51 protein-coding genes and 1 riboswitch (2 of these 52 running past the window's edge) are annotated in these 57,671 nt (G+C 60.5%); of the genes, 28 read left to right on the top strand and 23 right to left on the bottom strand.

Translation table 11 applies throughout. The features are described 5' to 3' along the window. On the bottom strand, nt 1-104 hold the 5' end (the start) of the coding sequence (locus tag AN189_RS06660; RefSeq protein WP_056033299.1) for a lytic transglycosylase domain-containing protein. 727 nt of this gene lie to the left of the window's left edge; the window shows 104 of its 831 coding nt (coding positions 1-104); it begins with the start codon at nt 102-104; its stop codon lies beyond the left edge, outside the window. 370 nt (nt 105-474) lie between these two features. On the opposite strand from AN189_RS06660, the gene AN189_RS06655 reads away from it, so the two are divergent. The 15 genes from AN189_RS06655 (at nt 475) to pdeM (ending at nt 15,703) form a co-directional block, all read left to right on the top strand. After that, entirely contained in the window at nt 475-687 is a 213-nt protein-coding gene (locus tag AN189_RS06655; protein ID WP_056032922.1) for a Flp family type IVb pilin, read from the top strand. A gap of 190 nt (nt 688-877) precedes the next feature. Beyond that, entirely contained in the window at nt 878-1,036 is a 159-nt protein-coding gene (locus AN189_RS19345; RefSeq protein ID WP_172794870.1) for a hypothetical protein, read from the top strand. A 52-nt stretch (nt 1,037-1,088) separates the two neighbouring features. Then, nucleotides 1,089-1,964, top strand: a complete 876-nt coding sequence (gene cpaB, locus AN189_RS06650; RefSeq protein WP_056032920.1) for a Flp pilus assembly protein CpaB — start codon at nt 1,089-1,091, stop codon at nt 1,962-1,964. Nucleotides 1,965-2,162: 198 nt separating this feature from the next. Next, nucleotides 2,163-3,587: a type II and III secretion system protein family protein gene (locus tag AN189_RS06645; protein WP_056032917.1), complete on the top strand. Its 1,425-nt coding sequence runs from the start codon at nt 2,163-2,165 to the stop codon at nt 3,585-3,587. 14 nt (nt 3,588-3,601) lie between these two features. After that, complete coding sequence (locus tag AN189_RS06640) at nt 3,602-4,252, top strand: OmpA family protein (RefSeq protein WP_056033297.1); 651 nt, start codon at nt 3,602-3,604, stop codon at nt 4,250-4,252. 227 nt (nt 4,253-4,479) lie between these two features. After that, the gene (locus AN189_RS06635) at nt 4,480-5,742 is read left to right on the top strand and encodes an AAA family ATPase (RefSeq protein WP_056032914.1); all 1,263 of its coding nucleotides are present in this window, start codon (nt 4,480-4,482) and stop codon (nt 5,740-5,742) included. An 11-nt stretch (nt 5,743-5,753) separates the two neighbouring features. Beyond that, nucleotides 5,754-7,220, top strand: coding sequence for a CpaF family protein (locus tag AN189_RS06630; RefSeq protein ID WP_056032911.1), 1,467 nt, complete (start codon nt 5,754-5,756; stop codon nt 7,218-7,220). Nucleotides 7,221-7,222: 2 nt separating this feature from the next. After that, nucleotides 7,223-8,191, top strand: coding sequence for a type II secretion system F family protein (locus AN189_RS06625; protein ID WP_056032908.1), 969 nt, complete (start codon nt 7,223-7,225; stop codon nt 8,189-8,191). Between the two features lie 8 nt (nt 8,192-8,199). Further along, nucleotides 8,200-9,192: a type II secretion system F family protein gene (locus tag AN189_RS06620; RefSeq protein ID WP_056032905.1), complete on the top strand. Its 993-nt coding sequence runs from the start codon at nt 8,200-8,202 to the stop codon at nt 9,190-9,192. A gap of 58 nt (nt 9,193-9,250) precedes the next feature. Continuing rightward, entirely contained in the window at nt 9,251-9,754 is a 504-nt protein-coding gene (locus AN189_RS06615; protein ID WP_056033291.1) for a tetratricopeptide repeat protein, read from the top strand. 26 nt (nt 9,755-9,780) lie between these two features. Next, on the top strand, nt 9,781-10,620 hold the full coding sequence (locus AN189_RS06610; protein ID WP_056032903.1) for a lipopolysaccharide assembly protein LapB: 840 nt from the start codon (nt 9,781-9,783) through the stop codon (nt 10,618-10,620). A 2-nt stretch (nt 10,621-10,622) separates the two neighbouring features. After that, the gene (locus AN189_RS06605) at nt 10,623-11,117 is read left to right on the top strand and encodes a prepilin peptidase (RefSeq protein WP_056033288.1); all 495 of its coding nucleotides are present in this window, start codon (nt 10,623-10,625) and stop codon (nt 11,115-11,117) included. 105 nt (nt 11,118-11,222) lie between these two features. Then, nucleotides 11,223-12,533 carry a hypothetical protein gene (locus AN189_RS06600; protein ID WP_056032900.1) on the top strand — a complete coding sequence of 437 codons (1,311 nt, stop codon included), beginning with the start codon at nt 11,223-11,225 and terminating at the stop codon, nt 12,531-12,533. Between the two features lie 36 nt (nt 12,534-12,569). After that, nucleotides 12,570-14,969, top strand: coding sequence for a ligase-associated DNA damage response DEXH box helicase (locus AN189_RS06595; protein WP_056032897.1), 2,400 nt, complete (start codon nt 12,570-12,572; stop codon nt 14,967-14,969). Between the two features lie 38 nt (nt 14,970-15,007). Continuing rightward, entirely contained in the window at nt 15,008-15,703 is a 696-nt protein-coding gene (gene pdeM / locus AN189_RS06590; protein ID WP_056032894.1) for a ligase-associated DNA damage response endonuclease PdeM, read from the top strand. Here the strand turns inward: pdeM and folD are convergent. From folD to tolQ, 11 genes are all read right to left on the bottom strand, one after another. Next, on the bottom strand, nt 15,648-16,526 hold the full coding sequence (gene folD / locus AN189_RS06585; protein ID WP_056032891.1) for a bifunctional methylenetetrahydrofolate dehydrogenase/methenyltetrahydrofolate cyclohydrolase FolD: 879 nt from the start codon (nt 16,524-16,526) through the stop codon (nt 15,648-15,650). The two genes, pdeM and folD, sit on opposite strands and share 56 nt — an antisense overlap. 72 nt (nt 16,527-16,598) lie before the next feature. Further along, the gene (locus tag AN189_RS06580) at nt 16,599-18,275 is read right to left on the bottom strand and encodes a formate--tetrahydrofolate ligase (RefSeq protein WP_056032888.1); all 1,677 of its coding nucleotides are present in this window, start codon (nt 18,273-18,275) and stop codon (nt 16,599-16,601) included. Between the two features lie 96 nt (nt 18,276-18,371). Next, on the bottom strand, nt 18,372-18,953 hold the full coding sequence (locus tag AN189_RS06575) for an MOSC domain-containing protein (RefSeq protein ID WP_056032886.1): 582 nt from the start codon (nt 18,951-18,953) through the stop codon (nt 18,372-18,374). A 66-nt stretch (nt 18,954-19,019) separates the two neighbouring features. Next, nucleotides 19,020-20,930 carry an ATP-dependent zinc metalloprotease FtsH gene (gene ftsH, locus AN189_RS06570; protein ID WP_056032882.1) on the bottom strand — a complete coding sequence of 637 codons (1,911 nt, stop codon included), beginning with the start codon at nt 20,928-20,930 and terminating at the stop codon, nt 19,020-19,022. An 82-nt stretch (nt 20,931-21,012) separates the two neighbouring features. Beyond that, nucleotides 21,013-22,257, bottom strand: coding sequence for a tRNA lysidine(34) synthetase TilS (gene tilS / locus AN189_RS06565; RefSeq protein ID WP_083484283.1), 1,245 nt, complete (start codon nt 22,255-22,257; stop codon nt 21,013-21,015). Then, nucleotides 22,248-23,054 (bottom strand): tetratricopeptide repeat protein, encoded by an 807-nt coding sequence (locus AN189_RS06560; RefSeq protein ID WP_157057406.1) that lies wholly within the window; start codon nt 23,052-23,054, stop codon nt 22,248-22,250. Before AN189_RS06560 ends, tilS begins: the two co-directional genes overlap by 10 nt. After that, complete coding sequence (pal, locus tag AN189_RS06555) at nt 23,054-23,572, bottom strand: peptidoglycan-associated lipoprotein Pal (protein WP_056032879.1); 519 nt, start codon at nt 23,570-23,572, stop codon at nt 23,054-23,056. Before pal ends, AN189_RS06560 begins: the two co-directional genes overlap by 1 nt. A gap of 65 nt (nt 23,573-23,637) precedes the next feature. Then, entirely contained in the window at nt 23,638-24,936 is a 1,299-nt protein-coding gene (gene tolB / locus AN189_RS06550) for a Tol-Pal system beta propeller repeat protein TolB (protein ID WP_056033280.1), read from the bottom strand. Between the two features lie 135 nt (nt 24,937-25,071). Further along, nucleotides 25,072-26,223 carry a hypothetical protein gene (locus AN189_RS06545; RefSeq protein ID WP_056032877.1) on the bottom strand — a complete coding sequence of 384 codons (1,152 nt, stop codon included), beginning with the start codon at nt 26,221-26,223 and terminating at the stop codon, nt 25,072-25,074. 4 nt (nt 26,224-26,227) lie between these two features. Then, entirely contained in the window at nt 26,228-26,704 is a 477-nt protein-coding gene (locus AN189_RS06540; RefSeq protein ID WP_056032874.1) for an ExbD/TolR family protein, read from the bottom strand. Between the two features lies 1 nt (nt 26,705). Then, complete coding sequence (gene tolQ, locus AN189_RS06535) at nt 26,706-27,380, bottom strand: protein TolQ (protein ID WP_172794869.1); 675 nt, start codon at nt 27,378-27,380, stop codon at nt 26,706-26,708. Between the two features lie 257 nt (nt 27,381-27,637). Further along, nucleotides 27,638-27,747: riboswitch (guanidine-I (ykkC/yxkD leader) on the top strand. A 95-nt stretch (nt 27,748-27,842) separates the two neighbouring features. On the opposite strand from tolQ, the gene AN189_RS06530 reads away from it, so the two are divergent. The 6 genes from AN189_RS06530 (at nt 27,843) to AN189_RS19115 (ending at nt 32,411) form a co-directional block, all read left to right on the top strand. After that, nucleotides 27,843-28,910 (top strand): putative urea ABC transporter substrate-binding protein, encoded by a 1,068-nt coding sequence (locus AN189_RS06530; RefSeq protein WP_056032867.1) that lies wholly within the window; start codon nt 27,843-27,845, stop codon nt 28,908-28,910. Nucleotides 28,911-28,985: 75 nt separating this feature from the next. After that, nucleotides 28,986-29,798, top strand: coding sequence for an ABC transporter permease (locus tag AN189_RS06525; protein ID WP_056032865.1), 813 nt, complete (start codon nt 28,986-28,988; stop codon nt 29,796-29,798). Continuing rightward, on the top strand, nt 29,795-30,553 hold the full coding sequence (locus tag AN189_RS06520) for an ATP-binding cassette domain-containing protein (protein WP_056032862.1): 759 nt from the start codon (nt 29,795-29,797) through the stop codon (nt 30,551-30,553). The genes AN189_RS06525 and AN189_RS06520 overlap by 4 nt, the downstream gene beginning before the upstream one ends. Beyond that, nucleotides 30,543-31,808 carry an agmatinase family protein gene (locus tag AN189_RS06515; protein ID WP_083484281.1) on the top strand — a complete coding sequence of 422 codons (1,266 nt, stop codon included), beginning with the start codon at nt 30,543-30,545 and terminating at the stop codon, nt 31,806-31,808. Before AN189_RS06520 ends, AN189_RS06515 begins: the two co-directional genes overlap by 11 nt. Beyond that, complete coding sequence (locus tag AN189_RS06510; RefSeq protein ID WP_056032859.1) at nt 31,798-32,256, top strand: hypothetical protein; 459 nt, start codon at nt 31,798-31,800, stop codon at nt 32,254-32,256. Before AN189_RS06515 ends, AN189_RS06510 begins: the two co-directional genes overlap by 11 nt. Beyond that, the gene (locus tag AN189_RS19115) at nt 32,253-32,411 is read left to right on the top strand and encodes a peptidase M23 (protein WP_157057405.1); all 159 of its coding nucleotides are present in this window, start codon (nt 32,253-32,255) and stop codon (nt 32,409-32,411) included. Before AN189_RS06510 ends, AN189_RS19115 begins: the two co-directional genes overlap by 4 nt. 37 nt (nt 32,412-32,448) lie before the next feature. Here the strand turns inward: AN189_RS19115 and AN189_RS06505 are convergent, their stop codons facing one another. Next, nucleotides 32,449-33,042: a TetR/AcrR family transcriptional regulator gene (locus AN189_RS06505; protein ID WP_056032856.1), complete on the bottom strand. Its 594-nt coding sequence runs from the start codon at nt 33,040-33,042 to the stop codon at nt 32,449-32,451. Nucleotides 33,043-33,173: 131 nt separating this feature from the next. Here AN189_RS06505 and AN189_RS06500 point away from each other — a divergent pair, with 131 nt between their 5' ends. Continuing rightward, the gene (locus tag AN189_RS06500; protein ID WP_056032853.1) at nt 33,174-34,250 is read left to right on the top strand and encodes an efflux RND transporter periplasmic adaptor subunit; all 1,077 of its coding nucleotides are present in this window, start codon (nt 33,174-33,176) and stop codon (nt 34,248-34,250) included. Nucleotides 34,251-34,254: 4 nt separating this feature from the next. Then, the gene (locus AN189_RS06495) at nt 34,255-37,332 is read left to right on the top strand and encodes an efflux RND transporter permease subunit (RefSeq protein ID WP_056032849.1); all 3,078 of its coding nucleotides are present in this window, start codon (nt 34,255-34,257) and stop codon (nt 37,330-37,332) included. A gap of 47 nt (nt 37,333-37,379) precedes the next feature. Here the strand turns inward: AN189_RS06495 and AN189_RS06490 are convergent, their stop codons facing one another. From AN189_RS06490 to AN189_RS06470, 5 genes are all read right to left on the bottom strand, one after another. Further along, nucleotides 37,380-39,380 carry a TRAP transporter permease gene (locus AN189_RS06490; protein WP_056032846.1) on the bottom strand — a complete coding sequence of 667 codons (2,001 nt, stop codon included), beginning with the start codon at nt 39,378-39,380 and terminating at the stop codon, nt 37,380-37,382. Beyond that, nucleotides 39,364-39,792, bottom strand: a complete 429-nt coding sequence (locus AN189_RS06485) for a DUF1850 domain-containing protein (protein WP_253279568.1) — start codon at nt 39,790-39,792, stop codon at nt 39,364-39,366. The genes AN189_RS06490 and AN189_RS06485 overlap by 17 nt, the downstream gene beginning before the upstream one ends. Nucleotides 39,793-39,854: 62 nt before the next feature. Beyond that, nucleotides 39,855-40,841, bottom strand: a complete 987-nt coding sequence (locus AN189_RS06480) for a TAXI family TRAP transporter solute-binding subunit (protein ID WP_056032844.1) — start codon at nt 40,839-40,841, stop codon at nt 39,855-39,857. Between the two features lie 222 nt (nt 40,842-41,063). Next, nucleotides 41,064-42,320, bottom strand: coding sequence for a glycerate kinase (locus tag AN189_RS06475; protein ID WP_056032840.1), 1,257 nt, complete (start codon nt 42,318-42,320; stop codon nt 41,064-41,066). Between the two features lie 10 nt (nt 42,321-42,330). Then, entirely contained in the window at nt 42,331-43,404 is a 1,074-nt protein-coding gene (locus tag AN189_RS06470) for a tartrate dehydrogenase (RefSeq protein ID WP_056032838.1), read from the bottom strand. 175 nt (nt 43,405-43,579) lie between these two features. Between AN189_RS06470 and AN189_RS06465 the strand changes: the two genes are divergently transcribed. The 3 genes from AN189_RS06465 (at nt 43,580) to AN189_RS06455 (ending at nt 47,869) form a co-directional block, all read left to right on the top strand. Continuing rightward, a complete protein-coding gene (locus tag AN189_RS06465; protein WP_216597725.1) occupies nt 43,580-44,500 on the top strand; it encodes a LysR family transcriptional regulator in 921 nt (306 codons plus the stop codon). Between the two features lie 123 nt (nt 44,501-44,623). Continuing rightward, nucleotides 44,624-45,589: a TAXI family TRAP transporter solute-binding subunit gene (locus AN189_RS06460; RefSeq protein ID WP_056032834.1), complete on the top strand. Its 966-nt coding sequence runs from the start codon at nt 44,624-44,626 to the stop codon at nt 45,587-45,589. A gap of 87 nt (nt 45,590-45,676) precedes the next feature. Then, nucleotides 45,677-47,869 (top strand): TRAP transporter permease, encoded by a 2,193-nt coding sequence (locus tag AN189_RS06455; RefSeq protein WP_056032831.1) that lies wholly within the window; start codon nt 45,677-45,679, stop codon nt 47,867-47,869. Nucleotides 47,870-48,294: 425 nt separating this feature from the next. Here the strand turns inward: AN189_RS06455 and AN189_RS06450 are convergent, their stop codons facing one another. From AN189_RS06450 to AN189_RS06435, 4 genes are all read right to left on the bottom strand, one after another. Then, nucleotides 48,295-50,145, bottom strand: coding sequence for a TniQ family protein (locus AN189_RS06450; protein WP_083484279.1), 1,851 nt, complete (start codon nt 50,143-50,145; stop codon nt 48,295-48,297). After that, nucleotides 50,142-51,167 (bottom strand): ATP-binding protein, encoded by a 1,026-nt coding sequence (locus AN189_RS06445; protein ID WP_083484278.1) that lies wholly within the window; start codon nt 51,165-51,167, stop codon nt 50,142-50,144. Before AN189_RS06445 ends, AN189_RS06450 begins: the two co-directional genes overlap by 4 nt. After that, a complete protein-coding gene (locus tag AN189_RS06440; RefSeq protein ID WP_172794868.1) occupies nt 51,164-53,380 on the bottom strand; it encodes a DDE-type integrase/transposase/recombinase in 2,217 nt (738 codons plus the stop codon). Before AN189_RS06440 ends, AN189_RS06445 begins: the two co-directional genes overlap by 4 nt. Before the next feature lie 280 nt (nt 53,381-53,660). Further along, nucleotides 53,661-54,389: a hypothetical protein gene (locus AN189_RS06435; RefSeq protein WP_216597724.1), complete on the bottom strand. Its 729-nt coding sequence runs from the start codon at nt 54,387-54,389 to the stop codon at nt 53,661-53,663. A 1,620-nt stretch (nt 54,390-56,009) separates the two neighbouring features. Between AN189_RS06435 and AN189_RS06430 the strand changes: the two genes are divergently transcribed. Continuing rightward, nucleotides 56,010-56,675, top strand: a complete 666-nt coding sequence (locus AN189_RS06430; protein ID WP_056033264.1) for a L,D-transpeptidase — start codon at nt 56,010-56,012, stop codon at nt 56,673-56,675. On the opposite strand, the gene AN189_RS19470 is transcribed toward AN189_RS06430, so the two are convergent. Further along, entirely contained in the window at nt 56,672-56,887 is a 216-nt protein-coding gene (locus AN189_RS19470; RefSeq protein WP_216597723.1) for a hypothetical protein, read from the bottom strand. The genes AN189_RS06430 and AN189_RS19470 overlap by 4 nt on opposite strands. Nucleotides 56,888-57,503: 616 nt before the next feature. Between AN189_RS19470 and AN189_RS06420 the strand changes: the two genes are divergently transcribed. Then, nucleotides 57,504-57,671, top strand: partial view of a DUF2513 domain-containing protein gene (locus AN189_RS06420; RefSeq protein ID WP_056032813.1) — the start only. 210 nt of this gene lie beyond the right edge of the window; the window shows 168 of its 378 coding nt (coding positions 1-168); its start codon is at nt 57,504-57,506; the stop codon falls past the right edge of the window.

Raw genomic sequence — 57,671 nt, 5'->3', positions numbered from 1 at the left:
ACACGTTTGAAGGTAAAGTCCGGTTGCAGCCGATCCTGCGCGCACACGGGTGCCGACAGAACTGCCGCAAAGGTCGCCGCCCCGCAAAGTCGCGTCACGTTCATCATAACATTGTCCTGCCCGACGATGCGATTGGCGCATCTGTTTTGTCGAACTGAACCATTTTTTGCGGCCGATTGATACCGGTGGCGAAACAGTCCGCCACGAGCGCGGCAAATTGGTCGCAATATGTCACGCAAAGTCAGGGTTTATAAAGGTATTATACATTTTTATATTATTGAATTTCAATGGCTTAGCTTATTTTCGCGCAGTTTTTATTGGCGACCTGAAAAAGCACCAGACAAGTCCAAATGATGACGCATTCCGACGGCAATAAGTGTTCATCCAAGACGGGGAGCGGGCCAAGAAGAGGCCGGCGCGCTTAGATCCGGCAAGGGATGCAAACCAGCTAAACCCCTGAGGAGGGACTACAAAATGATGAACTTTATCAAAGCTTTCTACAACGACGAAGACGGTGCAGTGACGGTTGACTGGGTCGTTCTGACCGCAGGTATCGTTGTTCTGGGTGTGGCAGTCGGCGCAAAGGTCGCTGGCGGTGCAAACGCAATGGCCGACAACATCGCAACCGAGCTGTCCACCACCACCGTTCCCGACATCACGTTCGGCGCTGGCGGCGAAGAAGGCTAAGCAACGCCTGAACGGGTCATTCCACGACCTGGTTCTATGGGGCCGCGCCATTCCGGCGCGGCCCTTTGTCTACCTGGCGGCCTGCGTTTCACCACAATCCCGTCGGTTTGAAACAACAATACCCCCGCGAGGACATGCTCATGCCACTTTGTCGCATCATGCAGGTCCAATATAAGCGAGAGTAGGCAACATGAATTTTCTGAATGACGAAAACGGTGCGGTGACAGTCGACTGGGTCGTATTGGCCGCCGCAATGGTATTGCTGCCGATCGCTGCCGCAATGGCAGTGGCAGGCGGCGCGGGTGACCTGACCACGGAAATCGCAAGTTCCCTGGAAGTTACCGAATAACGGCGAGAACGATCAGACTTTAGTCGATCACCAAAAAACGAGAGGCAAGGCAATGCGCGTAGTTTTCGGATTGGTTCTGATCCTGGGCATGGGACTGGCAGGCTTTGCCGTATTCATGGTCCGCGGATACATGAGCGACCAGCAGGTCGCACTTCAAGAAGAGCGAGCGCGTGCCGCACAGGTCATCGAGACCGTCAACGTGCTGGCCGCGAACAAATCACTTTCGTTCGGTGATCCCCTGACCGCGGACGACGTGGTCTATGTGAAATATGCGACCGAATTCCTGCCAGAAGGCACATTCACCGAAATCACCGACCTGTTCCCCGAAGGTCCAGAGGTCGTGCGCAGCCTGATCCGCCCGATCGAGGCCAACGAGGTCATCTTGATGACCGACACCACCGCGCCCGGTCAGATTGCCAGCATCACCCAAGAATTGAACCCGCTGATGCGTGCCTTCACGATCCGTGTTGACGCATCCACCGCGGTGTCCGGTTTCCTGCGCCCCAACGACCGCGTTGATGTCTATTGGACGGGTCGTGTGGCAGGCCGCAACAGCGCCGAAGAAACCCACCTGATCGGCAGTTCGATCCGCCTAATCGCCGTGGACCAGAGCACCGACAGAAACCGGTCCCGGACATCAATCCCGAGCACGGTGACGGTCGAGGTGATCCCCGCCGACGTGGCCCGCCTGGCGCAGGCACAATCCGAAGGCCGGTTGAGCCTGGCATTGGTGGGCAAGGGCAACGAGGAATCCGCCGTCCCGATTGGTGATCAGGCCATTTTCCTGCCTGAACCCCCAGAGGAAGAGGTCCAGGTTGTCGAGGCACCTGTCGCAGCCCCGGCCCCGGTTGCGCCCCCGGAACGGTGTTTCACGACCGTCCGTCGCGGCACCGAAGCCGTCCAGACCGAAATCGCCTGCTCGAACTGATCCTTGTCGTCTGGCCGTCCCTCGCGGGGCGGCCAGATGCCTTTTTATGCAGGACAGTTTGTCCCGCTGTTGCCCACAGCCCACATCAGGTTCGCAAGGCAAGTCATTGATTCTTGCAATATTAGCGACCGTCCGTCATAGATGGTCGTAATGACGGAAAATAATTTCCGCTGGTCGTGATCCGAGAGGCAGGTCACAATGAGCTACAAAACGACGATCAAGGCCGTTTTTGCGTGCCTTTCCCTATCTTTGGTACACGTTCCGGACGTGGCTGATGCGCAAAACCTGCGTGTTTTGCGTGGTGCGCCATCCAGCGCGCTGGCCGTCCCCATGAACCGCGCCATCGTGGTCGAAAGCGACGAGCCCTTTACCGAACTTTCTATTGCGAACCCCGGCATCGCCGACATCCTGTCGCTGTCGGACCGCACGATCTATCTGCTGGGCAAAGAGCCTGGCCGCACGACGATGACGATCCTGGGCGTCGATGGACGCCTGATCAGCAACGTCGAGGTGCAGGTCACCCCTGATATTGCAGAATTCAAGGAACGGCTGGAACAGATCCTGCCGGGCGAACCCATCGAAGTGCGCACCGCCAACAACGGCATCGTGCTGTCAGGCACAGTCAGCTCGATCGCGCGTCTGGATCGCGCGCTGGAACTGGCCGAGCGTTATGCGCCAGAGCGGGTGTCCAACCTGATGAGCGTCGGCGGCACCCAGCAAGTCATGTTGAAGGTCCGCTTTGCCGAGATGCAGCGGTCGGTTTCCAAGTCGTTGTCGTCCTCTATCGCAGCACAGGGCACATCGCTGGGCGGTGATCTGGGCCTTTCGGGTGGCACGGGTTCACTGGTCGGCAATGCAGCGGTCCAGAACACGTTCACCGGGTCCACGCCCTCCAGCAATGCCAACAACGGTGCGTTTTTGTTCGGGTTCAACGCCGGTGGTGTCGAAGTCGGCATCCTGCTCGAAGCACTCGAGAGCCGCGGCGTCGTGCGCACCCTGGCCGAACCGAACCTGACCGCATTGTCCGGCCAAGAGGCAAAATTCCTCGCCGGTGGCGAATACCCTGTCCCCGTGGCACAGGAAGGCGGCCAGATCGCCGTCGAATTCAAACCCTTTGGCGTTGAACTGAACTTTACCCCGCGGGTCGTTGATGGCGACATCATCAATCTGGAACTGATCGCGGCCGTGTCCTCGATCGATCCGTCAAACGGTTTCACGAACAACGGTTTCACCGTCGATGCGTTCCGCCGCCGCGAAACATCCACCACGGTTGAAATGCGCGACGGCGAAAGCTTTGCCATCGCGGGTCTGCTGTCGGATGATTTCACCGATCTGAACGGTCAGGTGCCGTGGCTGGGTGACATTCCGGTACTGGGTGCCCTGTTCCGGTCGGCCGAATATTCCCGCCAGCAGACAGAGCTGGTCATCATCGTCACACCGCATCTGGTGACACCGACCCGCGGCGAGGCGCTGGCGTTGCCCACGGATCGCATTCAGCCGCCGTCGGAAAAGGAATTGTTCCTGTTCGGCCGTGTTTCTGCCGCAAATGCTCCGCGCAGCGGCGGTGCAGGCGAGGTCGCTCGTCAGGACTTTTCCGGGTCCTACGGATACGTGATGGATTGATGGGAGCCGTGGCCATGAAAACGACGTTGATCCTGGGCCTGACGGTGTTGACCGTCGCAGGGTGTTCCAACCGCCCTGCCGGCATGTTCCCCGATGAAAGTGCAGCGGTCCAGCCGGCTGACGCGTCATTCGGTGCCGCAACGGCGGCCAATATTCAGGCCATGACGAACCCGCAGCAGGCAACTGATGCACTGGCCGTTCGATTCGCGACCGAAGTCGAAAGCACCGTCACCTTTCCGTTCAATTCCAGTGTGTTGACACCGCAGGCGCAGGCCGTGTTGCAACAGCAGGCCAACTGGATCCGGCAATTCCCCGAAATCCGGTTCCGGGTGTATGGCCATACCGATCTGGTCGGATCCGCCGCCTATAATGAACGCCTTGGCCGCGAGCGCGCCAATGCCGTGGTGGCCTATCTGGCGACCCAGGGGATCAGCCGTAACCGGCTGGAGGCGCTGGTGTCATTCGGTGAAACACGCCCCGTCGTTGCCACCCAGCAGCCCGAGATGCGCAACCGGCGCACCGTGACCGAGGTGTCCGGCTTTGTTGCCGGGTCACCGATGCTGCTGAACGGCAGATACGCGCAGGTCGTGTTCCGTGAATATGTGCTGAGCGCGGTGCCAACGACCGAAATTTCAGCCACCGAAGGTGGTGCCGGGGGGCAATAACCCCCCCCCTGCCGGGCGGAACAGTGTTCCGCCCTGTCTGCCATCGTCGCCAAATACCGCACAATGACGATGAATTTGACCCAATCTTGCCCAGATTGCCCGTCATATCCTGATCATTAGGATCGTTCCCCCCTTTGGGTGGGGACATGCGATCCGGGTCGGATGTGCGGGATTAACACCGCCCCATGCCTGCCCGGACCGCGTCGCAGTAATGAGGACGTCAGGCAATGAATAACGCAGCAGCAGCGGCACTGATCGACAGCACCGAATTGATCGCATGCACCGTCAGCCGGGATGTGCAGGTCTTTGACCTGCTGATCGAGGACATGGAAACTGCGCTGGGCGAACGCTGGGGTGACTTGCGGTTTGACGAGGCGCTGGCTTTTCTGAGCCAACCGGAAGCGGCGGAATTGCAATTCCTCGCCGTTGCGATGGACGCCGAGGACGAAGACGATCTGGACCAGATTTCCGAAGTCGTGCGCGCCGCCCGCGATCAGGGAATCAAGGTGATCCTGATTACCGAGGATGTGTCCCCGACCACCTTGCACCGGCTGTTGCGCGACGGTGGCGATGAATTCGTCCCCTACCCGCTGCCCGAAAACGAATTGTCACAGGCCATTGACCGGGTTCTGGCCCCGCCAGCCGAAACGCCTGCCGCACCGCCCGCGCTGGTGGACGAGCCCAAGGCCCTGAAACCGACCGGCACCCACGAGGCGGTGTTGATCGCCGTGCACGGCATGGCGGGCGGGACGGGTGCGACCACGTTCGGCCTGAACCTGGCGTGGGAACTGGCTAACGTGAACAAAAAGGGCGAACAGCCGCGGGTCTGTGTGCTTGACCTGGATCTGCAATACGGCAGCATGTCCACCTATCTGGACCTGCCCCGCCGCGAGGCCGTGCTGGAACTGCTGTCGGCCACCGACATGATGGACAGCACCGCCTTCATGCAGGCGCTGGTGTCCTTTGACGAAAAACTGCACGTGCTGACAGCGCCCAGCGACATGGTGCCCCTGGAACTGATCGACACGGACGACGTGGGCCGCCTGCTGGAAATGGCCCGGACGAATTTCGACTACGTCATCATCGACATGCCGACGGCGATGGTGGAATGGTCGCAGACCGTGCTGGAGGCATCGCATGTCTATTTCGCGATGCTGGAACTGGACATGCGGTCGGCGCAAAACACGCTGCGCCTGAAACGGACGCTGCAATCCGAGGATCTGCCATTCGACAAGCTGCGGTTCGTCATGAACCGCGCGCCCGGATTCACCGATCTGTCAGGCAAGGCACGGGTCAAGCGCATGGCCGATTCACTGGGCATCCCCATCGAGGTCATGATGCCCGACGGCGGCCGCCAGGTCGCACAAAGCTGCGATCACGGCACACCGCTGGCCGTCGCGGCCCCCAAGAACGCCCTGCGCAAGGAACTCGCGAAACTCGCGGCATCTGTCCATGCGGTCAATAAATCCGAAGCAGCCGACGCTGCCTGAAAGGTGAACTGATGTTTTCCAAATACAAGAAACCGGGCGACGCGGGTGCACGGGCGGAAAAACCGGCCCTTGGCAAAGCGCCCCCCAGGCCCGCACCCGCGCCCGTCCCCGCAGCAACACCACCCGCTGTCGAAAAGGTCAGCCTGATGAAACCGCGCGCGGCACGGCCCGCAGAGGTGCCCGCCGCCGACCGCGAGAAAAAGCGCAAGGAGCGTCTGGGCGAGATCAAGCTGGAACTGCACAAGGCACTGCTGGACAACCTGAACTTGGCCGCGCTGGAAAATGCCTCTGAGACCGATCTGCGCAACGAGATCAACGCAATCGCGACTGAATCGCTCGAGGAAATGGGAATCGTCCTGACTCGCGATGAACGGGTGACCCTGTCGCAGGACCTGTTTTTCGAGGTGACGGGTCTGGGGCCGCTGGAAACCCTGCTCAAGGATGACACCGTCAACGATATTCTGGTCAACGGTCCGCAACAGATTTTCGTCGAACGCGCGGGCAAGCTGGAACTGACCGACATCACGTTCAAGGACGAAAAGCACCTGCTGCGGATCATCGACAAGATCGTGTCCGCCGTGGGCCGGCGTGTTGACGAATCCAACCCCTATGTCGACGCGCGTCTGGCCGATGGGTCGCGTTTCAACGCGATGGTGCCGCCCGTGGCCGTGGACGGCAGTCTGGTATCCATTCGTAAATTCAAAAAGGACAAGCTGGGGATCGACGATCTGGTCGCCTTTGGCGCGTTTTCCGAGGAAATGGCCGCCTATCTGCAGGCCGCCGTCGCAACCCGTCTGAACGTCATCGTGTCGGGCGGTACGGGTTCGGGCAAGACCACGACGCTGAACGCGCTGTCGTCCTTTATCGACAACAGTGAACGTATCCTGACGATCGAGGATACTGCCGAACTCCAGCTGCAACAGACCCATGTGGGCCGGATGGAAAGCCGCCCGCCCAACGTCGAGGGCAAGGGTGGTGTCAGCCAGCGGGACTGTCTGAAAAACGCGCTGCGGATGCGCCCTGACCGGATCATCGTGGGTGAAACCCGCGGCGAGGAAGTTATCGACATGTTGCAGGCCATGAACACCGGCCACGACGGATCCATGACCACGATCCACGCCAACAGCGCCCGCGACGGTGTCAGCCGTCTGGAAAATATGATCGCGATGGCAGGCATCGAGATGCCGATCAAGGCGATGCGCAGCCAGATTTCATCGGCTGTGAACCTGATCGTGCAGGCCTCCCGCCTGCAGGACGGTTCGCGTCGCATGACATCCATCACCGAGATCACCGGGATGGAGGGCGACGTCATCTCGATGCAGGAAATTTTCAAGTATCAGCGCGTCGGCCTGACACCGGAAAACAAGATCATCGGTCATTTCACGGCGACCGGCGTGCGCAGTCACTTTTCCGATCGTTTCAAGCTGTGGGGCTACGACCTGCCGCCGCAGATCTTTGAACCCATGGCCGCGGAGTAATCATCATGATTTCAATGGAACCCGTCATCTACGCCGTGATCTTTGCCGCCGTTCTGGCGACGGTTCAGGGCGTGTATCTGGTCATTTTCGGCAAATCCATTTCGATGGACGGCAAGGTCAACCGCCGTCTGGACATGCTGGAAAAAGGTGGCAACCGCGAAAAGGTGCTGGAACAACTCCGCAAGGAGATGACCCAGCACATGCGATCACAGCGCATCCCGCTGTATTCGATCCTCGCGACCAAGGCGCAAAAGGCCAATATCGCATTCACACCCTCGCAGATCATCATGCTGATGGCTGGCGTCAGCGTCATGGCCTTCATCGGTCTGTCGGTGGCCACCAGTGTCGAGGCCCCCACCCGCGCGGTCGTCGCGGTCGCGATGGGGATCGGCGCGGTCTATACCTGGATCAACGGCAAGGCGACCAAGCGCACGGCCATGCTGGAAGAACAGCTGCCCGAGGCCGTCGAACTGATGGTGCGGTCGCTGCGCGTCGGCCACCCCTTTGCGTCTGCCGTGGCGATCGTCGCACGCGAGGTGCCCGACCCGCTGGGCACCGAAATGGGAATCGTGTCGGACGAGGCCGCCTATGGCCGTGACATGGGCGAATGTCTGAAAACACTCGCCGAACGGCTGGACATGCAGGACATGCGGTTCCTGGCCGTGGCCGTGACCATTCAGGCCACGTCGGGCGGTAACCTGGCCGAGGTGCTGGACGGTCTGGGCAAGGTGATCCGCGCGCGGTTCCGCCTGTTTCGCCGGGTCAAGGCGATCACGGCAGAAGCCAAATGGTCCGGCAAACTGCTGTCGGGTTTCCCGATCCTGGCACTGGTGGGCATCAACCTGGTGCAGCCGGGCTATTACGACGAGGTCATGGATAAACCGATCTTTATCCCGGCCTGTCTGGTTGTTGCCGCATTTCTCATCGTGAACCTGTTCGTGATGAAAACCCTTGTGAACATCAAAGTCTGAGGTCTGACATGAGTTTTCTGGAATACGCGAATACCACGATCACCGATATGCTGGGCCCCTTTGGTCTGGTGATGCTGCTCGGGGCCATTGGTTTCACCATGGTCGTCGCAACGCTGCCGGTCCTGTTGAAAAAGCAAGAGGACCCGCTGGATCGCCTGAAGGCCGCGAACCAGCCACCCAAGCCCGACAAGTCAGACAACAAACGACAGCGTCTGCGCGAGGAAAAGAAAAAGGACCAGCTGGAAAAATACGCGACCTTCCTCGAGCCGCAGGACGAGGAAGCCTATTCCGCGATGAAGCTGAAGCTGCTTCAGGCGGGCTACAAGAGCCGCAACGCGGTGCGCAATTTTCACTTTGCAAAGTTCGCCCTGGGAATCATCGGCCTGATCCTGGGCTGTATCTATGCCTATCTCGACTCGCTTACCAACGAAGAGCTGACCGGTCAGGCGGTGGCGTTCATGATCGTGATCCCCGGTTTTGCCGGCTACATGTTCCCGATGTACTGGATCACCCGCCGTCAGGCGACGCGGCAGCAGAATATCGAGGACGGGTTTCCCGACAGCCTCGACCTGATGCTGGTCTGCGTCGAGGCCGGTCAGTCGCTGGATCAGTCGATCATGCGCGTCGCCCGCGAAATGAAATCGGGTTTCCCCGATCTGGCGGGCGAATACGAAATGGTGTCGCAGGAACTGAAGGCCGGCAAGGACAAGGAAGCCGTCATGCGCGACATGGCCGAACGCTGCGGCACGCCGGACATCACCAGTTTCGTGACCGTCCTGATCCAGAGCCAGCAATTCGGTACATCCATTGCTGACGCACTGCGCGTCTATGCCGGCGAAATGCGCGATAAACGCGTGATGCGGGCCGAGGAAAAGGCAAACAAGCTGCCGACCAAGATGACGCTGGCCACGATGATGTTGACGGTGCCGCCGCTACTGCTCATCTTGATCGGACCCTCGGTATACGCCATGGGTGATATTCTGGGATCCGCTGGCGGCTAAGGGGACGTGACATATGATCGGTTGGCGCGGTTTGGCACTGGCGGGTCTGTGTTTGCTGATGACCGGCTGCGGGTTTTTCGATGAACCCGAACAGCCGGTTTTCGCACCCGGTATCGCCGGTGAGGCGGAAACCGACGGTCTGGTGGTCGGACACCGCCTGATGGCCGCCGGGGAATACGAACTGGCCCTGCGCGCCTATACCCGCGCCGCCGCACGCGATGGTCTGAACGTCGATACACTGTCGGCGCTGGGGTCCGCCAACCTGCGGCTGGGCCGACTGGGCCAGGCCGAAGACCTGTTACGCCGCGCAGCAGAGGATGCCCCCGATTTTCCACCAGCCTGGAACAATCTGGGGGTGTTGCTGATGGAACAGGGTAAATTCGCCGAAGCCGCCGAGGTTTTCCGTCGCGCTTTTGCCACGGATAACGGGAATTCGGACGCTATTCGGCAGAACTTGGCCTTGGCGCTCGCCAAACGCGATGGCGCGATTTACGCTGACAGCCAACAGAACCAGTTCCAACTGGTCGTCAGGGACGATGGTGTGACCGTCGAACCGCTCTGAGGCAGTAGCAGCAAAGGACGCAAAAAATGCGCCACCCTATTCTGATCGCCCTGGCCGGGACCCTTGTCCTGTCGGCATGCGCCAAGAACGGCGATGCCGAGGTGCAACGCGCCCTCCAGGATCTGAACGTCGTCGACGAAACAAACCTGAATGACGTGATGCTGACCGTCGGTGATCCCGACGAGGCCGTCCGTTATTTTGCCGGGGCCAATGCCAACGATCCGGGCCGGGTCGACCTGATGCGGGGACTGGCGAAATCGCTGGTCCGGGCTGGTCGCGCCACCGAGGCGATCACCGCATGGAACAACGTGATTGCTCATCCCCAATCCAACAGCGACGACCGCGTGAACCTGGCAGATGCACAGATCCGCGCCAACCAGTGGGACGCCGCCGCCACCACGCTGAATGCGATCCCGCCGACCCACGAAACATTCGACCGCTACAAGCTGGAGGCCATGGTCGCCGACAGCAAGAAACAGTGGGAAAAGGCAGACTCGTTTTATCAGACCGCGGCCGGGCTGACGACCACACCCGCTGGCGTGATCAACAACTGGGGCTTTTCCAAGCTGACGCGCGGCGATTACGCGGGTGCCGAACGTCTGTTCAACGACGCGCTGCGTCAGGACAGCACGATGTTCACCGCGAAAAACAATCTGGTGCTGGCCCGCGGGGCGCAGCGCCGCTACGACCTGCCCGTCATTCCGATGACGCAGGTGGAACGCGCGCAACTGCTGTACACGATGGCCCTGACAGCGATCAAACAGAACGATCTGACCATCGGCAAGGGTCTGTTGACCGAGGCGATCGACACCCATCCCCAGCATTTTGAGGAAGCCGCCCGTTCGTTGCGCGCGCTTGAGGCGTGATCATGTTCGCGCTGCCTGCGTTCGCTGCATTGCTGTTTCTGATTCCCGCCATCCCGATTTCGATCTGGGTCGCCTTCAAGGACGTCTCGACCATGAAAATCCCGAACAAGGCCGTGCTGGCCCTGTTCGCGGCCTATGCCGTGCTGGGATTGGTGGCATTGCCGCTGGACGTTTATCTGTGGAACTATCTGCATCTGGTCGTGATGCTGGTGATCGGCATCTTGCTGAACATGACAGGCTGGCTGGGGGCGGGTGACGCGAAATTCATGGCCGCCGGTGCGCCGATGGTCGCGGCCGGCGATATCAGCGCGATGATGCTGATGCTGTCGGCCTGCATGATCATCGGGATCATCCTGCACCGTCTGCTGCGTCTGACCCCCTTGCGCGCCCGCTATCCCCATTGGGAAAGCTGGACATCAGGCAATCGTTTCCCGATGGGCCTGCCGCTGGCCATGGCGCTGACACTGTATCTGGGGCTGGCGGCCTTTGGCGGCTGATCTGCCCCAGCCTGACACGAATTTGTCCATCATTCGGCCATAAAACCCCGCCATGCATTGACCCATAGGCGGGGATGCGACCCTGCCAGCAGCCAGGGTCATCCAATGAACATGCAAGTTTCCGGCGTTGTCGCGCCCCCCCGCCCCAAAACGCTGAGCGAAATGAAGCTGGCGCTGCCGATGATGCGCGACATCCTGATCAAGTCGATGTTCCGCACCAACCTGACCGAGGCGGCCGCCATCGCCAAGGTCATCTGCCTGCCGATCAACGTCACACAGGAACTGATCGACATCGCCCGCAGCCAGCTCTTGCTCGAGGCGACAGGCACGCTGTCGGCGTCGTCGGGGTCTGAAATGGGCTACCAACTGACCGACGCAGGCCGGAACCGCGCGAATGAGGCGCTGGCGCAATCGGAATACTACGGTGCGATGCCGGTGCCGCTGTCGGTCTATCACGAACAGATCAAACGCCAGTCGATCCGCAATATCCAGGTCACCCGCGATCAGTTGACGGGCGCGATGGGCCACCTGATCCTGCCGCCCGCGCTGATCGGAAACCTGGGCCCTGCCGTCAGTTCCGGCCGGTCGATCCTGATGTATGGCCCGCCGGGCAACGGGAAATCGTCCATCTCGAACGGGATTCGCGACGCCATGGGGGACAAGATCTATGTCCCGCGTGCCGTGGAATATTCGGGCCAGATCATCTCGGTCTATGACCCGATCGTGCATTCGCAGGCCGAGGCCGATGAACAGGACCCCAATTCGCTGCGCCGCACGACGGGCATGTTCGACACGCGCTACGTGCGCTGCGAACGTCCCACGGTCATCACGGGCGGTGAATTGTCGCTGGACATGCTGGATCTGGTCTACAACCCCGTGGCGCGGACCTATCAGGCACCGTTGCAGATGAAATCCACGGGCGGCATTTTTATCGTCGACGACCTTGGCCGTCAGGCCGAACCGCCACAGGCGCTGGTCAACCGCTGGATCGTCCCGCTTGAGGAAAACAAGGATATTCTGGCGCTGCAATCGGGCGAAAAATTCGAGGTGCCGTTCGACACGCTGGTGATCTTTTCCACCAACTTTCACCCCAACGCGATTTTCGACCAGGCCGCGTTGCGCCGGATTTTCTACAAGATCAAGATCGACGGCCCCAGCCAGTCCGATTTCCTGAAAATCTTCTCGCTTGTCGCGCGCAAGAAAAAGATGCCGCTGGATGAGGGCACGCTGCTGCATCTGCTGAACAAGCTCTACCCGACGATCGACAACGTCTATGCGAACTATCAGCCCGTATTCCTGATCGACCAGATGATCGCGATCTGCGAATTCGAAGGAATCCCCTATCAGATGACGCCGGAGCTGATGGACCGCGCTTGGGCCAACATGTTCGTCAAGGACGAGGACATCGTCCGCTGACTTGACGACGGGCCGCCTGCGCTACACCTAGGGGGGATGAACCTCCCCCCTGTCTTTCATGATTGGTTTGCAGCGCGCGGCTGGTCCGTGCACCCGCACCAGCAGGATATGCTGGACCGCGCCGATGCCGCGTCGCTGCTGCTGATCGCGCCGACTGGCGGCGGCAAGACTCTGGCGGGGTTTCTGCCCACATTGGCGGAACTGGCGGACGGCGAACACGACGGGTTGCATACACTGTATGTCTCGCCGTTGAAGGCGCTGGCCGCGGATATCAAACGCAACCTGCGCACCCCGATTGATGAGATGGGCCTGCCGATCCGGGTCGAGGACCGCACGGGCGACACGACCGCCACCGCCAAGAAACGCCAGCGTGCCGACCCGCCGCACATCCTGCTGACCACACCGGAAAGCCTGGCCCTGCTGACATCCTACGAGGACGCGCCGCGCATGTTCGCGGGGCTGCAACGCATTGTCGTGGACGAAATTCATGCATTGGCGGAATCCAAACGGGGCGATCAGCTGATGCTGGCGCTGTCGCGCCTGCAGGCGATGTGCCCGAACCTGCGCCGCGTCGGCCTGTCCGCCACGGTCGAGGACCCTGCCGCCATCGCCCATGGTCTGGCCTGTCATCCCGATCCTTGCGAAATCCTCTATGCCGATCCCGGCCCCGACCCCGATATCGCGATGCTGGTGACCCAGGAACGTCCGCCTTGGTCCGGCGGCAACGCCCGCCATGCGATTCCGGCGGTGCTGGAACAGGTCAAACAACACAAGACGACACTGATTTTCCACAACACCCGCGCGCAGGCAGAGCTGTTTTTTCACAACCTCTGGCTGGCAAATGACACCGATTTGCCCATCGGCATCCACCACGGCAGTCTTGACCGTGCCCAGCGGGAAAAGGTCGAATCCGCGATGGTGCGCGGTGATTTGCGAGCGATTGTCTGCACGGGCAGTCTGGATCTGGGGATCGACTGGGGTGACGTCGATCTGGTGATCCAGATTGGTGCGCCGAAAAACGTCAAACGCCTGATCCAGCGCATCGGACGTGCCAACCACCGCTATAATGCTCCGTCAAAGGCGCTGCTGGTGCCCGCGAACCGGTTCGAGGTCGTGGAATGTGTGGCCGCCCTCGAGGCCGCACGCGCGCATGATCTGGACGGCGACCCCAAGGGGGCGGGTCCGCGCGACGTTCTGTGCCAGCACATTCTGATCCGCGCCTGTGCGGGGCCGTTCGATGCCGATGCCCTGTTTGCCGAAGTGCAAACGGTCGGCGCATTCGCCAGTCTGACACGGGCGGAATTCGATGATTGCCTCGATTTCTGCGCCACTGGTGGCTACGCCCTGCGCGCCTACGACCGCTGGAAACGGCTGCTTCTGCGCGACGGGTTGTGGTATCTGCGCGACCCGCGTGCGGCCCGCGATATCCGCATGAACATCGGCACCATTCAGGATGCCGACCGGCTCAAGGTGCGGCTGAAGGGTGGGTTCAAACCATTGGGCGAAGTCGAAGAAGCCTTTGCAGCACAGCTGACCAAGGGCGATACATTCCTGATCGGCGGCGAAATCGTCCGGTACGAGGGCCTGCGCGAAGTCAGTGTCGAGGTGACGCGTCGCGCCGACAAACCGCCCAAGATCGCCACCTTCATGGGCACCAAATTTGCGACATCCACGCAATTGTCGCAGCGCGTGCTGCGCATGTTCCAGCAGGAGGACTGGCCGCAACTGCCCGGCCATACGTCCGACTGGCTGCACATGCAGCGTCGGGTGTCCAAACTGCCCGAGGCCGATCGCATTCTGGTCGAATCCTTTCCACACAACGATCGCGCACATACCTGTTTCTACGGCTTTGCCGGGCGCAACGCGCAACAAACGCTGGGTCTGCTGCTGACCAAACGGATGGAAGAAGAAGGTCTCGATCCTCTGGGGTTTGTCGCGACCGACTACGCCACGCTGGTTTGGGGCCTGAACCCCGTGACCGATCCCGCGCCGCTGTTCGACCGCGATGCGATGCTGGACGGGTTCAACGACTGGCTGGGCGGCAATGCGGTGATGAAACGCACCTTTCGCGCCTCGGCCACCATTGCGGGGCTGATCCAGCGCAATCTGCCGCAGGCACGCAAATCAGGGCGGCAGGCCACGTTTTCGTCGGACATCCTGTATGACACGCTCGCAAAATACGACCCCGACCATCTGATGTTGCAGATCACCCGCGAAGAGGCGCTGCGCGGCCTCGTGGATTTTGGCCGGATCGAGGAAATGCTGACGCGTACCGCAGGCCGTGTCGATCACGTCACGCTGAACCGCCCGACCCCGCTGGCGGCACCCATGCTGCTGGAAATGGGCCGCATCCCGATCAAGGGCGCGGGGGCCGAACGTTTGATGGAAGACACCGCCGCACAGCTGATGAGGGACGCCGGGCTTGCCGATCTCTAGCGCTTGCATCGCCTGACAAAGCGCGGCAGGAACGGACCATGAACGCCTACGCCTTCAGCTTTTGCGACACAACGCTGCACGCGCTGCCATCGGGTGCGCTGTGGTGGCCGGATCAGCGTCTGTTGTGCGTGTCGGACCTGCACCTGTGCAAATCCGACCGGGTGGCGCGTCGGTCTGGCCAGATGCTCCCCCCCTATGAGACGCGCGAGACGCTTGCGCGTCTGACCGCTGACATCACCGCCTGTGATCCCGCGACGGTGGTTTGCCTGGGTGACAGTTTCGATGACCTGCTTGCGGCAGAGACCCTGTCAGCCGAGGATGCGGGCAGTCTGACGGCGATGCAGGCGGGCCGCCAGTGGATCTGGATCGAAGGCAATCATGACCCCGGCCCGGTGGAATTCGGTGGCACGCATCTGGCCGCCTATCACTGCGGTCCGTTGGTCTTTCGCCACATCGCCACGGCACAGCCGGGCGAGGTGTCCGGCCACTATCATCCGAAATACGCGATCCCCGGCGCGGGGTCCGCGCGCCCCTGTTTCCTGTTCGACCGCAACCGGCTGATCCTGCCGGCCTTTGGGGCCTACACGGGCGGTCTGCGTGCGACCGATCCCGTGTTGGCAGCGCTGTTTGATCGACCCTGCGCGGTGCTGACGGGCAGGCGTGCGATTGCCGTGCCCGTTATGCCGTCAACCCGTCCGGTTCCGCCAGGTCGTTTGCGCGGCAGCAGGCCGTAACCGTGTTGGCAAGCAGGCAGGCGATGGTCATGGGGCCTACACCACCGGGCACGGGCGTGATGGCACCTGCGACCTCTGCCACGGGCGCATAATCCACGTCACCGACCAGACCGTCGTCCGTGCGGTTGATGCCCACGTCGATGACGGTGGCCCCCGGTTTGATCCAATCCGCGCCCACCATCTTTGGCCGTCCGACGGCGGCCACGACGATATCAGCGCGGCGCACCACCTCGGCCAGATCGCGGGTCCGCGAATGGGCGACGGTCACGGTGCAGCTGTCGCCCAACAGCAGTTGGGCCATCGGCTTGCCCACGATGTTGGACCGGCCAATGACCACGGCATTCATCCCCGACAGATCACCGTGATGGTCCCGCAGCATCATGAGGCACCCCAGCGGCGTGCAGGGGATCATCGCCTTTTGCCCGGTGGCCAGCAGACCGACATTCGAGATGTGAAAGCCGTCGACATCCTTGGCAGGGTCGATCGCGGCCAGCACCTTGGCTTCTTCCATGTGTTTTGGCAGCGGCAACTGCACGAGGATACCGTGCACCTCTGGGTTGGCGTTCAGATCGGCGACCAGTCGCAACACGTCGTCCTGGGCTGCATCCGCATTCAGGCGGTATTCCAGCGACAGCATGCCGACCTCCTTGGTCATCTTGCCCTTCATCTTGACGTAGACCTGACTGGCAGGGTCTTCACCGACCAGCACCACCGCGAGGCCGGGGGTGATCCCATGTTCATCTTTCAGTCGCGCCACATGGGTGCCGACCTTTGCGCGCACCTTTGCGGCAAATGCCTTTCCATCAATCACGGTCGCCGTCATGTCATCACCTCTGCTTGGGACGGTGGGCGGGGCGCCTTGCCCCCTTTACGGGGGCAATAGCGCCGGACGGCGTCAGAACAAACCCTCGATTTCGCCTCTGGCGTTCAATCCGATGGATTCAGCCGCGGGAACGCGCGGCAGGCCGGGCATGGTCATGATATCGCCGCAGATCGCAACGATGAAACCAGCCCCGGCGGACAGGCGCACTTCGCGGATGGGGACAGTGTGTCCACGTGGTGCGCCGCGCAGGTCGGGGTCCGTGCTGAACGAATATTGTGTTTTTGCCATGCAGATCGGCAGGTGGCCGAACCCCTGCGCCTCCCATTGGGTCAGCTGCGCACGGATCCTGGCATCCGCTGCAATGCCATCGGCGCGGTAGATGCGGGTGGCGATTGTCTCGATCTTGTCCAGCAGCGGCATCTCGTCGGGATAGAGCATCTGGAAATGCGCCGTCCCCGCATCCGCGATAGCGGCGACGCGGGTGGCCAGATCGCGCGTTCCAGCTGACCCTTTGGCCCAGTGGCGACACAGGATCGCCTCTGATCCCTGGTCCGCGACATAGGCCGTGACCGCGTCGATTTCGGTCTGCGTGTCGCCGCTGAAATGGTTGATCGCCACCACGACCGGCACCCCGAAACCCTGCACATTGGCGATATGCTGGCCAAGGTTCGCGCAGCCCGCCTGCACGGCGGTGACATTTTCAAGACTCAGATCCCCCTTGGCGACACCGCCGTTCATTTTCATGGCGCGCACCGTGGCGACCAATACCACGACTGCGGGCGACAACCCGGCCTTGCGGCACTTGATGTTCAGAAACTTTTCCGCCCCCAGATCGGCCCCGAAACCGGCCTCAGTCACGACATAATCCGCAAGTTTGAGCGCGGTCGTGGTCGCTGTCACAGAGTTGCAGCCATGTGCGATATTGGCAAAAGGCCCACCGTGCACAAAGGCCGGGTTGTTTTCGAGGGTCTGCACCAGATTCGGCTGCATCGCGTCGCGCAGCAGCACCGTCATTGCACCATCCGCCTTGATCTGGCGGCAGGTGATGGGGGTGCGGTCGCGGGTATAGGCCACGATGATGTCGCCCAGACGTTGTTGCAGATCGTCCAGATTGCGCGCCAGGCACAGGATCGCCATGACCTCGGACGCGACGGTGATGTCGAACCCGGTTTCGCGCGGAAACCCGTTCGACACACCGCCCAGCGACACGTTGACCTGCCGCAGCGCCCGGTCGTTCATGTCCAGCACCCTGCGCCAGACGATACGGCGGATGTCGATATCCAGCGCATTGCCCCAGTAGATGTGGTTGTCGATCATTGCCGCCAACAGGTTGTGGGCACTGGTGATGGCGTGAAAATCCCCCGTGAAATGCAGGTTCATGTCCTCCATCGGGATAACCTGCGCATAGCCGCCACCTGCGGCACCACCCTTCATCCCGAAACAGGGGCCCAATGACGCCTCGCGGATGCAGATCGCGGCCTGTTTGCCGATGGCACACAGGCCGTCGCCCAGCCCCACGGTCGTCGTCGTCTTGCCCTCGCCTGCGGGGGTCGGGTTGATCGCGGTGACAAGGATCAGTTTGCCATCGGGTCTGTCCTGAACGCTGTCGATAAAGGCCTGGCCAACCTTTGCCTTGTCATGGCCATAGGGCAGCAGATCGTCCGGGCCGATCCCCAGTTTTGCGCCAATCTGCTGGATGGGCAATTTCCGTGCGGCGCGGGCGATGGCAATGTCGGACATATCGGTCATGGCGGGCCTTTTACTGAGCTGCATTCGCATCAGCCTAGGCGCGCCGCGTATCGAAATCGCCCATTTTCCGACCGATCGACCGGAAAAAGCGTCGGTTCAGGGTCGCCATGCCCGCTGGTTCGGGACATGGAGCGTGATCACATCGCCCAAGGCCAGACGGCCCGGGCGTTCGACCCATGCGGTCACGCCGCGCCGCCCTTTTGCGGCGGCCTTGAAACCCTTGCCGTGGCCAGGGCGCGCCTCTTCGATGGTTTTGGCCACCAGCGTACACGGGGCATTCTGCATATCGACGGTCAGTGTCGTCCCGTCTTGAGACTGAAGGCGGGCTGAAGGCGGGATATGGCTGAAATCGGCGATCCCCTCGATGACAAGCGATGCGCCCAGCCAGGCCGGATCGACCTGCTCCAGCCCCAAATCATCCGCAATCATCCCAAGTTCCTCGGCACTGACGATAGAGACCTGCCGTACGTTGCGGATTTCGGTGCCCTTGGGATACTGCGTCGTCACGCGCACGCAGCTGGGCCGGGTCAAACCGGCGTGTACCTCGCCGGCGGCACCTGAAAAATCCAGATCCATCGTCGTGACAGGCTGGCCTGCGATCTCGGCCCGATCACGGTGCGGCACCCGCCCCATCCAGACGATCCGCCCCGTATGTTCTGTTTTGACCAGTTGCGGCATCTTATTCCCCTGCCCCATAGAAAAAGGCCCCGCACGATCCGCGCGGGGCCTCTTGAATCTTGCGGATTATGCGGTGGGTTCTGGTTCCATACCGCTGTCACCGCTTGGCTTTTTCTTGATCTTGGGCACCGAGGGGATCGCATTGCCACCCGATGGGGGCGTGTCATCCAGATCTTCGCCACGGTTCAGCGTTTCACCTGCGATGACGCGCGTGATCTCGTTGCCGGTCAGGGTTTCGTATTCCAATAGACCCTGCGCCAGACGTTCCAGATCGTCACGCTTTTCGGTCAGGATACGCTTGGCCGTTTCATAACCGACCTGCACCAGCTCCTTGACCTTGTCGTCAATGATCTTTTGCGTGTCGGCAGAATGGTTGGTGCCACCGCCATAGTTGCCCAGATAGCTGGACTGTTCGTTGGCGTAATCCACGAAACCCAACTCTTCGGCGTAGCCAAACTGCGTGACCATGGCGCGTGCGATTTTCGACACCTGCTGGATGTCCGACGCGGCACCAGAGGTGACGTTTTCCTTGCCAAAGACCAGCTCTTCGGCAACGCGGCCACCCATCGCCATCGCGATTTTCGAGGTGTATTTTGTCCAGCTGACGCTCAGCTGGTCGCGTTCCGGCAGGGACAGCACCAGACCCAGCGCACGACCGCGCGGGATGATTGTTGCCTTGTGGATGGGATCATGCTGCGGCACGTTCAACCCGACGATGGCGTGGCCGGCCTCGTGGTAGGCGGTCAGCTTTTTCTCGTCCTCGGTCATGACCATGGACCGACGTTCCGACCCCATCATCACCTTGTCCTTGGCGGATTCGAAATCCGTCATGGTGACAAAACGGCGACCGACACGCGCAGCCATCAGCGCGCTTTCGTTCACGAGGTTTGCAAGGTCCGCACCAGAGAAACCGGGCGTGCCGCGCGCGATGATGCGCAGATCGACATCGGGGCCCAGCGGCACCTTGCGCGCATGCACGCCAAGGATTTTCTCGCGGCCTTTGATGTCCGGGTTCGGCACCTGCACCTGACGGTCGAAACGACCGGGGCGCAGCAGCGCGGGGTCCAGCACGTCGGGACGGTTGGTGGCGGCGATGATGATGATACCCTCGTTCGCCTCGAAACCGTCCATTTCGACCAGCAGCTGGTTCAGCGTCTGTTCGCGTTCGTCGTTCCCGCCGCCGTAACCTGCGCCACGGGACCGGCCCACGGCATCGATTTCGTCGATGAACACGATGCAGGGCGCGTTCTTTTTCGCCTGCTCGAACATGTCGCGGACACGGGATGCACCCACACCGACAAACATTTCGACGAAATCAGAACCCGAGATCGTGAAGAACGGCACCCCTGCCTCGCCTGCGATGGCACGCGCCAGCAACGTCTTACCGGTGCCCGGAGGGCCGACAAGCAGCGCACCCTTGGGGATTTTACCACCGAGCCGGCTGAATTTCTGTGGATTGCGCAGGAATTCGACGATCTCTTCCAGCTCGTCCTTGGCTTCGTCGATGCCGGCGACCTCGTCAAAGGTGACGCGGCCATGCTTTTCGGTCAGCAGCTTGGCCTTGGATTTGCCAAAGCCCATCGCCCCGCCTTTGCCGCCGCCCTGCATCCGGTTCATGAAATAGACCCAGACGCCGATCAGCAGCACGAAGGGCAGCAGACCGATCAGGAACGATTGCAGGCCGGATTGTTCCTGGCTTTGCGCGGTGACGGGAATGTCCTGCGCGATAAGCAGGTTGGTCACTTCGGCGTCGCCGGGACGGATCGTGACATAGTCGCGCCCGTCGGTTCCGCGATAGCGAACCTGTTCGCCATCCAGCGTGACACTGGCGACCGCGTCGTTTTCAACGGCGCTGACGAATTCGGAATAGCTCTTGGTGTTGCTGGCGCTGGTTGCCGGGTTGCTGAACAGGTTGAACAGCGTCAGGACCAGCAGGAACAGAACGACCCAAAATACGATATTACGTGCGTTGCCCAAAACGAGGCTCCTCCGACGGCGAATGGTGCGACGCGCGGGACGGCGTCGCGATGGACCTAAAATAGAGGTTCTGCGCTTATCTTCAATGCACAAGGAGGGATTGCGGAAAACTTCCGCGCAACTGGTCTTCGAGCCAGGCATCCGTGCCGAAATTCAAGGCAGGACAAGCGATAAGGCGATCATCAGCCCAGATCGACGGCAGGCCCAGCAGGCAGGCGCGGGGGGCCGCGTCCTCAGGCCGCACCGTGATCTGCTGCAATCCGTCCGCCCCCAGCGCACGCAGCACAGCACCTGACAGGTCCTGCCCGACGGGCATCCAGCGCCCGTCCCACAATTCACCACTCTGGACAGACACCTGATGATCCGCGACGGCCTGATGTTCGCGCGCGATGAACAGGTGCCCCCCCTTGGGCACAAGGATTGCGCCTTGAAGTGTCGTTGTGCCGCCAGCCAGCACCCTGTCCAGAGTCTGTGTCAGGGCAGAGAGCCTTGGCCGATAGACGGCACCCGTCACCGCGCCAATGGCACCGGCCAGAATGCGCAACTGCGTTTCAGCCTCGATCCGGGTCAGGCCGTCGCGGTCCAGTGCAATGCATCCCTGCGTCGTCGGGTGCATCATCGCGGTTGCGGCATCATGCGCACGCGCGGCCAAGGCCACGCGCGCGCGCGCCATGGCCTGCGCCGTATCGGCCAACCGCACCGTATCCAGTCCCTCTTGCCCGATCAGCTGTCGCATGCGGACCCGCGCATAGGTCGCATCGTCATTGGTTGGATCATCGACAAAGGGAATGTTCAAAACCCTGAGATAGTGGCGCAACTCGTCACGCCCCATGGGCAGCATCGGTCGCACGATCTGCCAGCCCCCCGCGCAACGCAGCCCCGCCATCGCCGCGAGACCGTCGACGCCTGATCCACGTGCGAGCCGCATCAGCAGCGTTTCGGCCTGATCGTCGCGGGTATGCCCCAACAGGACCGGGCGGCCCTCCGCCCAGGCACCGATCAGCGCCCGGCGGCCGTTGCGGGCCGCATCCTGCAGGTTGCCGTTTCCGTCCCATTTCCACTGCAAGGTGTCGTGCGCAACGCCAAGCCCTGCGCATTCCTCAGCGACCATTGCGGCCTCTGATGCGCTGGCATCGCGCAGGCCGTGATCGACCGTGACGACCGACATCGCCACACCATAGATTCGCGCCCAACCGGCCGTCAGATGCAACAGCGCCATGCTGTCGCCACCGCCTGACACGGCAACGCCGATGGCATCCGGGAAATCAGGTCCCAGCAAATGCCCCATTTCACCGGCAAAGCGGTCGGGCAGACCTGTCAGGTGCATCCCAGCAGGCCGCGTGCGCTGTTCGCTTCGGCGACATAGGTGCTGTTGGGGAACCGCACGCCGACCTCTGCCAGCGTCACGCAGGCATCGGGGATCTGTCCCACGTCACCCAGCGCACGCCCCAGCCGGAACAGCGCCTCGGGTGCAAATGGTCCCTCTGGTTCTGCGGAAAACGCCGCCAGATAGGCGCGTGCCGCGTCGCCGTTCTGTCCCAGCCCTGCCTGCGCCTGGCCCAGTGCGATGTTGGCCTGCACCTCAAGCGGTGACCCGGGATAGGTAGCACCAAAGGCGGCCAGCCGATCAACGGCCACCTGAAAATCACCCGCAGCCAGCGCCTGTTGCGCGGCCTCGAAATCCTGCTGTTCACCCAGCGCAAGATCGGGGCCCTGCGCCACGGGTGCGGCAGGCACCGGCACATTCGCCGCCGAATCCACGCCGCCCAGTGACGGCGTATTGCCCAGCAGCGCGATGTCACAGGCCGGTTCAAGTTCGCACAGTCGGAATTCCAGATCACCGACACGGTTGGTGCCGTCCACGGTGATCCGGTTGACCCGGAATTCCAGCTCTTCGGTCTTGGAAGTGAGGCGCTGCAACTCGGCCTCGATCGCGTTCAGACGATCAAGCGGAGTGCTGCCGGTCACGCCGGTCGACAGCGCACCGCTGGCCGACAATTCACCGCGCAGCGCCTCGATGTCACCGTAAAGCACGGTCAACTGCTGCCGGATGTCGGCAAGGGTCGCGTCCTGCGCCAACGCCGGACCCGCGGCGAGTGCGAGGACAAACGCCAGCGCCCGCATCAGCTGAGCTGTCCGATCGAGATGACAGTCACAGCACGGCGGTTCTGGGCATAACATGCCTCGTTCGAGCAGACCTCGACCGGGCGTTCCTTGCCATAGCTGACGGTCCGCAGGCGGTTGGCCGAAACCCCGCGCGAGATCAGGTATTCGCGCACCGCATTGGCGCGGCGCGCGCCCAATGCGAGGTTGTATTCGCGTGTGCCCTGTTCGTCGGCGTGACCTTCGATGATGGCGAGGTAGTCTGCGTTGGTCTGCAACCAGCCGGCCTGCCCGTCCAGCGTGGCAATGCCCTGCGGGGTCAATGAACTGGAGTCGACGACGAACAGCACGCGGTCCCCGATGGTCTGCTGAAAGAATTCGGGGCTGCGCGGGTCAGAGGCCCCGGTCGCGGTGCCTGCGGCATTGGCATCCACGCCACTGCCCGTCAACGGGTCCATCCCGCCGAAACGGTCCGGGCGCGTGCAGGCAGATGTCGCCAGCGCAAGGCCGATCAGGGCCACTTTTGTCAAGATGTGCATTGTTTCAATGTCCTTTTTGAACCGCTCTTTGGTCGCAGGGTATCACGCGACAGCGTATTTGGGAATCACGGTTGCAGCGGGCCCCAGGCTGGGTCTGATGCCCCGCCCTGCAACGGTACGGGTTTCAGGTTTCGCCCGGAAATATCCACCGAATACAGCTGGCTGGTGCCTGATGCGCCCTGTGTTTCGCGGGTGAACATCAGCACGCGACCATTCGGGGACCAGGTCGGCCCCTCGTCGAGGAAACTGGAGGTCAGCAGACGTTCCTCTGATCCGTCGGTGCGCATCACGCCGATGTGGAACCGGCCTGCGTTCTGCTTGGTAAAGGCCACGAGATCACCACGTGGCGACCAGACAGGTGTGCCATAGCGCCCGTCGCCAAAGCTGATGCGGCGCGGTTCGCCACCGTTTGCGGACATGATGTACAGTTGGCTGCCACCGGACCGGTCGCTCTCGAACACGATCTGGCTGCCGTCGGGGCTGAAGCTGGGGGCGGTTTCGATCGACGGTGCGCTGGTCAGGCGGGTCGAGGCCCCGCTGCCGATGTCACCGATATACAGATCAGTATTGCCGCCATTCGCAAGACTGTAGATCACCCGGCTGCCGTCACGCGAAAACCGGGGGCTGAATGCCATTTCGCCGGGGGCCGTCGGCAATTGTCGCTGCGAAACAGAACCCACGTCGAGAATGTTGATCCGGGGAAAGCCCGATTCGTAGCTGGTATAGAGGACACGGTCACCGTTGGGCGAAAACCGGGGGGCCAGCACCAGCGACGAACTGTCGGTCAGAAACTGCACGTTCGCCCCGTCGTAATCCATGATCGCAAGACGTTTCAGGCGGTTGTCCTTGGGGCCTGCCTCGCTTACGAAAACGACGCGGCTGTCGAAATAGCCGGACTCGCCCGTGATGCGGGAATAGGCAGCATCGGCGACCTTGTGCGCCATGCGGCGCCAGCCCTGGGTCGTGCCGGCAAATTGCAGGCCCTGTCCCAGTTCGGCACCGGTAAAGATGTCATAGAGACGGAATTTCACCGTCAGCTGCGATCCGTTGACCGCAACGGCCCCGGCGATGACGGCCTGTGCGTTGATCGCGCGCCAGTCGGGGTATGCAGGCGGCGTGCCAAAGGGACCCAGCTGGCTGATATAGGCGCTGGCGGGGATTTCGCGAAACAGCCCCGTGCCGGTCAGGTCCTGCGCGACCAGCCCGCTGATATCGGCGGCAAGCGCCTCTGCGCCCGGTGTCTCGGCGGTGAAAGTCGGCACCGCAAAGGGCAGCGGTTCGATCACGCCGTCGGTGATGGTCAACCGCAGCGGGCCGGATTGCGCCAGCGCCGGCAAGGTCTGCCCGATTGATGCAATGGCCATCAGCCCTGCGATCACAACTGCCTTCAATGTCATACCCAATCCCTCAACCACGGGCGTTTTTCGCCCTTTTGCGTCATTCTGCGCAGGTTAACAGCGCAACCGTATCACCGCCATCACGACTTGGCGATTTCCCGCCTACCGCAACCGCATTCCCGACGGGTCAAAGGTGATTTCCACCTCCCGCCACTGGTCGTATTTTTCCGCAGGCAGATCATAGCCGTCCTGCCCCTGACAACGCAGGATCGCGCGGCGGGCCGCCTGAAATGCGATTTCCGTTGCACTGGCGTCGCCACCCATCGCGCCGACCTGCCGCACGTCACCCGTGACACGGCCAGATTGGTCGAGATCGAATGCCACCGTCATCGTCACCATCGCCGCCTGAGAGCCGGGATCGACGTTCCAGCAGGCGTTGACCGCTACGCGAAAACCCTCTTGTTCGGCACCGGTCATCGGCGGGCCGGGTGCCAGATCCGGTTCCGGGGCCGACACCGCGGCGGCCGCGGCAAGGGCCGCGGCAATCGCGTCCTCGTCCGTCTGGGGGGCCGGATCGGGTTCGGGTTCCGGCGCGGGGGCCGGGGTTTCCGCGGCGACCTCCACCTCGGGCTCGACCTCGGGCGCGGGCGTCGGGCGATTGGGGCGTTGCGGCGGGCGTGGTGCCTCGGTCACGCGGCCTGTGGGTGTTTCCGCCTCGGTCACGATTTCGGTCACCGCTTCTTCGGGCGCGGTTTCTTCCTGTGCTTCTTCGACCACCGGGGCATCGGGGGCGGCCTCGGGCGCGACCTGCTGGCGCACGACCTCGTCCGGGGTCGCATCAGGCGGCGGCGGGGCAACGGGCTGGGCCATGACACGGGTGGACGGACGCGGGATCGCGCGTGGTGCGTCATTCAGGTTCGGCGCGGCGACCACCTCGTCCTGGACCGGGCCGGTTGCGACGGGTGCCTGCGTTTCGGGCGGCACTGGCAGCGCATCGGGTGCGGGCGGCGGCGGGGCCTCGGCCACGGGTGGCTCTGGCGGCGGCGGCGGCGGCGGTGGTGGCGGCACCTCATCCGGGGACGGCGTATCCGGGGTCTGTTCGACGGGCGGTGCCACGGGCGCATCCGGGGCCACGTCACTGGGGTTCGGCGTCGTCGCGCTGACGATGGCCGCATATTCCTCGGAGGTCACGATGGACACGTCCGACACCTCGAACGGCATGGGGTCAGCCTGAAACCCCCAGCCCCCGATCAACCAGATCAAGAGAGCCGTGTGTCCCACCGCCGAAACCGTGCTGCCGGGCGTCCATTGCATGGGATCAGCCGTCCGTGCCCATCAGGTCCGGCCCGCCGATATCCGTCACCAGACCGATGTTGTTGAACCCGGCCGCATTCAGCGCGCCCATGATCTGTGCGACACGGTTCCAGTCGTTGGCCCCGTCGGCCCGCAGAAAGATGCGGTCGCTGGCCCTTTCGGATGCAATGCCTTGTAGGCGCGCGATCAGATCGGCCTGATCCACGGGCGTATTCTGGATCGACAGCGCACCGGATGCGTCGATGGTGACGGTCAGTGGTTCCTCGTCGTCGCTGGGCAGCGCGTTGGCCGCCGTTTCAGGCAGATCCACCGGCACGCCCACGGTCATCAGCGGTGCGGCCACCATGAAGATGATGAGCAAAACCAGCATCACGTCCACGAATGGCGTGATGTTGATTTCCGCCATCGGCTGGGCGCGACTGCGGCGGCGCCCGCGTCGCCCGCCGCCCCCTCCGTCAGATTTCTGAACACCGGCCCCCATGTCAGCTGTCCAGCTGGCGGCTGAGGATGGTGGAAAATTCGTCGGCAAAGGCCTCGAACCCGGCGATGATGCGGTCGGCGTCAGCACTCAGCTTATTGTAATAGATAACGGCCGGAATGGCCGCGAGCAGGCCAAGACCCGTGGCCAAGAGCGCCTCTGCGATACCGGGGGCCACGACCGCCAGGTTGGTGTTTTGGGATTCCGCGATCTGGATGAACGAATTCATGATCCCGAACACCGTGCCGAACAGGCCCACGAACGGGGCCGTCGATCCGGTTGTCGCGAGCACCGGAAGGCCCTTTTGCAGTTTGGCCGCTTCCTTGGCGATGGCGACATCCATGCTGCGGTCGATCCGTGCCTGTGCGCCCGCGATCAGATCGCCGTCCTGTTTGTGGCTGCGCCGCCATTCGGTCATGCCCGCGGCAAAGATGGTTTCAGCCGATCCCTGAGGTGCGGCACCGATGTCGTCGAACAATTGATCCAGCGGTTCGCCCGACCAGAACATCGCGTCAAAGGCATCGGATTCGCGCCGGGCGCGGCGGTATTGCAACGTCTTGTCCACGATGATCGCCCAGCACCAGACCGAGGCTGCGACCAATGCCAGCATGACGAGTTGTACGAGGATGGTCGCGTCCGCGAACATGCTCCACATCGTGAAATCGTGTGTCTGTTCCATGTGCCTGCTCTGTGTTCGGCCCCTGCGGGGCTCTGTGTTGGGCCTGTGTATACGGCAGATTCTGCGCCGGGTCTAATCAAACAAGCGCCATCGGCGCCCTGCCGCGCGCGGCGATTCCATCACTGCGGTATCGCTTGGACGCTGAATTTCGATGCGCCAGCCCGCGAACAGCGCCCAATTTTCGGGCAACGCGCTCGCACCGCGCATTTCTGACCCGGCCTGCGTTGCACAGCGCACCCCCCTGCCCGCTACTGGGATGGCAGAGCACTTAGGGTTCCGTTGTCGCCCGCGACAAGCCTGGTCCAAGAAGAGCTACCGCGCCGGCAAATTCCGGGGCGGCACACGGCGGGGCAAAATCCCGGGAGGCTACTGCGCAGGTTTTGGCCGCGCTCTTTGTCTCTTGTTCCGCCAGCGCGGCGAAATCCATCTGGACAACAGGCGGGACGCACAACGGGGAAAGTCATGACATTCAAGAACATTCTATCCGCTGCGGCGCTCTCGGCCGGACTGGCGACTGCGATGGCGCAGCCTGCACTGGCGCAGGAAAAAACAGATTTCAAACTGGCATGGTCGATCTACGCGGGCTGGATGCCCTGGGGTTATCTGTCCGACAGCGGGATCATGGACAAATGGGCCGAAAAATACGGCATCACGGTCGAGATCGTACAGATCAACGACTATGTCGAATCCATCAACCAGTACACGGCAGGTGCCTTTGACGGGGTCAGCGCCACCAACATGGACACGCTGTCGATCCCCGCGGGCGGCGGCGTCGATACAACGGCCCTGATCATCGGTGACTATTCCAACGGCAACGATGCGGTGATCCTCAAGGGCGAAGGCACGCTGGAGGATCTTGCAGGCAAGCCGGTCAATCTGGTGGAACTGTCGGTGTCGCATTACCTGCTGGCGCGGGGGCTGGATACGGTCGGCCTGTCGGAATCCGATCTGGACGGTGTCATCAACACATCCGACGCGGATATGATCGCGGCCTATGCGACCGACGACGTCAGCGCCGTCGTCACATGGAACCCGCTGGTGTCCGAAATCACGGCATCGAACCCCGATGCCAACGTGCTGTTCGACAGCTCGCAAATTCCCGGTGAAATCCTCGACCTGATGGTGGTGAACACGCAGACGCTGGCCGACAACCCCGATTTCGGCAAGGCCGTGGTCGGTGCCTGGTACGAAGTCATGGGCCTGATGGCCGCTGGTGACGAAGAGGCGTTGACCGCCATGGCAGAGGCAGCGGGCACCGATCTGGCCGGGTATCAGGCGCAGCTGGCCGTGACAGAGATGTTCTATGATCCTGCCGATGCCGTCGCACAGGCCGCGTCGCCCGATCTGCCGACCACGATGACGACGGTTGCGGAATTCCTGTTCGACAAGGGCATTTTGGGTGTGAACGCGCCCAGCGCCGATTTCGTGGGCATCGCCTATCCGGGTGACGTGGTGACGGGGGACGCGGATAACGTCATGTTCCGGTTCGACACAACCTACATGCAGATGGCCGCCGACGGCGCGCTGTAAGCCTCTGGCGCGCGGCGACCGCGTCGCGCGCCCCCAATTCCCGTCATTCATGCGTCCCCTGACCGGAGGCTTGTCATGCGACTGATCAACCGTATCCCATCGCGCCGCAGCGGCATACTGCTTGCCGCGCTGCCATTCATCGCGGTGATGATTGCCTATGCGATCAGTTCGGACATCCGGCTGACGGCCAACCCGAATGACAAACTGCTGCCGGCACCTGCCACGATCCTGGACACCGCGATCCGGCTGTTCACAGAGGCCGACCGTCGCAGTGGTGACATCCTGTTGTGGCAGGATACATGGGCCTCATTGCAGCGCCTGCTGCTGGGTGTCGGCATTTCGGCCGCTATCTCGCTGGGTGTCGGCATGGCGATTGGGCTGTTGCCAGTCATCAGGTCCGGTTTTTCCAGTTTTGTCGCCGTGGTGTCGATGGTGCCGCCGCTGGCGCTGCTGCCGATCCTGTTCATCGTATTCGGACTGGGCGAGCTGTCAAAGGTCGTGTTGATCATCATAGGCATCACGCCGTTCATGATCCGCGACCTGTCACAGCGCGTGCTGGATATTCCCACGGAACAATTGATCAAGGCGCAGACCATTGGCGCATCGTCGCTGGTCATCGCCCTGCGCGTGACACTGCCGCAAATCCTGCCGCGCCTGATTGCAAACGTGCGCCTGTCGCTGGGGTCAGCCTGGCTGTTCCTGATCGCGGCCGAGGCTGTGGCGTCGGATGTGGGCCTTGGCTACCGGATTTTTCTGGTGCGTCGCTACCTCGCGATGGACATTATTCTGACCTACGTCATCTGGATCACGCTGCTGGCGTTCCTCATCGACTGGGCGCTGAAAACGCTGTCCCGCCGGGCATTTCCATGGCTGGAGGCCGGGCTATGAGCTTTGTCAGCGTCCGCAACATCTGGCAGGCCTACGGTGACCGGTCGATCATCGAACGGGTCAACGTCGAGGTCGATCAGGGCGAATTCATTTCCATCGTGGGTGCCTCTGGCTGTGGAAAATCCACCTTTCTGCGGCTCTTGTTGGCGCAGGAACGCCCCACACGCGGCGAGATCAGCATTGATGGCGGGCCGCCTGCGGTCGAGCCGAACGTAGAGCGCGGCGTGGTGTTCCAGCGCTATTCCGTGTTCCCGCATCTGACCGTGCGCGACAACCTGATGGCTGGCACCGCGTTCAAGACGCGGTTCGGTTACCTGCGCGGTGCGGCACGGCGTCAGGCGATGCAGGACGCGGATGAAATGCTGGTGCGGATCGGTTTGAACCACGTGGCCGACCAATATCCCGCATCCCTTTCGGGCGGTATGCAGCAGCGACTGGCGATCGGTCAGGCGATGACCGCAAAGCCGCGCGTCTTGCTGCTGGACGAACCATTCGGCGCGCTTGACCCCGGCACGCGCCTGCAAATGCACGCCTTCCTGATGGAGTTGCGCGCGCTGACCAACATGACCGTGTTCATGGTGACCCACGACCTCGAAGAGGGGTTCAAGCTGGGCGACCGTGTGCTGGTCTTTGATAAACCCCGCTGGGACCCGCACGATCCGGGTCTGTTCGGGGCCACGATCACCTACGACTTTGACGCCCGCAACGGCGGCATTCCCCACCAAATCCAAACGGAGGACACCCATGTTTCCTGATACAGGCCCCCAAGCCAGGCGCAGCCGGTCGCACCATCCCCGCGATCTGGCCCAGCGGATCAACGCGCAGGGCAGACGCCAGCACCATCCGGACCTGACCCAGCTACAAGGCTGGAAGGCCATGGAGAAAGAGGGCGACATCCCCACCGGCCGCGCCGACGAGGAACGCCGCTGGGCGCTGCGCATGGGTCTGACCGGGGCCGACGCGATCGAGGACAAATCCATCCCGACATTCGCCCGCGGAGAGCTGCCGCATTTCGCCGGGATCAACACGTTCCTCAAGGCCCCCTATGCCGAGGACGTGCTGGAGGTGGCGAACTACGACGCCACGATCCTTGGCATCCCCTTTGACGGTGGCACGACCTACCGTCCCGGCACCCGGTTCGGACCGCAGGCACTGCGCAAGATCTCGGCGCTGTACACGCCCTATAACTACGAAATGGGCGTCGATCTGCGCGAACAGATGACGCTGTGCGACGCGGGCGACGTATTCACGATCCCGGCGAATATCGAGAAATCATTCGACCAGATCAGCCGTGGTGTCAGCCATGTGTTCAGCTCCGGCTCGCTGCCCATCATGATCGGTGGCGACCATTCCATCGGCTACCCTTGCCTGCGCGGCATCGCGGAATGCACGTCCAAGAAAATCGGCATCGTGCATTTCGACCGTCACGCCGACATTCAGGAAAAGGACCTGGACGAACGGATGCATACCACGCCGTGGTTCCACGCGACCAACATGCCCAATGTGTCGGCCAAGAACCTTGTGCAGATCGGCATCGGCGGCTGGCAGGTCCCGCGCGAGGCGGTCAAGGTCGCGCGGGAACGCGAGACCAACATCATCACCATGGGCGACGTTGAAAAGATGGGGATCGACAAGACGCTGGAAATGGCGCTGGACATGGCCTGGGACGGCGTGGACATGGTCTATCTGTCGTTCGACATCGACAGCATCGACTGCGGTTTCGTGCCCGGCACCGGCTGGCCCGAACCCGGCGGGTTCCTGCCGCGCGAGGCACTGGCGCTGGTCTCCGGCATCGCGGCCGAGGGGATTTGCGGGATGGAACTGGTCGAGGTATCGCCCCCCTATGACACGTCGGACATCACGGCGCTGCTGGGCACGCGCGTGATCGTCGATGTGCTGGGGTCCATGGTCGCCAGCGGCAAAATGGGCGCGCATAAACAGCATATCGACAAACCCGTTTCCATTCCGCACGGCGAATTCAGCGGCAAGAGGTGGTCCAATGCCACATGATCACGGCCCGGACGGGCACCATCACCACCACGATCACGCGCCCCATGGCCATGGCCATAACCACGCGCATGGCGACCACCTGCATAGCCACATGCATGAACACGACGCGGCTGCGGACCTGCAGGTCCTGACCGCGCAGTTCATCGACGGCTACGTGCAGGCCCGCGACAAGGCGGCCTACCTCAAGCTGGCGGGCGTGCCGTTTGAACGCCCCGCCGCCGCAGGACCCAAGGCGCTGAAACTGATCGACGTGGAATTGAAAACCGAATGGCAGGTCGGAACGGCATCACCTTCATTCGGATCACGCGAACTGAGCTATCTGCCGTTCCCCGGCCAGATGGTGACGGAACGCACCAACATGTCCTTGATCTATGTCTCGATGGATGAAAAATCGGTCTTGGACATCCGCGATTTTCTATCCCAACGCAAAAAGGAAATAGACGCATGAAACACCTGTCACTGACGATTGCCGCGATTTTGGCGGCCTCGCCCGCGCTGGCCCATGGCGGCGCACATATCCATCCGCATGGGATGGAAATTCCACTGTCGCTGATGGGCGGTATCATCGCGCTGGCAGCCTACCTGGCCTGGCGCCGCATGTGATCCTGGGGGCCGCTGCACCGCGATTGCGGCAGCGGCCCTAACCGTGCGCCCGCAACAGGGTGGTGACCGCGCGGTTCACCTTTCCGGGCACATCCGGATAGGGCAGGCCAGAAAGGCCCAATTGCGCCCGCTTGAGCCCCTGCCCTTCGAGCAAGGCGATGAAATCCTCGGCAATCTCTTGTGGTGCGAATTCAGTTTTCAGTGCACCGCAGTCCTTGGCCTGATCAAACATCCGCGCCAGATCATCCAACGTCTGCTGAAACGCAGCATCGTAGAATGTCACGCCCATGTCGGGGGCATGACGCGCCTCTTCGTGGATCAGACAAGCGAAAGCCACGGTTTCGGGATCATTGAGAAAGGTCAGCAACCGGGTACCAAAGGCAGTCAGCCCCGCGTGCAATTCAGCCCGTGACGTGACCGCCGGTGGGTTTGCGTCGCGAAACCGGCAGACCTCTGCCGTGGCGACACAGCCCAACAGATCGGTCATGTTCTGATAGTAGCGATAGATCGTCGCTTTGGATACGGCGGCCTCGCGGGCCAGCATGTCGGTGGATACCTTTTCGAAACCATGTTTGAAAAACAGGCTTCGGGCGGCTGCCAGAATACGGGTCTGTGACGGATTTTGGGTCATGACTGAACGGTAGGGTGCGCCTACCAGAATTGAAAGTGGGAACCTCACGGCAAAATGAGACAGAGCTTCCCCCTTGCCACTGCCTCATGATGGGTTAAGTACCACGCCGTACTCTACGATGGAATTTATATATGCTTCGCATTGCCACGGTCCTGATTGCTCTTTCTGCCGCTGTCCCATTGTCCGCACAAGAGGCCGAGACACTGACACCGTCGGGTGATCCCGCCCCGATGAGGGCTGTGAAACTGATCAGGGCCGCCGGCGAAAGCGTACTGACGGACAGGACGTTCTTTGGCCAGGTGGTCGCCTTGGAAACGGTCGATCTGTCATTCGAGGTCGGCGGGCAGATGACCATGTTCGACGCCCAAGAGGGCCAGTTCCTGCAAAAGGACGTGCAGATCGCAGCACTGGACGTAGGCCCATTCGAACGGGCGGTGGAACGGGCACAGATCAACCTGACGCAGGCCGAACGCGCCTTGAACCGCGCCGAAACGCTGGCGGCAACGAACGCTGTGTCGGCCACACAGGCAGAGGATGCCCAGACCGCACGCGATCTGGCTGCCGTCGCCCTGCGCGAGGCGGAGGATGCGCTGGCGAATGCCAGTCTGCACGCCCCGTTCGAGGCATTGGTCGCCTCGCGCCTGACACCGAATTTTGCCATCGTCAGCCCCGGTCAGCCCATTGTCCGCCTGCACGACATGTCAGAGGTCCGCGTCGAAATCGACGTGCCGGAACGCCTGTTCCAGAATGTCGACGAAGGCAGCGATCTGAAATTTACCGGGTCGTCCCCGCTGTTTGACGCACCCGTCCCGCTGGAGTTGCGCGAATTCAACGCCGAAACCCAGAACATCGGGCAAAGCTATCGGGTCACATTGGCCCTGACGCAGGACGACGTGCCACAGGCAATCATTCCGGGCGCGTCCATCACCGTGACGGCGACCCTGCCATTGGGGGACGAAAGCCTGGTGATGTTGCCGCCGTCAGCGGTGTCCTATGACAGCGGATCGCCCCGCGTTCTGGTCTATACGCCGAACCCCGGCGGCACCGACGGAACCGTGGCCTGGCAACCGGTCGAGGTCAGCTCTCCGAACGGGACGGACCTGCTGGTCAGCGGCATCGCGGGCGACACGCAGATCGTGGCCGCCGGACTGCAAATGCTGACAGAGGGCGAAACCGTGCGTCCTTTCATCGGCCTGACGGTGGAATAGCCCCATGAAAATCGCGCGTTTTTCGATCGAATCCCCTCTCTATACCTGGATGTTCATCCTGTTCGCCATTTTTGGCGGATTGTTCGGCTATATGTCCGTCGGCAAGCTGGAAGACCCGACCTTTACGCTCAAGAATGCGCTGGTCATCACGCCCTATCCCGGCGCGACATCGGCCGAGGTCGCCACCGAAGTGTCAGAGGTGCTGGAAGCCGCGATCCAGCAGATGGACGAGGTAAAGACCGTCAAATCGCGCAATACCCAGGGCGTGTCGGTCATCGAGGTCGAAGTCGAGGATCAATACGACGGTGAGACGCTGCCGCAGGTCTGGGACGACCTGCGTGACCGTGTGTCCGACGCGCGGGCATCCCTGCCGGCGGATGCGTTGCCATCGACCGTGAACGACGATTTCGGTGACGTCTATGGCATCCTCTATGCCGTTGCGGCGCCCGGCTATAGCGATTCGGAAATCTGGGACATCGCCAGTTTCATGCGCCGCGAACTGCTGACCGTGGACGGCGTGGCCAATGTCCAGCTGCAAGGCCTGCCACAAGAGGCGATTTTCGTCGAACCCTCATCGCAGACACTGTCGCAGCTGGGGGTCGATCCGGCGGTCATTATCGGCGCGATCAGTGATTCCACCGCGATCAACCCGACCGGTTTCGTCAACAACGGCAGTGCAAACCTGCAAATCCAGGGACCATCGGCAGAGGACAGCGTGCGCGAAATCAGCGGCCTGACCTTTGGTTTCGGCGGCGAGGTCCTGAACCTGCTGGACATTGCGGACGTCAAGCGCGCACGCATCGAGAACCCCGACCACATCCTGCGCCACAATGGCCAGGAGGTGTTCACATTGGGCGTGTCCGGCCTGGTATCCGAAAATATCGTGGATGTCGGTCGCCGGGTCGAGGCAGAGCTGGCCGTGCTGGAAACGCTGCTGCCCGTCGGCGTCGAAGTCAGCCCGGTCTACGAACAGCACCAGGTCGTGGACGAGGCCAACAGCAGCTTTCTGGTGTCGCTTGCCCTGTCGGTCGCGGTCGTGATCGTGGTGCTGGCGATCTTCATGGGTCCCCGGGCGGCGGTTGTCGTCGGTGTCTCGTTGCTGCTGACCGTGCTGTCGACGTTCTTTTTCATGTATCTGTTCGACGTCAAGGTCGAACGCATCAGCCTGGGTGCGCTGATCATCGCGATGGGGATGCTGGTCGATAACGCCATCGTGGTGGCCGAAGGCATGCAGCAGGAAATGCGCAAGGGCAAGAATTCCCGCGATGCGGCGGATATTGCCACGCAGAAAACCCAGATCCCGTTGCTGGGGGCCACGATCATCGGGATCCTGGCCTTTGCCGGGATCGGCCTGTCACCCGATGCGTCCGGCGAATTCATGTTCTCGTTGTTTGCGGTGATCGGCATTTCGCTGATGCTGTCATGGATCGTCGGCGTCACCATCACCCCGTTGCTGGGTCACTACCTGTTCAAGGTCGGCGGGCTGGATGCAGACGATTCCGGCTACAACGGCCCGGTGTTCCGCACCTACGGCAAACTGGTCCGCTGGGCGCTGAAATTGCGCTGGCTGGTGATCGCGGGCCTGCTGGGCACGACTGTCGCCTGCATCATGGCCTTTGGTCAGGTCAAACAGCAGTTTTTCCCTGCGGCGACGACACCCATCTTCTATCTTGATTACAAGGCGGCACAGGGCACCGCGATCGAGGAATCATCCGCCGACATCGCCGTGGTCGAGGACTGGCTGCTGGCCCGCGACGACGTCCAGGCCGTGACCGCAACCGTCGGACAAGGCCTGTCGCGCTATGTGCTGACCTACAGCCCTGCCCGCGCCGACAGCTCCTATGCGCAGCTGGTGATCCGTGCCACGTCCCCAGAGGCGATCCCCGCCCTGCGCACAGAGCTGGATCAATTCGTGATCGAGGCGCTGCCCTGGGCAGAGCTTCAGTCGAAACGCATCATCTTTGGTCCCGCGACCGGATCGGATATCGAGGCGCGCTTTTCCGGGCCCGACCCTGCCGTGCTGCGCGAACTGGCCGCAGAGGCAGAGGCGATCCTGCGTAACAGCACCGACCTGTTGCACACCGAATATACCGACTGGCGCGAGGTCGAAATCGCGACCCGTCCCATCTATGCAGAGGATCGCGCACAGGCGGCGGGGATCACCCGCAGCGATGTGGCGACCGCCATCGCCCTGGCCACCAATGGTATACCTGCCGGCACCTACCGCGAACGTGACCGCCTGATCGACATCATCGTGCGCAAACCCCGTGACGAGGCCGAACGCGACAGCCAGCTTTTGGACCAGATTGTCTATAGCCAGGCCATCGGGGGCTATCTGCCGCTGAGCCAGGTTGTGGACGGTTTCACCGTCGTTCCGGAAAACCCCGTGATCGAACGGCGCAACCGCGTCCAGACCATTTCGGTGCGCGGCAATGTCATCGAAGGTCTGACACCCCCCACCGTGTTTGCCCTGGTGCGTCCAGCAATCGAGGCGATCGAGGTTCCGGCAGGCTATGAATTGGAGTGGGGCGGCGAATTCGAAAGTTCGAGCCAGGCACAGGAATCGCTGGGCCGGCAGATGCCGCTTTCGTTCGGGACAATGCTGCTGATCACCATTCTGCTGTTCGGCAAGCTGCGCCAGACTGCAGTCATCTGGACCATTGTGCCCATGGCCATCAACGGCGTGGCCATCGGTCTGCTGCTGTCGAACATCCCCTTCAGCTTTACCGCTTTGCTGGGCCTGCTGTCGCTGTCGGGCATGTTGATCAAGAACGCCATCGTTCTTGTCGAAGAGATCGACGCGCAAAAGGCCGAAGGCCTGCCACAACACGAGGCCATCGTCACAGCCAGTGTCAGCCGTCTGCGGCCCGTGGTTCTGGCTGCGGCCACCACGATCCTTGGCATGGTGCCGTTGCTCTCCGACAGCTTCTTTGCGGCGATGTCGGTGACGATCATGGGCGGATTGGGATTTGCGTCGGTCCTGACGCTGGTCGGTGTACCGGTCCTGTATCACACCTATCTGCGCAAGGAGCGGATCGCCGACAAAAAGGCAGCCGACGGGGCCGTGCCGGCACCCGCCTGATGCCTACGGGGGCGCGGCCACGGTATCACCTGGACGCGCCCGCCGGGTCATGACCCGGATGAAGCAGGCCGCGGCCCGGCATCGCCAGCCGTGCGGCGCGCCACTGACCAATTCAGCCCCAGCAAGACCGCGATCAACAGCGATCCGACGATTTCGACGGTCAGGTCGGGCCAGAACAATGCGATGACACCGGGCACCAGCAGTATACGCATCCAGACCGGCATCGGCCCCCACAGATAGCCCTCGAGCACGGCGGCAAATGCGACCAGACCCAATATGGCAATCGCCCCGGACCACAGCACCAACGGCAGCGGCCCGCCCAAGATGATTTCCGGATTGAACACCATGAACAGCGGGATCAGGTACAGCCCCTTGGCGTATTTCCACGCCTGCACGCTGGTTTCCATTGGCTTGGACCCGGCGATGGCGGCACCCGCGAACCCGGCCAATGCGACGGGTGGTGTCACGTTGCTGTCCTGCGAATACCAGAACACCACCAGATGCGCGATCAGGATCGGCATGCCGAATTGTTCCGTCAGGGCCGGACCCACCAGGATGATCAGGACGATATAGGCCGCCGTCACGGGCAGCCCCATGCCCAGCACGAGGCTGGCCAACAGCACGAGGATCAGCGCCAGGACGATGTTGCCCCCCGAAAACGCGATCATCATCGCCGAGAATTTCAGGCCCAGGCCGGTCAACCCCACGACACCCACAATGATGCCTGCAACAGCGCAGGCCACGGACACCGCGACGGCGTTGCGCGCGCCCAGATCCAGTGCCTCGAGTGTCAGCGCCACGCCACGGCGACACATCGCGACAAACCGGTCTGCCGTTGGCCCGTTGCGTTGGAAATCCCACATCGCGCGTGCGGCGGCAGCCGCCATGATCGACAGGATCGCGTAAAATCCGACACGCATCGGCGAATATCCCGCGACCAACAGGATCACGAGCGCGACGAGCGGCAACAAGAAATGCCAGCCTTCGGCCAGCACCGTGCGCACCCTTGGCAATTCGGCGGCGGACAATCCCTGCATGCCCTGTTTGACGGCGGCAATATGGACCAGCAGATAGACCGTCCCGAAATACAGCACCGCCGGAAAAATCGAAACAAGCACGATGTCGACATAGGGCATCCGGGTAAATTCGCTCATCAGGAACGCGCCCGCGCCCATCAACGGCGGCATGATCTGTCCACCGGTCGAGGCGGCGGCCTCGATCCCGCCTGCCTGCGCGGGGCGGTAGCCCAGCTTTTTCATCAGCGGAATGGTAAAGGCGCCGGTCGTCACCACGTTCGCAATGGCCGAACCTGAAATCGACCCCATGCCTGCGCTTGCGATCACGGCGGCCTTGGCCGGTCCGCCGCGCTGCTTGCCCGCAGCCGCATAGGCGAGGTCGATAAAGAATTTGCCCGCGCCGGTGACTTCGAGAAAGGCACCGAACAGCACAAAGATGAAAACAAAGGTCGCAGCGACGCCCAGCGGAATCCCGAAAATCCCCTCGGCCCCCAGCGTCATCTGGCTGGCCAGCCGGTCCAGCGAATAGCCCCGGTGATTGAGGATGCCGGGCATCCAGTCTGCCAGAAACGGCAGCTCACCGCGGTTGCCGGCAAAGGCATAAACGATAAAGAACGCGCCGATCAGCGTCATGCCAAGGCCCACGGCCCGGCGCGCGGCCTCGAGCACGACGATGATCGTGACGATGCCCATCCAGACGTCGATGGGACGCGGGAAAATCTGGTTCGCAATGATGTCGATGTTCAACGGCACCCAGGCCCCAGCGGCAATCCCTGCGAGGATCAGCACACCGTCGATGGCCCAGCCCAAGGGACCCCGCGCCTTGCCTCGGCCAAAGGCGGGATACAGCAGAAAACACAGGACCAGAACGAAACCCAGATGGATGGGACGCTGAAAAAACAGACCCAGCGGCTGCACACCGGCGGCGTAGAGCTGGAACAGCGACAGCGCGATACCGATCACGGTAATGGCGCGGATGACGAACCAAGGCTGCGGGACCTCGGCTGCGGGAATGTCAGGTATCGTCGTCATTATTCGTATTTCCTAAAAGGGCAATCCGCACCCGTTCACGCGGGGCAACCGCCGATAGCGACACGACCCTGTCACCGACCTGCAAACGATGATCGACAGGGCCGCGCCCCGGGCGCAAAATATAGGCGTTTCCCGGCACAGGCTCGTTGATATCAAGGATATAATAGCCGCCTTGTCCGTCCGTGACCTGCCGTCCGCGACCCGGGATGTGGTCCAGTCCGGCGGCGAAATCCGGCAGATGGGCATGCACCAGAACCATGCGCCCTGCCCTGTTTTCATAGCAGTCCGACACCGGGAATCCCTTGACGGAGTGGTTCCAGAGCACGCACCACTCTGTGCCGTCAGCCACGTCAAAGCGCGCGATTTCGGTCCCATCGGCGCGGGTCGCGACAAGCGCGTCTGCCAATGCCACGCATGGCAGCAGCCAAATGAAAAGGGAGAGGACAATGCCCCTCCCCCCTCGGTGGTCTGCAATCATGGACGCAGATCGTCAGGAATCGTCGCGCCGATTTCTTCGTAGTACCGGATCGCACCGGGATGCAGCGGCACGGGGGTGGCGGACATCGTGAACTCGACCGTTGTTTCGTTCGCCGCCGGGTGGATTGCCTGCATGTCCGCGATATTCTCGAACATGGCCTTGGTGATCGCATAGGCCACATCGTCGGTCATTTCCGACGACACCGCCAGGACGTTCGGAATGCCCAGAACGGTGAGGTCTTCGTCAACACCGTTGTAGCTGCCACCGGCAAGGGTCGTCGTCGCAAAGGTGGAATCCGCATCCATCGCGGCCTGCAATTCGGCCTCTGACAGGGCGATGATCGTGATGTCCTGCGTGGTCGCAAGGTTCAGGATCGAAGAGGTCGGCGCACCCACAGACCAGAATCCCGCGTCGATATCGCCGTTGGCCAAGGCGTCAGCGGTTTCGTTGAAATTCAGGCGCTGTTCGTCGATGTCGTCATAGCTGATGCCATTGGCCTCGAGGATGGCATTGGTATTGACCTCGGTGCCGGAACCGGGCGCACCGATGGACACACGCTTGCCGGTCAGATCTGCCAGCGACGTGATCCCCGACCCCTCGAGGGCGACGATGTGCACCATGTTTGCGTAGAGCGAGGCAAGACCACGGATCATCGGCAGCTGCTGGCCCTCGAACCGGCCGGTGCCGGAATAGGCCTGTGCCACGGTGTCAGCCAGACCGATGGCCAAATCGGCGTCACCGGTGGCAATCAGACCCATGTTCTCGACCGAGGCACCCGTAACCTCTGCGGTCGCGGAATAGCCTTCGATGTGGTTGTTGATGACTTCGGCAAGGCCGCCGCCCATCGGATAATAGACCCCGCCCGTGCCACCAGTGGCGATGGACAGCTGCTGCTGTGCCACGGCCGGCGCAGCAAGGCCCAGCGTTACAATCGCCGCGGTTCCGATCAGGCCCAACGGCCCACGCAAGACTTCTTTGAACATATCGTCCTCCCAAATCGGGTGTGTCACCCAAGGTTTGACCCGGCTCCTCCCGGGTTCGTGGGAAAGATACAGATTTCTGAACGGAACTGGACCCCTTTTTTCGCGCCTTGGAGAAGACGGTCCGTCGCAGGGCTGCAGCAGAGGTGCGGCACGCCCGCAGATGAGCGCGGCGGGCCCACAGCACCCGCGGCGCAAACTGTTGAACCTGCGCCTGTGCTGATATCAGCGCACAAGGACCGCGCGGAAATCATTGACGTTTGTCAGGGTCGGTCCCGTTCGGATCAGATCGCCCGTCGCATCGAAAAACGCATAGCTGTCATGGCGCGCAAGACATGCCTTGGCATCGGCACCGACGTGCCGGGCGCGCATCAGCACATCTGGCCCGATCATGGCGCCGGCTGCGTCTTCGGTCCCGTCAATCCCGTCCGTATCGGCCGCCAGCGCATGGATTTTGTCATGGCCGTTCAGCGCGATGGCAAGACTCAGCAGAAATTCGGTATTGCGCCCACCGCGACCGGGCATGGTCCCAGTTGTTGAAACGGTCGTTTCACCACCTGACAACAACACGGTGGGCCCTGAGGCGGGCGTGTGCTGCCGCGCCACCCATTTGGCCATGCCCGACATGGCTATTCCCAATTCCCGTGCCTCGCCTTCGAGGGCGTCGCCGAGGATCGTCGGCGTGACACCTGCATCGCGGGCGACCTGTGCCGCGGCCTCGAGCGACAAGGCCGGTGTGGCAATGAGACGGTAATCATATTCGAATGCAGGAACGTCCCGGACTGGCTGCACTAGAATGTCGCGCGCAGCGGCAGGCAGGTCCGGGCCAAGCCGGTCGACGAGATAGCCCAGATTTTCACCAGCCGAGGGGTCAGGCACGGTGGGACCGGATGCGATGGCCGCCGGATCATCGCCCGGCACATCGGATATTGCCAGAGTCACCAGCCGGGCCGGATGCACCGCGCGCGCCAGACCGCCGCCTTTGATCGCGGACAGCCTGCGCCTGACCTTGTTCATGTCGTCGATCGTCAGGCCCGAGGCCAACAGCAGTTTGTTGACGGTAATCTTGTCCGGCAGGGTCAGCGGTTCGACCGGCATCGGCAACAGGGACGAGCCACCGCCGGAAATCAAGGCAATCACCAGATCATCCGCACCGGCAGCGGCGGCCGTCTGCATGATGTCACGCGATGCCTCCAGCCCTGCCGCGTCAGGGACAGGATGCGATGCCTCGCGCACGCGTATCCGGGTCGTCGGAACGGCGTGACCATAGCGTGTCACGACGACGCCAGACAGGTCCACATCCGGCCAGGCCCGTTCAAGGGCCAGCGCCATCGCAGCAGCTGATTTGCCAGCCCCGATGACGATGCAGCGGCCCGCTGGCTTCTCGGGGAGGTGCGAGGCCAGAACAGTCGCCGGATCAGCTGCGGCGATCGCTGCATCCATCATCCGGCGGAGCAGCGCTACTGCATCGTCATCGGTCATTTGCAAACCCTCAGATATTTTCGCCGCGGATCGCTTCGCAGACGGCGTCGGTCACGTCCTGCGTCGTGGCTGTACCACCGACGTCTGGCGTCATGATACCATCTGCGCAAACCTTTTCGACGGCACGCATCAATCGTTCGGCCGCTGCGGTTTCCCCCAGATGTTCCAGCATCTGGCTGGCCGTCCAGAACGTCGCGACGGGGTTTGCAATACCTTTGCCCGTGATGTCGAACGCAGACCCGTGGATCGGTTCGAACATGGACGGAAAACGGCGTTCGGGATCAATGTTGGCCGTCGGCGCAACACCCAACGACCCTGCAAGGGCACCCGCAAGATCCGACAGGATGTCCGCGTGCAGGTTGGTGGCGACAATCGTATCCAGCGACTTGGGGTCCTTGACCATCCGCACGGTCATGGCATCGACCAGCATCTTGTCCCAGGTCACATCGGGAAAGTCCTTGGACACTTCCAGTGCTATTTCGTCCCACATCACCATGCCGTGGCGCTGCGCGTTGGATTTGGTCACGACCGTCAGAAACTTGCGCGGGCGCGACTGCGCGAGCTTAAAGGCGTAACGCATGATCCGTTCCACACCGACGCGCGTGAAAATGGACACTTCGGTGGCTACTTCTTCTGGCATGCCTTTGTGCGCACGCCCACCGATGCCCGAATATTCACCTTCGGAATTTTCGCGCACGATGACCCAGTCCAGATCACCCGGACCCACGTCCTTGAGAGGTGCCGAGATGCCCGGCAGAATACGGGTCGGCCGGACGTTGGCATATTGGTCGAACCCCTGACAGATCGGAAGCCGGAGCCCCCAGAGCGTCACATGATCGGGAACATCCGGTGCGCCGACAGCGCCGAAAAAGATCGCGTCAAACTGCCGGAGCTGATCCGTGCCGTCTTCGGGCATCAGCGCGCCCGTCCGTTTGTAGCGCTCCGAGCTCCAGTCGAATTCTGTCACGTCAAAGGTAAAACCACCGTCGCGGCGCGCCAGTGCTTCCAGTGCCTGATGCCCTGCAGCGATGACTTCCGGACCAATTCCATCAGCTGGAATGGAGGCGATTTTATAGGTTTTCATAGCGTTCTTCCGATCTGATAGGTTCTGCGCGACATTGGACCCGGGAACGATAGCCCGCATTGGGCTGATTTCATTCCGGGACGTTCCTTGGCACCTCGGGCGAGGCTACCTTTTCTGAAACGTTGCGCTCAATCAGTTAATGATTATATACTTAAATTGAATAATAACGCGGGGCATGGCTTTGGACATCTTGCAGATCAAGAGCTTTCTTGCTGTGGCCGAGACCCTGCATTTCGGCAGGGCAGCGCAATCGCTTGATATCTTGCCCGCCTCGCTGGGACGCCAGATCAGGCTGCTCGAGGAAAAGCTGGAATGCCGTCTGTTTCTGCGGACGACCCGATCAGTGACCCTGACAGAGGCCGGTCACAGCATCCTGGACGATGCACGGGCGTTGGTCGCGCAGGCGGAACGGCTGGAAACCAAGATCCGTGACGTCAGAAAATCGGAAACACCCGTCCTGAAGGTCGGCGCAATCGACAGTGCCGCCGCCGGACTGATGCCCCGGTTGCTGATGATGATACGCCAAGAGCACCCTGACCTGGAGGTGCAGCTGTTCGAACAGAAAACGATCCACCTTCTGCCCAAACTTCTGAGCGGCTCGATTGATATCGCCTTTTGTCGTCCGCCCGATGTGCGTGACCAGCGGCTGAACTTTCGCACGTTGTTTTTCGAAACCGCCGTTGTCGCGCTGCCGGAAACACACCCGCTTTCGGGCAATCGCGCCATTTCGATTTCGGAACTGGCTGACGAACCCCTGATCGTGCCGGATCGCAGATCACGGCCCCATTCGCATGATCTGACGATCAAACTGTTCGTCGATATTGGTCTGACCGCGCGGATCGCGCAGGTGGCCGAGGAAAAACAGACCATCGTCAATCTGGTCGCAGCCGGGACGGGCCTTGCGATCGTGCCGCGCTGGACATCCCGGTTTCAGGTTCCGGGCGTCGCATTCGTGCCATTGTCGATGCCACCGGGTGCCACGCGATCCAAGCTGATCCTGGCGGCGGCCTGGACCCGCGGAACCCGCGACGCAAAGCGTGACGCCTTCTTGTCCGTTCTGGAAAAAAACCTGCCCGAGCTTGAGCGCACGGCCTGATTATTTCGTTTTGGAATATAATTTATAGCAGATAGCAGTATTGCGCCGTTCTTCCCATCATGGCCTGAGATGCATCCCGTCTTGAGGACGCATTGGAGGACATACCTTGGAGGAGGAACATCCATGAAATTCGCAACTTTTACAGCCGCGGCACTTTGCACCGCAATCGCGCTGCCTGCTTCTGCCCAGGACCGCGACGGCTGGCCCAGCAGCATCACCATCGGGACCGGCAGCCAGGGCGGCACGTATTTCACCTATGGCAGCGGTTTTGGCGCGATGATCAATGAGGCGCTTGCTCTGAACGCAGGTGTCGAAATCACCGGCGGACCGGTCCAGAACGTGACCCTCGTCGAAACCGGTGAGCACCAAGTTGGCTTTGTGACGTTGGGACCGGCAGACGAAGCGCGCCGCGGCGAAAGCCCCCTGATGCCCACACCACACGAGAACATCCGCGCGCTTTTCCCGATGTATCAGACACCGCTGCAAGCCGCCGTTCTGGCCAGCACCGACATCGAAACCTTTCAGGATCTGGCTGGCAAGCGGATCGGTGTGGGTCCGGCCGGCGGCACATCGGCCACCTATTGGACGCGCTTTTTCGAGGCCACCGATGACAGCGCCGACATCAGCAACGCCGGTGCGTCTGACACCGCAGGGCAGCTCAAGGATGGTCTGATCGACGCCTTCGTCTATGCCGCAGGATTGCCGACCGGCGCCTATGCACAGCTCGCCGTCGAAAACGATGTCCGTTTCCTGTCGATGGACGACGAAACGCTGGCCGCCATGATGGCAGTCGCACCGTCGATGCAGACATTTACCATCCCCGCCAACACCTATGAAGATCAGCCAGAAGATGTTCAGACCGTGTCGCTGTGGAACTTTGCGATTGCCCATCAGGACATGCCCGAGAGCCTCGCATATGAAATCACGGCTCTTGCGATGGAAAACCCCGACCGCATGGTTCAGAACCACGCAGCCGCGCGCGAAACGCTGGCTGAAAACGTGGACAAGAACGCGGTCATTCCATTCCACCCCGGTGCCGTGCGCTGGTTCGAAGAGAACGGATACGAGATCCCCGAAAACCTGAAGTAAGGCGGATTTCCAACTGTTGTCGACACGGGCGGTAGAACTTGTTCCCGCCCGTGTTTTTCTTCCATTTCCTTGTTCGGGCAACCCAAGATGACATCCCACCAAGCCACCGATACCCAGACGCGCGCTGCGGCCAACCTCTCCTTGATCGAACAAGAGACCGCGAGGGCGAATGTCGATGACGAGGTCATGACCAGCAACCAGCGGGATTTCCAGGGCACGCGAAACCTGGTCGTTGCTGCCATGTGCGTGGCCTATTCGGTCTTTCACCTGCTGGTCATGAACGTCTATCCGCTGGAAACATGGGCCTACCGCCTGTCGCATGTGGGCGGCGGCCTGTTTCTGGGATTCTTGCTGTTCGGGGCCACGTCCCTGTCAGACGCAAGCGCCAGAACGACGCGTAATCCTGCGTCGGTTGCACTCTTGGCTCTTGCTGGCGCGGGCATCCTGTATGGTGCTGTCGCTGTTGCCGCGATCTGGATCAACGGCAGCTACCTTGGCAATACAGCGCCGCCTGCCTGGGCGATGTCGACATTCGGCATCCCGCTGGTTCTGGGTGCTTCACTCGCGGTGATTCATGGCTGGCTGTTCCCGCAGCTTGACCGTCGCCAGTTCGCCATCGCTGACATCCTTCTGGCGATTGCCGCGGTCGTGGCCACGGCCTACCTGATTTTCTTTGCGCGCCAGCTTCAGTTGCGCGCCGGCATGCCGATGGCGCTGCCTGGCGACATGTGGGCTGCCGTCACCGGCGTGATCCTGATTATCGAGCTGACACGGCGCCTGGCCGGTATGGCACTGGTGATCATCGCAGCCATCTTTGTGGCCTATGCGTTTCTGGGCCCGTGGTTGCCAGGTATCTTTGAACACCGTGGCTACGACGCCAAACGGTTCTTTTCCTACATCTTTACCGACAACGGGATTCTGGGTGCGCCGATTGCGATTTCCTCGACCTATATCATCCTGTTCGTGATCTTTGCAGCCTTTCTGCAGACGACCCGTGTCGGTGAATACTTTGTCAACCTCGCCTTTGCTGCCGCAGGGCACAAACGCGGCGGCCCCGCCAAGGTGGCGATTTTCGCGTCCGGTCTGATGGGGATGATCAACGGCACCTCTGCCGGCAATGTCGTCGCAACCGGGTCGTTGACGATCCCGATGATGAAAAAGGTCGGATACAAGCCGCAGACCGCTGCATCGGTCGAGGCCGCCGCATCAACGGGTGGTCAGATCATGCCGCCGATCATGGGCGCGGGCGCATTCATCATGGCCGAAATCACCGGCATTGCGTACATGCAGATCGTTTCCGCAGCGATCATCCCTGCTGCGCTCTACTTTATCTCGGTCTATTTCATGATCGACCTGGCCGCGCAAAAGGCCAACCTCAAGGGGCTGTCACGCGACCAGTTGCCCAAGTTCGGCATTCTGGTCCGGCAGATCTATCTGCTGACGCCGATCATCGTGCTGATCGTGGCGCTGTTTTCGGGCTATTCGGTCATCCGTTGCGGCACACTTGCGATGATTTCGGCTGCTGTCGTGTCCTGGCTGACGCCACACCGGATGGGACCGAAACAGCTGTTTTTCGCGCTCAACAACGGTGCGCGGATGGTTCTGCAACTGGTGGCCGTCTGTGCAACGGCAGGCATCATCGTCGGGGTCATCGCCCTGACGGGGATCGGGTCACGCTTTTCGACGGTGCTGCTGGCACTGGCTGACCAAAGCCAGCTGTTGGCGCTGTTCTTTGCGATGGTCGTGTCCATCGTGCTGGGGATGGGGATGCCGACCACTGCGGCCTATGCCGTCGCCGCCAGCGTCATCGCGCCCGGGGTCGTCAACCTCGGGGTAGAGCCGCTGATTGCACATCTGTTCATCTTTTACTTTGCGGTCATGTCAGCCATCACGCCTCCCGTCGCGCTGGCGGCCTATGCCGGGTCGGCCCTGGCAGGGTCAGACCCCGTCAAGACCAGCGTCGAAAGCTTCAAGATCGGCCTTGCGGCCTTTGTGGTGCCCTACATGTTCTTTTATTCGCCCGCGATGCTGCTGGACGGAAGCTGGTTCGAGATCACCCACATCGCGATTACGGCCGTGATTGGCGTTTATCTGCTGTCCTGCGCGGTGCAGGGTTGGCTGATGGGACATGCCAACGCGGTGGTTCGGGTGCTTGTTCTGATCGCAGGACTGTTCATGATCGCGGGTGGTTGGACCACGGATGCAATCGGCCTCGGCATAGCAGCGGTCCTGATCGCCTACCAAAAGCGGGCCACCCCCGCGACGGCCAACGGCAGCTAACGCACCGCATCGGGGACAGCCATGGGTCACCTGACCTCTTGAGGCTGTCCCCGATCAGCCGACCGGGGCATGAGGTCGGGTCCCGGTCGCGGCCTTTTCGACAGACGGATGTTGCGGGGGTTATCGTCAAGAGTAGAAAAAACAAAGGCCGCGCTGCCGCGCGGCCTAGGCCTTGGCTCTATTTGGCGATCCCATGGCTCCCGTTCCGGAAATCAGATGAGGTGATTCCCGGAACTCGGATGAGGTGATTCACTGTAAAAGCAGGCCTTTCTCTGCCACTGGATCACACCAAACCCCATCCCTGTGGAGTGCAGTGGATTAAATCGGCGGTTACCTCTGCCACTTCAGCTGCCGTAATTCTGCCAGTGCTCATGCTTCAGACAACAAAAAAGCCGCCCGAAGGCGGCGGTTTTACAGATGACCATTTAGATCCTGGCGCGGTCTATATCCGATCGTCGGTAATAGTATCCGCCCAGTCGATCCTTGGGCAGCCATGGTTTTATCCCTGCCTTTTCCAACTTAGGTTTCATCCAACGTGAAGTGAGGTTGTGGGCTTGTGAAACCTCTTCAAGCGACACGAAGGTATCCCGAAATCTGACGACATCTGACCTGACAAAAAATTCGTGCCAAACACCCTTGCCGTTCTTCACTTGGCGCAGCCGCAGATATGGAATTTCGCCTGCCTTCAAGGCCGTTGTAAGTGCGTATGCTTCATATGTTTTCATACCCAAATAGTCGGCGGCTTGATTGCGCGACATCAGATCTTCCCGGCCGCCCGCAACAAGATTTTCTTCGATCTCATCCACGTTGACAAGAAGACCTTTGAATTTCTGATCAGGATCGAGCGTCTCGACGTGCAGCAGCCGGCCTTCGACAATTGAACGCGTGATATCAACGATTGGGGATCGGCTTCGCGCAGCTGCATCGTGGATCGACAGCATACCATTTGACGCCTCTCCAACATGCTTGGCCGCGGACATCATTTTCGTCAAAAACGACTCCACATCAGCTTTGGTTGTCCTGCACAAAGCACCCTTGGTAAGCCCCGGAGTTTTGCAGATCACGGGGATCAGGCCGGAACTGACGAACTGATCGCCCTGGACGCGATTACAGTTCAATAGCGAGCACACCTCGGACCGCGGGATCGCGGACAGAATTCGGGCCGCAAGATCCTCGCCCGCACCTGAAGGAATTGGACGGGTCAGGGCGGGATTTTCGGGATCACCATCTGCCAGGCCGCTCAGAACCACAGCACGATTGAGCGTTTTGTGATGAACGCCGGTCTGCTTCGACAGGCTGTCGATAGAGTGGAGTTTGCGCTGTTGCACCGTGTCACCAAATAGTTCAGTTCCGGTAGCGATGGGAAAATTATCGATCACGAAATCTCGAACGATGCCTTTCACCGGACCAATTTCACGCTTGTTCCCATTGAACTGAAGCCACTGGTAGAGACGTCCAAACACGAATTGCGGTCCACTTTTCCCAAGTCGGTCGCCTTTTCTTTCGAGTAAAATACGAAGCGCTTCGGTCACCCCCTCCTGCCCTCGGCATGCAAAATCGTAGCCGACGTCTTCCGCCGCAATGCGTTGGTTGGCTGAAAGCTTATTCAGGTTGATGTGAGTGCCGAGCGATAACACGATCCCAAGCATTTCGCAGGCGCGGGCGGCTTGGTCGATATCCTGCTCATCTAACCAAGCAGGGCCAATCTCTCCCGCAAATCGGCGTTCAACGTAGACCTGTAGGGCTGAAGGTGAACTCTTTCGAGCGGCCGCACTCAGGTCTTTCAGGTCCTTGGTCGATGGCGCGACAAGCTCCATGTCTTGAAACTGTTCGGACACGGATCGGTTAGGTCGTCTGACCAGTTCAATATGGTGCTTTCCGCAAACTCGGACGGGCTCGACGCGCCACAACATGCGCGCAACCCTTGAACCGTTAGAAGCACTGTCAAACTTCTCATCCTCTAACAGGCAGGACGGACAGAAGGACGTTTGATTGGCATTCATAAACTCCGTGCTGAACGTCTGCCCTCGATAACGGCGTTGCCGCGATTCAGCACGCAAGGCGACGGCATCGACCAACCTATCCTTTGCCACGCCTGTGAGACCTGAGATGCGATCAAGGTCTTCATGGGACGGATATTTCGCCCTTTCACGTGAAAACTCGATAAGATCCAGAAATCGATACGCAGATAGGTCGAAGTGGAATTTACCGACCCGCCCGAGGTAGGACGTCAGCGTTTCATCTTCGCAAATTGGCAATTCTGGTCGGAGAGTCACTTCTTCTTCCTCCGCTTGGCCTTTTGCCGAGCCTTATTCGTTGCGGCAGTGCGTTGTGCCTCGTATTCATCCTCATCGACGTCCAGCTCAATTTCGATCCAGTCCTCGGCCGCGAATACGTTCCGGCCTGGTTCGCAGATCTCACGCTCCCCCCAACTCACCTCAAAATGCTCAACTGCCAAGCAGGAGCTATCCTGATCCAAAGCCTCTTCGATGGCGAGAATGGTGGATTCGATCGCCCTCCCGAACTTGTAGCGGCTCCCGTGAATGAGGCGGCTAATGACATCGAAATCAGAATTGAACGTTAGACCGGCCTTGCCAGACAGAAAGCTGACCAGCTCTTCAAGGTCCTTATTATCAGCACCAATCTCGAGATCTCGCGGCTTGATCTTCGCAAACCGGCGGCTCAACTGCGGATCAAGTCCGGCAATCCGTCCCAAGCGTTCTGTTCCGCTCAGGACCAAGACGACCGGGTGTTCGCCCTGCATCAGCGACTTGAGCATCTTCAGCATATTGTCGGTTTCTGTCGCAGCTGTATCCTTGAACATGTCTTGCGCTTCGTCGATCCACAGTAGGGTAATTCCCATCCGGTCCAGCCGCACTCGGACTGCACGCCAGATCTCCCAGACTTTTGCGCGTTCAGCGATGTGATCGACCCCAAGTTTTTCCAGAATTGTTGTTCCGAGACTTTTTTGCGTCGCAGGGCTTTCAACCTTGATCTTCAAATACCTCGGCCGCCCCGTTTCCGGGTTGTCCTGCAACGCGTCGAACTTGCTGAGAACCTCTTGGATCGTTGTCGTTTTACCGCCACCTGAAGCGTCGATCATGATCACCCCGTTGGTTTCAGTTCCTGCAGTCACAAGAGCCGGCTCATACGTTGGCTGTCCGTCACCTCCCGGCCTAAACAGCCGGGAGACTTGCTTGCTGAACAGTTTTCCGTGCTCCGTCTGAAAGCGGATATCCCTTAGCATTTCGGGAGTGCTCTGGCCGCTCGATGATACAATATTGTTGTGGTTGTTCATTTCTTACCCTCCAGCCAAAGATTTTTTGTGTCTGGCGCTTTTCGGTCGGCCTGCTTGGACTTCTGAGGCTGTTGTGCAGCGGGTCGAACAGGCAGAATTGAATGACCAAGACCGTCAGGTGATTTCGTGAGGCCGGGCTGTGCAGGCACGATATCAAAGCTGCCTTTCGCCTGCTTCTCGAGAAGTTCCAGACCTTTTGTATCCATCCCATCGTCCAAGATGCCCGTGGACAGCATCCGCTCGGAATTGAGCGCTCGAATGTCGGCCAATGCACGGAAAACGACGGCATCGGAAATTTCACGGCTCTTCGCATATTTGGCCGTCAATGCCCGCATTGTTGCTGTCCACTCCTGCGCAGTAACGCCATCGAACCGATTTTCTACGGCAGGGATCTCAAGCCATCCGTAGTCGAGCTTGGCCTCGATTTGTCCGATGTTCCGACTACTCCACCTGATCTGAACTGACTGATTGCCGTGCTTCAGGAACCATTCATGCAAAGCACCTGAGTGATACTGAACGTTGAGGACCTGAATCCCCGTTTTTTGAACTTTGCGGGTCGCGTGAATACCGAAGGCCAGTCGCTTCTGCCGATATGTCGGGGCAGCGCGCAAAGGGTAGTTGCCGCTCGAGAGATCCACCTGCCATTGTTCAAGCGGGGTCAGACCGTTCAGGCCTTCATGCGGCGTATTGTGATAAATATCTACGACCCAGCGCACGAGGATGCGCGAGAGATCCTCCGCCGACAGACAGGCCATTTTCTCTGAACCATATTCACCCTTCTCATAGGCGTTCGAGAACGTTTTTCCGCTCAAATCGGACAACGCGGAGAGCGATGCCGTCCTGAACAGACGCTCAATCTTTCCCCGCATCCCAGGACTGCCCGCGATGGTTTGAAGCGCATGGATGCCGAGGTCTGAACATGCATTTGTAAAGACACCTGATTTGAAAGCGCTGCCGTTGTCAGTCGCGAGAATCTCAGGGAGGCCCAGCATATTCCATGGGCTTTCTGCTCCAGCTGCCGTTGCGATTACGCCCTTATCGCTAACAATCATATCCAGACAGCGAACCGCTGCACTCGATCTCGGATTGCTCGTTAACACCATACCCAGAATGACGCGGGTCCGGCTGTCGATCGCAACGACGACCCACCAACGCCGCGTGGGGTCAAGCAGGCCAAGGCGCTCAAGTTCGTCGTTGTCGAACAGTTCGAATAAACCACAGCGGCTCATGATCGTATGAAGGTCAACTTTCCATTCGTCCATCTCGACCCGCTCCAGCGGCCTTGCGTGCTTTAGGCCAGCCTTAACCGCCCGCATCTTCCGCATGGCCTCTTCGGCACCAAATCGCAGAACCAGTTTTTCGAACTCTCCATAGGTCCCAATCTCGCGCCTGACGGCATCGCGCCTTGGTGTTTGCAACAATGGCCGCTGCTCGGCCTCGCGAATCTTGTTTTCCTTCAGAAATGCAAGCGCGACCGCTTCAACCGTTTTAGTCTGAGGAGGACGCCGTAAGGTGAAATAGTGATCCCGCACGACCTTCGAAAGCAGCGCCTGTTCTTCGAGCGAGAACTGGCTCTTTGTGTTTCCTTGTCCCTCGACGTTGTCCTTCAGGCCCGACTTGCCAAACCGCCGGTATCGTGACGTCCATTCCCTCAAGATTCGGGGACTGCAGGCGTCAGGACGGGCCACGACCCCTGCTGATTTCGGCTTCCGACCACCCTCTTCTTTCCAGCGCCGACGGGCCTCCGCGACTTCCGGATCCGGAAGCTCATAGGTCATGTATTCTTCGGCTGCGCGACAAAGATCATCCATGCAAGCCGCAATCGCTTTGTCGTTTACCTTTAAAAGACCCGCAATTCTGCGTTCGTCATAGGCGCGCACCAAAGCATACCTCGCCTCCACCCTTGCGCGATGCGCAGGTGTCAGCTCAGCAATCGAGTCGTCGCACGTCATAGCCGGAGATGCGGCATTGGTCATTTTGTGCAGGAAATAATCAGGCTCGTGGATGATTTTTCCCGCTGCGTTCAGACGATTGAAACGTTGGACTTCAAACACCTCCGTCAAATGCGGGTTGTCTGCATCCATGAATTCGAGAAACCCTCCGTGCGTCCCGGCATAACGTGTAACCCAGCCGTCGATGGTCACGCGATCATGCTCGCGAAGTAAGAAACTGGGGAACCGGTCGAAGAAGTCTTTGGCGATTTGCATTGTCATCTTTTGTCTTTCTCTATTGCGACGGCTGTGGGCGTCGATTGAGTGCAGAAGTGGAGCCGGTGCCCATCGTTTTGATGGGCCGGGACACTTGGCATGTTGATAAAACTGTGAGGTTACTTCAGCGGACTGCGTCGAACGCGTGGGAGGGACCGCTGCCATGCCTGACTTTGATCGCAGGCATGAGCGTGGCACTCTTGAGCATCCAGCAAGATTTCATTGAAGGTGCGCTTGATCAGCGCGCTGCCTTTCGGGCGATAGTGGAGCGTATATTTGATCGGGCTCATGCGAACTCTCCAGATTTGATGACGATTGTCTTTGGTGTAATCATCTCACGAACCAACGGCTTCAGAACCCCGTTGCGCATGAGGCGAACGACGGCACGATAACCACGCTCCATCATTCCCGTATCGGCAGTTAGATCAGAAATGCTGCGTCCCCCATGCAACTTGCCCACGACATATTGCGCCACAGCATCTGCATCCGGATCTGCTTTCCTGACTGCGGTGAACATCAGAGCGCTATTCAGATCGATGGGGTCAATGTCCTGATCCGTGAGGAGACGAAAGTCGTCCACAAAATTCAGCTTTTTCATCCAGCCAGCGACGATTTGCATTTCTGCAAGGAAAGACCCGGACACCAAGCGAACTTCGGGCTTGATTGTGTAGGCAATGCGCTGGCCGTCTTCTTGCACGGTGACGACGTCCAGAATTTTGTGGTTCAGCTTTTTCCGGTCATGCCCATAGTAAAAGAAAACCTGTTCCTGCAGATCGACGACTGAGCTTTTCGCGTCCAGCTGCAAGAGATGGCAGAGCTCAAGCCAGCTTTCAGCTTGAACGCGGACACCATTGTCGTCCCCCAAGACAAGATTTGCGGTGCAGTGCCCCTTTGCAGCGCCCGCAATGGAACGCTCGGCGCGAGACGGTTCAGGCAGATAGATTTTATCTGCAATATCGTAAGACATAGTATGCCCCATCATTTGAAAGTGCTGGCGCCCGGAATTGGGCGTCATGCATTCGCAATGGGTCAGGCACTCAAAATTCATGCGGCTCGAGAAACCTCGGGCTTTCTTATGCAAAATGCCAGACAAGCCGATATCCATAACCGACCAGCGGGTGCTGGTTCGGATTGGGCTCGACCTCAAATTTACGACAGGCAGATACAGGTATTGAAATTCCCAGGGGAATTCGATATGCGGAACTCAACAACGAGCGCAGTCGTATCTGCCTTCCAACGAAACGCACTCGAACCGCGCCAACGGTTCGGGTGTTTTCGTTTTGAGTGCTATCCGTAAGTCATTTTACTCTCCTTCGATCAACACGGCTCAGTGCTGGGTCTTGCTCTTCGGTGCGCTCGCCTGAGCACAGCTCAAACTTAGCAAAGCAAGCCGATCGAAAGAACATTTTTCTCATAGGCATCAATGCCTTGCGAGAATGAAATGATTGTGATGAGGTGCCCCAGAGAAAGCTACAGTAAGTAGCTTCAAAACCGCACCTGAACGCAACATCCAGTTCTTCCGACCAAATTCCCGGTCATTTTCGCGATCTGAAACAGATTGCGAAAAACTCGATTGGAAAATCGAGCGGTGAAGAAAGAATTGCATGCGTCAGCGCGAAACTCCGGATTCCGAAACAATCAACTGCGTCAAACTACGTCGATGCAGATACGATTCGTTTTAGAAACTGGGTAGCGAGAGGCAAACAGAACGACATCCATCACCTGATCCAGAAAGATCAGTCTATCAATTGCCGAGCAATGACGAGGATATGCGAGTTCATGTTCATAGCGATCTCAATATCTGGTAGAAGATTGCGCCGTCAATCAAAAAGTTGTGGTTCAACCAAAATTTTTCAAAGGCTGTTTCTGGTGTTTGTTCATACTCGAGCGGCCTGCACCCTCACCTATAAGGTGTAAGTAAGCAGGCAGAACACCCACCGGCGCAGAAAACTCAAGACCAGCGGTCAAGGTTCTTGACTGAATACACATCTACGATCACACATGCGACATGTCCAAAAATAGCGCACTCATACATTCGATAGCTTGAGCCCCAACAGCGGGCCTCGAAACATCTTTGGCGCTCACCCAGGACTTCCCATGAACACCGCTACTAAGACGATCCAGCTGGAAAAGCTGTTTTCCTCGATACGCTGACTTCCTACCTTTGGGAGACAGCACAGGTGTGCGGCTGGGATTTATACACCCGGAGCGCCAGATAAGCGTAGACGGCCGGGATCGTTACCCGGGTCTCCTACCAGATCGCCAATCATTGTTCCTGATAGACGCGAACGATATCCGAACGGAAAACAGTATTAAAACTTCACGCCTCGCACATTCAGCGCTGGCTTTTAGCGTTCGGAATTGCGTGCTTGGCGCAGTATGCGGTGATGGCCTTGAGAAATCCGACGAGATTATTGTGAGATATTGACGGCGCTCTGAGTAAAATTGAGGAGGGAATCGAAGTAGGCTCAGATAGCAATGACCAAACCTTGAGCCACAGTCAAAATTCCTTTGATCGAACTGTTCCAGCGGATTGCACCAAGAATCCTTTGCCTGATCCGACCGGATGATGGTAACGCCTTCTGCGTCCTTTATTCGATGGATGTCTCTGCTGTTCAAGTTCTGGATGACCGATATGTTGACCCGACGCCACTTCATCCAAACGACCGCCGCGCTGTTCTCCGTTCCGATCGCCGGTCCCGCTTTCGGTGCGCCCACTTCGGATCGGTCGCGCTGGGCTGAATGGGACGCCCGCGTAACACCCCCAAATTACGATCCAGCGACGACGAATCCCTGGGGGTTCCACGACCGGTTCCTGCCACAGCTTGTTCAGGCCAACGACGGTCTGGTGCCGGGTGATGTGCATGTCGATGCGGTGGCCAGATACCTTTATCACATCCGCGCAGACGGCATGGCCATGCGCTACGGTGTGGCGATTGCGAAAGGCGACCTATACGAACCCGGCCGCTACAACATCCGCCGAAAGGCAAAGTGGCCGGTCTGGACACCGACATCCGCGATGATCGAACGCGATCCCGGTTCCTACGCCCAATACAAAGACGGTATGGACGGCGGCCCGACGAATCCTTTGGGTTCACGCGCGCTGTATCTCTACGTAGGCGACCGCGACACCTATCTGAGGATACACGGCACCCCATCGCCCAGGTCAATCGGAAGTCGGGCCAGTTCGGGATGCGTCCGCATGGTGATGGCGCATATCATCGGTCTCTACGATCAGGTGGCAACCGGATCGAACGCCATCCTCTACCCCGCCGAGGACGGCGTCACAGCGCGCAGTTAACCGCCGGCGGTGTCCGCGGCTGTCTCTGCCACCGTCCGTTCCGGGCCGCAAAGGTGCCTACCGTCTTTCGTCAGCAACGGCAGTTCTGTCGTCTCGACCGGACCAACGTAGCTATACCAGAAACAGTTGTCGTCCGGCCGCAGTCGCGCAGACGCGATATCCTGATTCGGTGCGGAGCGCGCGACGATCTGATCCTTGATCTGCTGTTCCACGCTGGGAACCTCGACCGCAGTGGGCGAGACTATTGCCTCGGGACCGATCCCCGCGCATGAGGCCATGGTCGAAATCGCTGCGATTGCGCAAAATATCCTGATCGTCATTGGGGCACTCTTTTGATTGGCGTGGCGTGGCTGGAGAAGACATCGACGACTTCAAAACCCTTCAACCACTGCGCCGTGGCTTCATTCTTTATCGGTTCGTTTGCAGGTCAGAAAATGATATTTCTTCCCGTTCTGGTGGGCAAGCGTGTCGGCTGAAGACCAAGCCTCAAACTCATCCAGGAACGCTCTGCAGCGTCTGATTTTCGAGCGATTGTTGACAGTTCACAAACCACAGGATGGTGTCTGCCTCAAAGCGTTTTCAGTGCGATCCAAGAGACCCCATTCGATTCAAGATGTCCTTGCCGCTCGGCTGCCCTCGCCGTTCGTTGTCGGCCCAAATCGGACTTTCTTCACGATGGTCATTGCTGCGGTGCAGCTTCCCAAAAGTGATCATTCATAGCACTGCGCAGCTTTGTCCAACCGAGCGTGGCAAAGCTTGCGTTTGCTGTGGTAGGGAGAACAACGGTTCTCCCTACAAACGGTAATACAAGAAACAGGGTAAGCTACGATGAAACGCAGCCTCGACTTGATCCGCGAAATCTTAATCGCCATCGAGGACTACGAGCCAGAACGGATAAGTTCCTTACAAACGCTTTCCCCCAAAGATTTTTCAGGCACAGAAGCGGAAAACTATCATCACATAAAAATGCTTCGCGACGCTGGTTTGATCGACTTG

Source organism: Loktanella sp. 3ANDIMAR09 (assembly GCF_001420005.1).
Lineage (GTDB): Bacteria > Pseudomonadota > Alphaproteobacteria > Rhodobacterales > Rhodobacteraceae > Loktanella.
This window is presented reverse-complemented; position numbering and strand designations above follow the sequence as displayed.

What these genes read in the sequence shown, in the direction of transcription:
- AN189_RS06505 (WP_056032856.1), bottom strand. Translation starts at nt 33,042, where the DNA reads ATGACCCAAAATCCGTCACAGACCCGTATTCTGGCAGCCGCCCGAAGC.
- AN189_RS06480 (WP_056032844.1), bottom strand. Translation starts at nt 40,841, where the DNA reads ATGTTCAAAGAAGTCTTGCGTGGGCCGTTGGGCCTGATCGGAACCGCG.
- AN189_RS06645 (WP_056032917.1), top strand. Translation starts at nt 2,163, where the DNA reads ATGAGCTACAAAACGACGATCAAGGCCGTTTTTGCGTGCCTTTCCCTA.
- pdeM (WP_056032894.1), top strand. Translation starts at nt 15,008, where the DNA reads ATGAACGCCTACGCCTTCAGCTTTTGCGACACAACGCTGCACGCGCTG.
- AN189_RS06500 (WP_056032853.1), top strand. Translation starts at nt 33,174, where the DNA reads ATGCTTCGCATTGCCACGGTCCTGATTGCTCTTTCTGCCGCTGTCCCA.
- AN189_RS06490 (WP_056032846.1), bottom strand. Translation starts at nt 39,380, where the DNA reads ATGACGACGATACCTGACATTCCCGCAGCCGAGGTCCCGCAGCCTTGG.
- tolQ (WP_172794869.1), bottom strand. Translation starts at nt 27,380, where the DNA reads ATGGAACAGACACACGATTTCACGATGTGGAGCATGTTCGCGGACGCG.
- AN189_RS06595 (WP_056032897.1), top strand. Translation starts at nt 12,570, where the DNA reads ATGAACCTCCCCCCTGTCTTTCATGATTGGTTTGCAGCGCGCGGCTGG.
- AN189_RS06460 (WP_056032834.1), top strand. Translation starts at nt 44,624, where the DNA reads ATGAAATTCGCAACTTTTACAGCCGCGGCACTTTGCACCGCAATCGCG.
- AN189_RS06515 (WP_083484281.1), top strand. Translation starts at nt 30,543, where the DNA reads ATGTTTCCTGATACAGGCCCCCAAGCCAGGCGCAGCCGGTCGCACCAT.
- AN189_RS19115 (WP_157057405.1), top strand. Translation starts at nt 32,253, where the DNA reads ATGAAACACCTGTCACTGACGATTGCCGCGATTTTGGCGGCCTCGCCC.
- AN189_RS06445 (WP_083484278.1), bottom strand. Translation starts at nt 51,167, where the DNA reads ATGAACAACCACAACAATATTGTATCATCGAGCGGCCAGAGCACTCCC.
- AN189_RS06440 (WP_172794868.1), bottom strand. Translation starts at nt 53,380, where the DNA reads ATGACAATGCAAATCGCCAAAGACTTCTTCGACCGGTTCCCCAGTTTC.
- AN189_RS06540 (WP_056032874.1), bottom strand. Translation starts at nt 26,704, where the DNA reads ATGGGGGCCGGTGTTCAGAAATCTGACGGAGGGGGCGGCGGGCGACGC.
- AN189_RS06475 (WP_056032840.1), bottom strand. Translation starts at nt 42,320, where the DNA reads ATGACCGATGACGATGCAGTAGCGCTGCTCCGCCGGATGATGGATGCA.
- AN189_RS06580 (WP_056032888.1), bottom strand. Translation starts at nt 18,275, where the DNA reads ATGACCGATATGTCCGACATTGCCATCGCCCGCGCCGCACGGAAATTG.
- AN189_RS06575 (WP_056032886.1), bottom strand. Translation starts at nt 18,953, where the DNA reads ATGCCGCAACTGGTCAAAACAGAACATACGGGGCGGATCGTCTGGATG.
- AN189_RS06640 (WP_056033297.1), top strand. Translation starts at nt 3,602, where the DNA reads ATGAAAACGACGTTGATCCTGGGCCTGACGGTGTTGACCGTCGCAGGG.
- AN189_RS06435 (WP_216597724.1), bottom strand. Translation starts at nt 54,389, where the DNA reads ATGACGCCCAATTCCGGGCGCCAGCACTTTCAAATGATGGGGCATACT.
- AN189_RS06610 (WP_056032903.1), top strand. Translation starts at nt 9,781, where the DNA reads ATGCGCCACCCTATTCTGATCGCCCTGGCCGGGACCCTTGTCCTGTCG.
- cpaB (WP_056032920.1), top strand. Translation starts at nt 1,089, where the DNA reads ATGCGCGTAGTTTTCGGATTGGTTCTGATCCTGGGCATGGGACTGGCA.
- AN189_RS19345 (WP_172794870.1), top strand. Translation starts at nt 878, where the DNA reads ATGAATTTTCTGAATGACGAAAACGGTGCGGTGACAGTCGACTGGGTC.
- AN189_RS06470 (WP_056032838.1), bottom strand. Translation starts at nt 43,404, where the DNA reads ATGAAAACCTATAAAATCGCCTCCATTCCAGCTGATGGAATTGGTCCG.
- AN189_RS06620 (WP_056032905.1), top strand. Translation starts at nt 8,200, where the DNA reads ATGAGTTTTCTGGAATACGCGAATACCACGATCACCGATATGCTGGGC.
- AN189_RS06455 (WP_056032831.1), top strand. Translation starts at nt 45,677, where the DNA reads ATGACATCCCACCAAGCCACCGATACCCAGACGCGCGCTGCGGCCAAC.
- folD (WP_056032891.1), bottom strand. Translation starts at nt 16,526, where the DNA reads ATGACGGCGACCGTGATTGATGGAAAGGCATTTGCCGCAAAGGTGCGC.
- AN189_RS06630 (WP_056032911.1), top strand. Translation starts at nt 5,754, where the DNA reads ATGTTTTCCAAATACAAGAAACCGGGCGACGCGGGTGCACGGGCGGAA.
- AN189_RS06520 (WP_056032862.1), top strand. Translation starts at nt 29,795, where the DNA reads ATGAGCTTTGTCAGCGTCCGCAACATCTGGCAGGCCTACGGTGACCGG.
- AN189_RS06465 (WP_216597725.1), top strand. Translation starts at nt 43,580, where the DNA reads ATGGCTTTGGACATCTTGCAGATCAAGAGCTTTCTTGCTGTGGCCGAG.
- AN189_RS06495 (WP_056032849.1), top strand. Translation starts at nt 34,255, where the DNA reads ATGAAAATCGCGCGTTTTTCGATCGAATCCCCTCTCTATACCTGGATG.
- AN189_RS06615 (WP_056033291.1), top strand. Translation starts at nt 9,251, where the DNA reads ATGACCGGCTGCGGGTTTTTCGATGAACCCGAACAGCCGGTTTTCGCA.
- AN189_RS06545 (WP_056032877.1), bottom strand. Translation starts at nt 26,223, where the DNA reads ATGCAATGGACGCCCGGCAGCACGGTTTCGGCGGTGGGACACACGGCT.
- AN189_RS06655 (WP_056032922.1), top strand. Translation starts at nt 475, where the DNA reads ATGATGAACTTTATCAAAGCTTTCTACAACGACGAAGACGGTGCAGTG.
- AN189_RS06525 (WP_056032865.1), top strand. Translation starts at nt 28,986, where the DNA reads ATGCGACTGATCAACCGTATCCCATCGCGCCGCAGCGGCATACTGCTT.
- AN189_RS06635 (WP_056032914.1), top strand. Translation starts at nt 4,480, where the DNA reads ATGAATAACGCAGCAGCAGCGGCACTGATCGACAGCACCGAATTGATC.
- AN189_RS06560 (WP_157057406.1), bottom strand. Translation starts at nt 23,054, where the DNA reads ATGCGGGCGCTGGCGTTTGTCCTCGCACTCGCCGCGGGTCCGGCGTTG.
- AN189_RS06430 (WP_056033264.1), top strand. Translation starts at nt 56,010, where the DNA reads ATGTTGACCCGACGCCACTTCATCCAAACGACCGCCGCGCTGTTCTCC.
- AN189_RS06510 (WP_056032859.1), top strand. Translation starts at nt 31,798, where the DNA reads ATGCCACATGATCACGGCCCGGACGGGCACCATCACCACCACGATCAC.
- pal (WP_056032879.1), bottom strand. Translation starts at nt 23,572, where the DNA reads ATGCACATCTTGACAAAAGTGGCCCTGATCGGCCTTGCGCTGGCGACA.
- tilS (WP_083484283.1), bottom strand. Translation starts at nt 22,257, where the DNA reads ATGCACCTGACAGGTCTGCCCGACCGCTTTGCCGGTGAAATGGGGCAT.
- AN189_RS06530 (WP_056032867.1), top strand. Translation starts at nt 27,843, where the DNA reads ATGACATTCAAGAACATTCTATCCGCTGCGGCGCTCTCGGCCGGACTG.
- AN189_RS06600 (WP_056032900.1), top strand. Translation starts at nt 11,223, where the DNA reads ATGAACATGCAAGTTTCCGGCGTTGTCGCGCCCCCCCGCCCCAAAACG.
- tolB (WP_056033280.1), bottom strand. Translation starts at nt 24,936, where the DNA reads ATGGCCATTGCATCAATCGGGCAGACCTTGCCGGCGCTGGCGCAATCC.
- AN189_RS06605 (WP_056033288.1), top strand. Translation starts at nt 10,623, where the DNA reads ATGTTCGCGCTGCCTGCGTTCGCTGCATTGCTGTTTCTGATTCCCGCC.